At 62.2% G+C, this 55,656-nt stretch carries 46 protein-coding genes, 2 tRNA genes and 1 pseudogene; 23 read left to right on the top strand and 26 right to left on the bottom strand.

Annotated features, from left to right (window positions below):
• From QZY44_RS09215 to QZY44_RS09205, 3 genes are all read left to right on the top strand, one after another.
• On the top strand, positions 1-2,256 hold a 2,256-nt coding region (locus QZY44_RS09215; protein ID WP_295445392.1), incomplete at its 5' end, for a response regulator.
• The gene (locus QZY44_RS09210) at positions 2,253-2,759 is read left to right on the top strand and encodes a hypothetical protein (protein ID WP_295445390.1); all 507 of its coding nucleotides are present in this window, start codon (positions 2,253-2,255) and stop codon (positions 2,757-2,759) included. The genes QZY44_RS09215 and QZY44_RS09210, both read left to right, overlap by 4 nt.
• Complete coding sequence (locus QZY44_RS09205; RefSeq protein WP_295445387.1) at positions 2,756-3,250, top strand: hypothetical protein; 495 nt, start codon at positions 2,756-2,758, stop codon at positions 3,248-3,250. Before QZY44_RS09210 ends, QZY44_RS09205 begins: the two co-directional genes overlap by 4 nt.
• Before the next feature lie 418 nt (positions 3,251-3,668).
• On the opposite strand, the gene QZY44_RS09200 is transcribed toward QZY44_RS09205, so the two are convergent.
• Complete coding sequence (locus tag QZY44_RS09200; RefSeq protein ID WP_295445384.1) at positions 3,669-4,679, bottom strand: sulfate ABC transporter substrate-binding protein; 1,011 nt, start codon at positions 4,677-4,679, stop codon at positions 3,669-3,671.
• A gap of 336 nt (positions 4,680-5,015) precedes the next feature.
• Here QZY44_RS09200 and cysT point away from each other — a divergent pair, with 336 nt between their 5' ends.
• Genes cysT through QZY44_RS09180 form a run of 4 tightly spaced genes read left to right on the top strand, consistent with a single transcriptional unit; the run spans position 5,016 to position 8,795 of the window.
• Positions 5,016-5,876: a sulfate ABC transporter permease subunit CysT gene (gene cysT / locus QZY44_RS09195; RefSeq protein WP_295445380.1), complete on the top strand. Its 861-nt coding sequence runs from the start codon at positions 5,016-5,018 to the stop codon at positions 5,874-5,876.
• A complete protein-coding gene (gene cysW / locus QZY44_RS09190) occupies positions 5,876-6,778 on the top strand; it encodes a sulfate ABC transporter permease subunit CysW (RefSeq protein ID WP_295445378.1) in 903 nt (300 codons plus the stop codon). The genes cysT and cysW overlap by 1 nt, the downstream gene beginning before the upstream one ends.
• Complete coding sequence (locus tag QZY44_RS09185; protein ID WP_295445375.1) at positions 6,779-7,858, top strand: sulfate ABC transporter ATP-binding protein; 1,080 nt, start codon at positions 6,779-6,781, stop codon at positions 7,856-7,858. It abuts the gene before it with no gap.
• Between the two features lies 1 nt (position 7,859).
• The gene (locus QZY44_RS09180; protein ID WP_295445372.1) at positions 7,860-8,795 is read left to right on the top strand and encodes a CysB family HTH-type transcriptional regulator; all 936 of its coding nucleotides are present in this window, start codon (positions 7,860-7,862) and stop codon (positions 8,793-8,795) included.
• Positions 8,796-9,081: 286 nt separating this feature from the next.
• Here QZY44_RS09180 and QZY44_RS09175 read toward each other — a convergent pair whose 3' ends face one another.
• The 3 genes from QZY44_RS09175 to uvrB all read right to left on the bottom strand — a co-directional run bounded on the left by QZY44_RS09175 (position 9,082) and on the right by uvrB (position 12,340).
• Positions 9,082-9,861, bottom strand: coding sequence for an HAD family hydrolase (locus tag QZY44_RS09175; protein ID WP_295445368.1), 780 nt, complete (start codon positions 9,859-9,861; stop codon positions 9,082-9,084).
• A gap of 2 nt (positions 9,862-9,863) precedes the next feature.
• On the bottom strand, positions 9,864-10,043 hold the full coding sequence (locus QZY44_RS09170; protein WP_295445397.1) for a PLDc N-terminal domain-containing protein: 180 nt from the start codon (positions 10,041-10,043) through the stop codon (positions 9,864-9,866).
• Positions 10,044-10,330: 287 nt separating this feature from the next.
• Entirely contained in the window at positions 10,331-12,340 is a 2,010-nt protein-coding gene (gene uvrB, locus QZY44_RS09165; protein WP_295445365.1) for an excinuclease ABC subunit UvrB, read from the bottom strand.
• Positions 12,341-12,607: 267 nt separating this feature from the next.
• On the opposite strand from uvrB, the gene QZY44_RS09160 reads away from it, so the two are divergent.
• The 8 genes from QZY44_RS09160 to QZY44_RS09125 all read left to right on the top strand — a co-directional run bounded on the left by QZY44_RS09160 (position 12,608) and on the right by QZY44_RS09125 (position 19,692).
• Positions 12,608-13,261 (top strand): hypothetical protein, encoded by a 654-nt coding sequence (locus QZY44_RS09160; RefSeq protein WP_295445362.1) that lies wholly within the window; start codon positions 12,608-12,610, stop codon positions 13,259-13,261.
• Positions 13,262-13,382: 121 nt separating this feature from the next.
• Positions 13,383-14,141: a hypothetical protein gene (locus QZY44_RS09155; protein ID WP_295445359.1), complete on the top strand. Its 759-nt coding sequence runs from the start codon at positions 13,383-13,385 to the stop codon at positions 14,139-14,141.
• Between the two features lie 143 nt (positions 14,142-14,284).
• Positions 14,285-14,854, top strand: a complete 570-nt coding sequence (locus QZY44_RS09150; protein WP_295445356.1) for an SRPBCC family protein — start codon at positions 14,285-14,287, stop codon at positions 14,852-14,854.
• A 176-nt stretch (positions 14,855-15,030) separates the two neighbouring features.
• A complete protein-coding gene (cysD, locus tag QZY44_RS09145; protein ID WP_295445394.1) occupies positions 15,031-15,915 on the top strand; it encodes a sulfate adenylyltransferase subunit CysD in 885 nt (294 codons plus the stop codon).
• Positions 15,915-17,798 carry a sulfate adenylyltransferase subunit CysN gene (gene cysN, locus QZY44_RS09140; RefSeq protein WP_295445354.1) on the top strand — a complete coding sequence of 628 codons (1,884 nt, stop codon included), beginning with the start codon at positions 15,915-15,917 and terminating at the stop codon, positions 17,796-17,798. The genes cysD and cysN overlap by 1 nt, the downstream gene beginning before the upstream one ends.
• Before the next feature lie 185 nt (positions 17,799-17,983).
• A complete protein-coding gene (locus tag QZY44_RS09135) occupies positions 17,984-19,168 on the top strand; it encodes a pyridoxal phosphate-dependent aminotransferase (RefSeq protein WP_295445351.1) in 1,185 nt (394 codons plus the stop codon).
• Between the two features lie 118 nt (positions 19,169-19,286).
• Positions 19,287-19,362 (top strand) — tRNA-Asn (locus QZY44_RS09130).
• 254 nt (positions 19,363-19,616) lie between these two features.
• A tRNA-Phe gene (locus tag QZY44_RS09125) sits at positions 19,617-19,692 on the top strand.
• Between the two features lie 83 nt (positions 19,693-19,775).
• Here the strand turns inward: QZY44_RS09125 and QZY44_RS09120 are convergent.
• From QZY44_RS09120 to QZY44_RS09075, 11 genes and pseudogenes are all read right to left on the bottom strand, one after another.
• Positions 19,776-22,928 carry a type I restriction endonuclease gene (locus QZY44_RS09120; RefSeq protein ID WP_295445348.1) on the bottom strand — a complete coding sequence of 1,051 codons (3,153 nt, stop codon included), beginning with the start codon at positions 22,926-22,928 and terminating at the stop codon, positions 19,776-19,778.
• A gap of 114 nt (positions 22,929-23,042) precedes the next feature.
• Positions 23,043-23,576, bottom strand: a complete 534-nt coding sequence (locus QZY44_RS09115) for a transposase (protein WP_295445345.1) — start codon at positions 23,574-23,576, stop codon at positions 23,043-23,045.
• A 171-nt stretch (positions 23,577-23,747) separates the two neighbouring features.
• The gene (locus tag QZY44_RS09110) at positions 23,748-24,845 is read right to left on the bottom strand and encodes a restriction endonuclease subunit S (protein WP_295445343.1); all 1,098 of its coding nucleotides are present in this window, start codon (positions 24,843-24,845) and stop codon (positions 23,748-23,750) included.
• Positions 24,846-24,860: 15 nt separating this feature from the next.
• Entirely contained in the window at positions 24,861-25,193 is a 333-nt protein-coding gene (locus QZY44_RS09105) for a hypothetical protein (protein WP_295445340.1), read from the bottom strand.
• 115 nt (positions 25,194-25,308) lie between these two features.
• A complete protein-coding gene (locus tag QZY44_RS09100) occupies positions 25,309-25,680 on the bottom strand; it encodes a hypothetical protein (RefSeq protein WP_295445337.1) in 372 nt (123 codons plus the stop codon).
• A 241-nt stretch (positions 25,681-25,921) separates the two neighbouring features.
• The gene (locus tag QZY44_RS09095; protein WP_295445335.1) at positions 25,922-26,512 is read right to left on the bottom strand and encodes an AAA family ATPase; all 591 of its coding nucleotides are present in this window, start codon (positions 26,510-26,512) and stop codon (positions 25,922-25,924) included.
• A gap of 41 nt (positions 26,513-26,553) precedes the next feature.
• Positions 26,554-27,027: an ATP-binding protein gene (locus QZY44_RS09090; RefSeq protein ID WP_295445332.1), complete on the bottom strand. Its 474-nt coding sequence runs from the start codon at positions 27,025-27,027 to the stop codon at positions 26,554-26,556.
• Positions 27,024-27,839: a hypothetical protein gene (locus QZY44_RS35720; RefSeq protein ID WP_365303797.1), complete on the bottom strand. Its 816-nt coding sequence runs from the start codon at positions 27,837-27,839 to the stop codon at positions 27,024-27,026. Before QZY44_RS35720 ends, QZY44_RS09090 begins: the two co-directional genes overlap by 4 nt.
• A gap of 3 nt (positions 27,840-27,842) precedes the next feature.
• A pseudogene (locus QZY44_RS35715) lies at positions 27,843-29,132 on the bottom strand (class I SAM-dependent DNA methyltransferase); the annotation flags it as partial.
• 252 nt (positions 29,133-29,384) lie between these two features.
• Positions 29,385-31,271 (bottom strand): 7TM diverse intracellular signaling domain-containing protein, encoded by a 1,887-nt coding sequence (locus tag QZY44_RS09080; protein WP_295445330.1) that lies wholly within the window; start codon positions 31,269-31,271, stop codon positions 29,385-29,387.
• Positions 31,272-31,700: 429 nt separating this feature from the next.
• Positions 31,701-33,932, bottom strand: coding sequence for an ATP-dependent RecD-like DNA helicase (locus tag QZY44_RS09075; RefSeq protein ID WP_295445327.1), 2,232 nt, complete (start codon positions 33,930-33,932; stop codon positions 31,701-31,703).
• 223 nt (positions 33,933-34,155) lie between these two features.
• On the opposite strand from QZY44_RS09075, the gene hdcA reads away from it, so the two are divergent.
• The 4 genes from hdcA (at position 34,156) to QZY44_RS09055 (ending at position 37,934) form a co-directional block, all read left to right on the top strand.
• Positions 34,156-35,289 carry a histidine decarboxylase, pyruvoyl type gene (gene hdcA / locus QZY44_RS09070; protein ID WP_295445324.1) on the top strand — a complete coding sequence of 378 codons (1,134 nt, stop codon included), beginning with the start codon at positions 34,156-34,158 and terminating at the stop codon, positions 35,287-35,289.
• Positions 35,290-35,292: 3 nt separating this feature from the next.
• Complete coding sequence (locus QZY44_RS09065; RefSeq protein ID WP_295445321.1) at positions 35,293-35,958, top strand: L,D-transpeptidase; 666 nt, start codon at positions 35,293-35,295, stop codon at positions 35,956-35,958.
• A gap of 9 nt (positions 35,959-35,967) precedes the next feature.
• Positions 35,968-36,744: an ABC transporter permease gene (locus tag QZY44_RS09060; protein WP_295445318.1), complete on the top strand. Its 777-nt coding sequence runs from the start codon at positions 35,968-35,970 to the stop codon at positions 36,742-36,744.
• A gap of 167 nt (positions 36,745-36,911) precedes the next feature.
• A complete protein-coding gene (locus tag QZY44_RS09055) occupies positions 36,912-37,934 on the top strand; it encodes an ABC transporter substrate-binding protein (protein ID WP_295445315.1) in 1,023 nt (340 codons plus the stop codon).
• Positions 37,935-37,967: 33 nt separating this feature from the next.
• Here the strand turns inward: QZY44_RS09055 and QZY44_RS09050 are convergent, their stop codons facing one another.
• From QZY44_RS09050 to QZY44_RS09010, 9 genes are all read right to left on the bottom strand, one after another.
• The gene (locus tag QZY44_RS09050; protein WP_295445313.1) at positions 37,968-38,570 is read right to left on the bottom strand and encodes a DedA family protein; all 603 of its coding nucleotides are present in this window, start codon (positions 38,568-38,570) and stop codon (positions 37,968-37,970) included.
• Between the two features lie 96 nt (positions 38,571-38,666).
• Positions 38,667-39,221 carry a cytochrome C gene (locus QZY44_RS09045; protein ID WP_295445310.1) on the bottom strand — a complete coding sequence of 185 codons (555 nt, stop codon included), beginning with the start codon at positions 39,219-39,221 and terminating at the stop codon, positions 38,667-38,669.
• 133 nt (positions 39,222-39,354) lie between these two features.
• On the bottom strand, positions 39,355-40,737 hold the full coding sequence (locus tag QZY44_RS09040) for an amino acid permease (RefSeq protein WP_295445306.1): 1,383 nt from the start codon (positions 40,735-40,737) through the stop codon (positions 39,355-39,357).
• A 30-nt stretch (positions 40,738-40,767) separates the two neighbouring features.
• Positions 40,768-41,814, bottom strand: a complete 1,047-nt coding sequence (locus tag QZY44_RS09035; protein WP_295445303.1) for an FAD:protein FMN transferase — start codon at positions 41,812-41,814, stop codon at positions 40,768-40,770.
• Positions 41,815-41,859: 45 nt separating this feature from the next.
• Entirely contained in the window at positions 41,860-42,798 is a 939-nt protein-coding gene (gene secF / locus QZY44_RS09030) for a protein translocase subunit SecF (RefSeq protein ID WP_295445300.1), read from the bottom strand.
• A 23-nt stretch (positions 42,799-42,821) separates the two neighbouring features.
• Complete coding sequence (gene secD / locus QZY44_RS09025) at positions 42,822-44,678, bottom strand: protein translocase subunit SecD (protein WP_295445297.1); 1,857 nt, start codon at positions 44,676-44,678, stop codon at positions 42,822-42,824.
• A gap of 86 nt (positions 44,679-44,764) precedes the next feature.
• The gene (gene yajC, locus QZY44_RS09020; RefSeq protein ID WP_295445295.1) at positions 44,765-45,103 is read right to left on the bottom strand and encodes a preprotein translocase subunit YajC; all 339 of its coding nucleotides are present in this window, start codon (positions 45,101-45,103) and stop codon (positions 44,765-44,767) included.
• A 130-nt stretch (positions 45,104-45,233) separates the two neighbouring features.
• The gene (locus QZY44_RS09015; protein ID WP_295445292.1) at positions 45,234-45,449 is read right to left on the bottom strand and encodes a Trm112 family protein; all 216 of its coding nucleotides are present in this window, start codon (positions 45,447-45,449) and stop codon (positions 45,234-45,236) included.
• A 175-nt stretch (positions 45,450-45,624) separates the two neighbouring features.
• Complete coding sequence (locus QZY44_RS09010) at positions 45,625-46,191, bottom strand: Sua5/YciO/YrdC/YwlC family protein (RefSeq protein WP_295445290.1); 567 nt, start codon at positions 46,189-46,191, stop codon at positions 45,625-45,627.
• An 890-nt stretch (positions 46,192-47,081) separates the two neighbouring features.
• Between QZY44_RS09010 and glyQ the strand changes: the two genes are divergently transcribed.
• Genes glyQ through QZY44_RS08990 form a run of 4 tightly spaced genes read left to right on the top strand, consistent with a single transcriptional unit; the run spans position 47,082 to position 51,408 of the window.
• Entirely contained in the window at positions 47,082-48,014 is a 933-nt protein-coding gene (gene glyQ, locus QZY44_RS09005) for a glycine--tRNA ligase subunit alpha (protein ID WP_295445287.1), read from the top strand.
• A complete protein-coding gene (glyS, locus tag QZY44_RS09000; protein WP_295445284.1) occupies positions 48,007-50,079 on the top strand; it encodes a glycine--tRNA ligase subunit beta in 2,073 nt (690 codons plus the stop codon). Before glyQ ends, glyS begins: the two co-directional genes overlap by 8 nt.
• 40 nt (positions 50,080-50,119) lie before the next feature.
• Positions 50,120-50,680 (top strand): D-glycero-beta-D-manno-heptose 1,7-bisphosphate 7-phosphatase, encoded by a 561-nt coding sequence (gene gmhB / locus QZY44_RS08995; RefSeq protein WP_295445281.1) that lies wholly within the window; start codon positions 50,120-50,122, stop codon positions 50,678-50,680.
• Positions 50,677-51,408, top strand: coding sequence for a lysophospholipid acyltransferase family protein (locus tag QZY44_RS08990; RefSeq protein WP_295445278.1), 732 nt, complete (start codon positions 50,677-50,679; stop codon positions 51,406-51,408). Before gmhB ends, QZY44_RS08990 begins: the two co-directional genes overlap by 4 nt.
• Positions 51,409-52,645: 1,237 nt before the next feature.
• Here the strand turns inward: QZY44_RS08990 and dnaN are convergent.
• Both dnaN and dnaA read right to left on the bottom strand, forming a co-directional pair.
• Positions 52,646-53,746 (bottom strand): DNA polymerase III subunit beta, encoded by a 1,101-nt coding sequence (dnaN, locus tag QZY44_RS08985; RefSeq protein ID WP_295445275.1) that lies wholly within the window; start codon positions 53,744-53,746, stop codon positions 52,646-52,648.
• 194 nt (positions 53,747-53,940) lie between these two features.
• The gene (gene dnaA, locus QZY44_RS08980; protein WP_295445272.1) at positions 53,941-55,266 is read right to left on the bottom strand and encodes a chromosomal replication initiator protein DnaA; all 1,326 of its coding nucleotides are present in this window, start codon (positions 55,264-55,266) and stop codon (positions 53,941-53,943) included.
• Positions 55,267-55,656 lie beyond the last annotated feature (390 nt).

The following is a 55,656-nucleotide window of genomic DNA, read 5'->3' as shown; positions in this document are numbered from 1 at the left end:
GTTCACCGCATTGCGTCCGGTCAGGGTGGTGTGGCCGATATCGAGATTGCCAAGCGTGCCGCCCACACCCTGAAGGGCGCAGCCAACACCGTGGGAATCAAGGGAATCGCGACCCTCACCCATTCACTCGAAGACATCCTGGTCGAGCTCGCGGAGCATTCGGCGCTCCCCAACCCCGGGCTATCCCAGACCCTGACCCATGCAGCGGATTGTCTGGAGGGGATGAGCGAGGCATTGGCGGGTTTGGGGGAGCCGCCCGCGGACGCGGTCAATGTCTTGCAGGATGTGCTGGACTGGGCGAATCGGCTGGATGCAGAGGGTATCGCGGTGGCCGCCGCCGACCCCTCCGACACCCCAGTGCCGGCGCAATCCGATGAGCACCCCGTCGAGGCACCGCATCACCGGCAGGATCATGCCATAGCGCCGATGCTGCGGGTCCCCACGACCTTGGTGGACGAACAGCTGCGTTTGCTGGGTGAGTCGATGACCTCGACCGCTCAGATCCAAAACCGTCTGCAGTCGGCGATGCAGCAGGTCATGGCAGTCAATCTTCAGAATCAGCTGCTGCGGCAGCTGGTGAACGAACTGGAAGACCTCGTGGACCTGCGCGGGATCGCATTGCCGCAGCCGGTCAAGGCGGACACGGGGTTCGATGCGCTCGAGTTCGATCAGTATGGCGAACTGCATACGGTGACACGACGCCTGGTCGAGGTGACGACCGATGCCAGTGAGATGAGCCGCACCACGCAGGAGTATCTCAGTAACCTCGGCGAGCTGGTCGGGTTGCAGACACGCCTGCATCTGGCCAACCAGGACGCGGTGCTGCGCTCCCGCATGGTGCCCGTGGTCTCGGTGGTCGCGCGGCTGCAGCGGGCGGTACGCCAGGCCGGTCGTCTACTCGACAAGGAGGTGCATCTGGTCCTGAAGGGGACCGAAACCCTGATCGATTCAAGCGCCCTGAACGCGCTGGTCGAGGCACTGATGCATGTGCTGCGCAATGCGGTCGACCATGGCATCGAGCCGGTTGAGGTGCGTCTGGCACGGGGTAAGGACCCGATTGGACACATTGAGCTCGCGTTCAAACGCGAGGGTGAGGTCGTGTCGGTGACCTGCCGCGACGACGGCCAGGGGCTCGACCTCAATCACCTTCGCCTCGTCGCGCAACGCCGCAATCTGGTCGGTTCGACCGATGTCCTGTCCGACGATCAGGTTGCCCGTTTCATCCTCATCGCCGGCTTCTCCACGCGCCACGATGCAACTCAGGTGTCGGGCCGCGGAATCGGGCTTGATGCGGTGAATACCATGGTCGAGGACCTGAAGGGGTCCATCCGACTGCGTAACCAACCAAGCCATGGGCTGACGGTCGAAATCCGCCTGCCCACCACGCTGTTGTCAGCCCAGGTGCTCCTGATCCGCTTGCCCGGGGCAGTGCTTGCGCTGACCACCCGCGGCATCGAAGGGATCCATTTCGCCACGGCCGATCAGTTCCAGACGGTCGGCGCCCAGCTCGCTTACCGCCAGGGCGACCAGTTGCACGATGTGGTGCAATTGCTTGATTTACTCAATATCGGCCACGGGGCGAGCAAGGTTCAGGCCGAACAGGCCGTGCTGATGGTGCGGATGAGTTCGGGCGCCAGCACCGCCGTCACCGTCGCGGCGATCGCTGAAAGCCGCAGTGTCGTCGTGAAGAAGCTCGGACCTTACGTGGGGCAAATCGGCGGCGTGATCGGCGCAACGATCTTGGGCGACGGCAGCGTGGCCCCGGTGATCGACTTGCCTGACCTGCTGCGTGCGGCCAGTCGTGCGCCGCGGCCGGCCCATGGCACTGCGCTTCCCCGCGCCGACGCGGTCGATCGCGAGGTGGCCGTTGGCAACGCCCGCACGGCATTGGTCGTGGATGACTCGCTCTCCGCCCGGCGGATGACGGCGCAGCTGTTCAGAGACGCAGGATTTGAGGTCCAGACCGCGATCGACGGACTCGACGCGGTCGCGATCCTCAACCGGAGCGTGCCGGACGTCATCTTGACGGATCTGGAAATGCCGCGCATGAATGGACTGGAGCTAACTGCACACATTCGCGCCAACCCGAGGACACAACAGGTCCCCATCGTCATGATCACCTCGCGCTCCACGGAGAAGCATCGCCAACAGGCGTTCACGAATGGTGTCGATCGCTATCTCACCAAGCCATTCAGTGCGGAGGAACTCCTCAGCCAAGTCGGCACCCTGACCGATCGCGCAGCGCCCCAGCCATGAGCGAGACGATCCGCACCATCGGCGATACCGGCAATGCGCGGGGGCTGTTGTCCTTCGCTGGGGCGCATCTCGTCCTGGCCCCCGGCGATTTGCGCATCATCGCCGCACCTGGGGATGTGGTGCGCACTGATCCGCCGGCGCGCGGGATCGGCTGGATCGCGATGCTCGAGCAATGGCGGCCAGTCTATGCGCTTTCTTTTGATCTGGCGCCGGTGGTCGACGAGGCAGCGGCGGCGCGACCGATGTGTGCCGTCCTGGGCCACGGCTCAGCGCTTTACGCGCTGCTGTGCGATGACATCCAGATCATGCGAGGAGCCGGCCCGGTGTTTCGACCGCTCGCACCGTCCATGCAGGCTCCTGGGTTGCCCATCCGGGACCTGGCATTGGATGCGCGTGGTCTGCTGTGCGGCACCGATGCCAATCGCCTGGGCCGGTGCATCGGGGTCGCGATTCGCGGCGATCAAGCACCAGCGCGCGTTGGGCGCGCAGGAGTCGAGGCATGAGTCGCTGCACCGGGTGGCTACTGCATTTGAGTGGCGGAGCAGCGGCGGTCGTGGGCCAGCGGGAATTGCTCCACCTGATTACCCAGCCGCAGACGCACGAGGTCCCCTGCGCACCCGCGTATTGTCGGCGCGTCCTCGTCTGGGAGCAGGGTGTCTTGCCGGTCTTCGATGTCGGCGTCTGGTCCGATCCAGCCACTGCCGGCATTGAGGCACCAGTCATCGCCATCGTCGGCTTCCAGGCGGACGGCGATACGGCGCCTGGGTTCGGCGGATTGCTCTTGACAACCCCTGCGCAGCGCATTGATGTTGATGACGCCTGGGCCTGCACGCTGCCGCCGGAGCTCAGCGGATGGCGGCCGATCGCCTGTGCCTGTTTCGAGCGTGATGGGCGAGCACTCCCGGTCTTGGATCTCGCACGCCTCTTCGCGCTTCCCAATGTCGGGATAGCTGGAGCATCACCGACCCCAACGGAGTCGAACATACCAGCTTAAGGCGCAACGCCCTGGGAGAGCATGGCGTCATCGGTGCAGCCCTGAAAAGGCGTGACATAACGGCGAGGCTGCGTATGTCACGCCCTTTCAGGGCTGGGCGCCCCTATTTACCTCATACCCAGGGCGTTGCCCTGGGCTGGTATGTTGCGCCCCTGCGGGGCTTAGGCGGCCGGCAAGACGACGGAACGCTTTACCCCAAAAAGAGCAGTTAAGCCGCAAATGAACGCAAAAAACGCAAAACAAAACAGTGGGTTATTGGTTCGCATTGAGCAGGCTCGGCTCACCCGCCCGGTGAACTATATGCTTCAGCGAAAAACCGATAACCTCTTATATTTATTTGCGTTCGTTTGCGTTCATTCGCGGCTGAATGCGCTTTCTAGGTTTACCAGGGCAGGCCCCCTGGCCTGCCCCTGCTACCTTACTTCGGGTTATAGATCTGGTCGAACAGACCGCCGTCGGCGAAGTGCTTTTTCTGCGCCGCGGCCCAGCCGCCCAGGTCGGCGATCTCCACCAGCTTGATCTGGGGGAACTTGTCTTTGTACTTGGCGGCGACTGCCGCATTGGTTGGGCGATAGAAATTCTGCGCCGCGATCTCCTGCCCTTCTGCTGAATACAGGTACTTCAGGTAGGCCTCGGCGACCTCGCGGGTACCCTTGCGGTCGACGTTCTTGTCCACCACGGCCACCGGGGGCTCGGCGAGGATGGAGAGTGAGGGGGCCACGATCTCAAACTTGTCCGCGCCAAACTCCTTGAGCGCCAGGAAGGCCTCGTTTTCCCAGGACAGCAGCACGTCGCCCAGGCCGCGCTGGACGAAGGTGGTGGTGGAGCCGCGGGCGCCGGAGTCGAGCACCGGCACGTTCTTGTAGACGCGGGTGATGTAGTCCTTGGTCTTGCTCTCGTCACCGCCGTATTGCTTCTGCGCCCAGGCCCAGGCGGCCAGATAGTTCCAGCGCGCCCCGCCCGAGGTCTTGGGGTTGGGCGTGATCACGCTGACGCCCTCCTTGGTGAGATCCCCCCAGTCCTTGATCCCTTTGGGGTTACCCTTGCGCACCAGGAACACGATGGTAGAGGTGTAGGGCGAGCTGTTGTGGGGCAGGCGCTGCTGCCAATCCTTGGCCAGCAGGTCCTTCGCGGCGATGGCGTCGATATCGTAGGCCAGGGCCAGGGTGACGACGTCCGCCGCCAGCCCGTCGATGACCGCACGCGCCTGTTTCCCGGAGCCCCCATGGGACTGCTGGAGGGTAACCTTGCCCCCGGACTTGGCCTCCCGCTGTTTGGCGAAGGCGGGGTTGAACGCCTGGTAGAGCTCGCGGGTCGGGTCGTAAGAGACGTTGAGCAGGGTGGTCTCGGCGGCCTGGGTGCCGGTGAGCACGGCGAGCCCCAGCAGGGTTGCGGCAACGAGCGATTTCAGAGGCAAACGATCGGTCATGGGTGTATTCCTCGCAGTGAACTTTATCAGCTGCAATTAGACCGCGGCGGTGCCAGGTTCCGAACAAAAAAAACCTGCGAAGGTTAGCGCCCCCGGACGCTTGCGGCACCCTGGCTAACCGGGCGTAGGGGCGGGTTTCAAACCCGCCCCTACATCAAGCGTCTGCCTGGATATCAGGTACGAACGCTATATATGAATCTGGGATAACGAGATAACTATTTATCGGTTCCCGTTATTTGCCCCCTTTGTTAAGCTCGATTCAGATTTGTCACCCTAAATTTTCGAGCCCGAGACCGGACCTATGACACCTCACAGCCCCCTGACGGCGGGGCCGCCATGAGCGCCGCCGTCAGCTTCTTCAACCCGACCGGTCAGACCCGGGTGCTGCCGGGCTTCGGCCTGTCACTGGGCTACACGCTCGTCTATCTGTCGCTGGTGGTCCTGATCCCGCTCTCGGCGGTCTTCATCCAGACCACATCGCTCACCTGGGCCGAGTTCTGGGCCATCGTCTCCGCCCCCCGCGTGGTGGCCACCTATAAGTTGTCGTTCGGCGCCGCGTTGGCGGCCGCGGCCATCAACGTCGTCTTCGGGCTGATGCTGGCCTGGTCACTCGTGCGCTACAGCTTCCCCGGCAAGAAACTGGTGGATGCCCTGATCGACCTGCCCTTCGCGCTCCCCACGGCCGTGGCGGGTATCTCGCTTAGTGCACTCTGGGCCAGCAACGGCTGGCTCGGCGGACTGCTGGTGCCCTTCGGGATCAAGGTCGCCTTCACCCCGCTGGGGGTGCTGGTGGCCCTGATTTTCATCGGGGTGCCCTTCGTGGTGCGCACGGTGCAGCCGGTGCTGGAGGACCTGGAGACCGAACTGGAGGAGGCGGCGGCGAGCCTGGGGGCGCACCGGCGCCAGACCTTCACCCGGGTGCTCCTGCCGGTGCTCACGCCGGCCCTGCTCACCGGCTTTGCCCTGGCCTTCGCCCGCGGTGTGGGCGAGTACGGGTCCGTTATCTTCATCGCCGGCAACATCCCAATGGTGTCTGAGATCACGCCGCTGATCATCATCATCACCAAGCTGGAACAGTACGACGAGTCGGGGGCCACCGCGGTCGCGGTGGTCATGTTGTTATTCTCCTTTCTCATGCTGCTCACCATCAACCTGTTACAGGCCTGGAGCGCGAAACGGACCGGGAGAAACCGCTGATGGCCATCACCGCGACCCTGCACGGGGGCAGCCCAATCGCGCACGGCGCCCACCGTTACGAGAACAACGCCGCCACCCGGGAGCAACCCTGGGTACGGCGCCTCATCCTGACCCTCGCCCTGGCCTTTTTCGTCCTGTTTCTGCTCATGCCGCTCGTGGTGGTGTTCCACCAGGCACTGGCCAAGGGCTGGGGGGCGGCACTTGCCGCCGTGACCGACCCCGACGCACTGGCGGCGGTGCGGCTCACCCTGTTGGCCGCCGGGATCGCGGTGCCGCTCAATCTGGTCTTCGGGGTGGCCGCGGCCTGGTCGATCGCCCGTTTCGAGTTCCGCGGCAAGCAGATCCTGAGCACCCTGATCGACCTGCCCTTCTCGGTCTCGCCGGTGATCGCCGGCCTGATCTATGTGCTGATGTTCGGCGCCCAGGGCTGGTTCGGCCACTGGTTCATCGAGCACGACATCAAGATCGTCTTTGCGGTGCCGGGCATCGTGCTGGCCACCATGTTCGTCACCTTCCCCTTCGTCGCCCGGGAGTTGATCCCGCTGATGCAGGCGCAGGGCCGCGACGACGAGGAGGCGGCCACGGTGCTCGGCGCGAGCGGCCTGCAGACCTTCTGGCGGGTGACCCTGCCCAACATCAAATGGGGCCTGCTCTATGGGACCATCCTGTGTAACGCCAGGGCCATGGGTGAGTTCGGCGCGGTGAGTGTGGTCTCGGGGCATATCCGCGGCCAGACCAATACCATGCCGCTGCATGTCGAGATCCTGTACAACGAATACAATTTTGCCGCCGCCTTCGCCGTGGCCTCACTGCTCGCCATGCTCGCGCTGGTGACCCTGGCACTGAAGTCGTGGGTGGAATGGCAGGCCAATCGCCCAGTGGCCCAACAAGAGATCATTTAGATGAGCATCCAGGTCGAAGAGATCAGCAAGACCTTTGCCGGCGTCACCGTGCTGGACCGGGTGTCGCTCGACTTCCCCACCGGTCAACTGGTGGCCCTGCTGGGCCCGTCGGGCTGCGGCAAGACCACGCTGTTGCGGGTGATCGCCGGGCTGGAGACGGCCGACGCGGGCCGCGTCATCCTGGAGGGGGAGGACGCCTCCCGCACCCATGTGCGCGAACGCCAGGTCGGCTTTGTCTTCCAGCACTATGCCCTGTTCCGGCATATGACGGTGTTCGAGAATGTCGCTTTCGGGCTGCGCGTGCAGCCGCGTAAGCAGCGGCCCAAGGAGCCGGAGATCCGCCGCCGCGTCACGCGCCTGCTGGAGCTGGTGCAAATGCAGTGGCTGGCCGACCGCTTTCCGCAGCAACTCTCCGGCGGTCAGCGCCAGCGCATCGCGCTCGCCCGCGCCTTGGCGGTCGAGCCGCGGGTGCTCCTGCTCGACGAGCCCTTCGGTGCACTGGATGCCCAGGTGCGCAAGGAGTTGCGGCGCTGGCTGCGCGCCCTGCACGACGACCTGCACGTCACCTCCATCTTCGTCACCCATGACCAGGAGGAGGCCTTAGAGGTCGCCGACCGCGTGGTGTTGATGAATCGCGGACGGGTCGAACAGATCGGGACCCCGGACGAGGTCTACGAGCGCCCGGCCAGCCCCTTTGTCTACAGCTTCCTGGGTGCCGCAAACGTCTTCCGCGGACGGGTCGAGGGCGCCAATGTCCGCGTGGGCGAAGCGACCCTGAACCATGACGGGAGCGACGCGGACCATGGCGCCGACGTAGTCGCCTTCGTGCGCCCCCACGAACTGGACATCGTCACCGATCTCAGTGCCCCCAATGGGGTGGATGCACTGGTGCGGCGGATACTCGCCTTCGGCGGCAGCGCCCGCGTGGAGTTGGACGGCATCGAGGAGGTCAAGGCCGGGGCCGAGCCAACCCATTACGAGGTCGTGCTGCCGCGGGAACGGGCCGGCACGCTCACCCAGGGTCAGCAGGTGCGCCTCGTGCCCACGCCGCTGCGGGTGTTCCGGCAAGAGGCCGCCTGAGATGAATTTCCAGCAGCTACGCATCCTGCGCGCAACGGTCCGCAACAATTTCAACCTCACCGAGGTCGCCAACGCGCTGTTCACCGCCCAGTCCGGGGTGTCGAAGCACATCAAGGACCTGGAAGACGAGTTGGGGGTGGAGATCTTTGTGCGCCGCGGCAAGCGACTGCTCGGGCTGACGGAACCCGGCAAGGAGCTGCTGCCCATCGTGGAGCGCATCCTGCTCGATACCGCCAACATCAAGCGGCTCGGCGAGCAGTTTGCCCAGCGCGACGAGGGGCGCCTGATCATCGCCGCCACCCATACCCAGGCACGCTATGCCCTGCCGCCGGTGGTGACGCGGTTCAAGCAGGAACTCCCCAAGGTGCACCTGGAGTTACGTCAGTGCGGCCCGAAGGAGGTCGCCGCCCTGCTGCGGGCGGGCGAGGTCGACATCGGTCTGTCCACCGAGGCGGTGGGCGAGGAAGAGGACCTGGTCAGCTTCCCCTACTATCAGTGGCATCATGCGGTGATCGTCCCGGACGGGCATCCGCTGGCGGCGCTCGACCGGCTTACCCTGGAGGCCCTGGCCGAGTATCCGATCATCACCTATCACGAGGGCTATACCGGCCGCGCCCGCATCGATGAGGCCTTCGCGGCCGCGGGGTTGGCACCGGACATCGTCATGTCCGCGGTCGACGCCGATGTCATCAAGTCCTATGTGGAGCTCGGTCTCGGGGTGGGCATCCTGGCCGCCATGGCGTTCCATCCGGCGCGCGATGCCGGCCTGCGGCTGATCCCCAGCAACGGCCTGTTCGCGATCAACACCACGCGTATCGCCCTGCGCCGCGGTCATTACCTGCGCAATTTTGCCTTGCGTTTCATTACCTTCTGCGCCCCGACGGTGACCGAGGAGCAGGTGAAAGAGGCGGTGTTCGCCAAGACGCCCGACGCGTAGGAGCGGCCCCCCAGGCCGCGACGGGTTGCCGCAAGGATCGGTCGGCGGCCCTGATCGCAATCCCTGCCAAGCGGCCGTGCTGCCACGCTGGGGCACACGCGGACACTGGGAGCGCCGCACCCCAGTGCGGCGAAATCTCGCGAACGCCCGGGGCGTGGGGTGCGGCGGAGTGGCCGGGCCGCACTGGGGTGCGGCGCCCCCAGCGTCCCGGCGCCCAGCACCTCAGGAACCAATGGCCGGGATTATGATCAAGGCCATCAAGCCCTGGCAAAGCCCAAATAAGCGTTCAGACCAAGGGATAGGCAGTCTCATGCACGCGCCCGAGCACCCCCAGGTCCACATACTCGGCCCCGCCAAGGTCCCCCTGGCGCGCGGTTGCAGGCTCACCCGGTCCGCCGAGACGATCCACCACCAAAGGCACACCCGTGAAATCCTGGTCCGCGGTGTAGGCACTGACGGTCACCACCAGCGCCTGCAAGCCCGCCCCCTGGGCCGACTGGGCGCCGGCCTCCGAGTCCTCGACCACCACACAGTCCGCCGCCGCCAGCCCCAGTTGCGACAGGGCCAGTTCAAAGATATCGGGTGCCGGCTTCTTGCGCGGCACCACGTCCCCGGCCGCAATGACCTCGAACCAGTCCCGCACCCCGGGCTCACCGCACTGATCGAGCAGGACGGTCACATTCTCCGGGGTCGTGGTGGTGGCGATGGCCAGGCGGATACCGGCGGAGCGTGCCTCGCTCAGCAGCCGCAGCACGCCAGGTCGCAGTGGGATGGCGCCGGTGCGCAGCAGGGCCAGGTAATGGCGGGTCTTGGCCTGGTGCAAGGCCGCGATCAGCGCCTCGCAGTCGACACCCGGGTGCAGGGTGATCTTTTCCTTGTCCAGGAAATAAGCAATGCGCTCCTTGCCGCCGGTCACCGCCAGCAAGTCGCCATAGAGCTCGGGGTCCCAGTGCCAGTCCAGCCCGGCCTCGGCGAAGGCGGCGTTGAAGGCGGGCCGATGCCCGTCGCGCTCGGTGTCGGCGAGGGTGCCGTCGACATCGAAGATGATGGCCTTGAAGCGGCACATGCTCAGTCCCCTGGCCCGAAGATAAACCACAGGATCAGCCCGAGCACCGGTAACAGCAGGATCACCACGATCCAGATGACCTTGCTGCCGGTCCCGGCGCGACTCTGCACGATCTTGACGATGGCATAGACCATCAAGACCAAATGGATCAGGCCGAGCGGACCGAGGACTTCGATGTTCATGTTCATGTCTTAGTGCTCCAAGGCGATGTCATCGCCGCGTCAAGGCGTTGCGGGCGGCAGCCAGTCATGGGCGAGGACTTGCGCCTGATCCCGGGGCAGGTCCGCGGTAAATCGGCGAGGCCGGTCTCACGGGTGGCGGCGTCCAGGGCGTCGTCCCAGGCGTCGGCACACCATTCCGGACATTCAGCGAATTGGCCAGGCTTGGCGGGCGATGCAGGCGCCGAGCAAGGGTGCAAGATGACGGGAGACTTGTCCAGCGCGCTAGCGAGTTGCAGACCGTGCTGCCGTCAAGCCGCCAACCCCTTTCCCTGCAATTCCTTGATCTTGTCGCGCACCGCCGCCGCCTTCTCGAACTCGAGGTCCTTGGCGTGGCCGTACATCTCCTTCTCCAGGGCCTTGATCTTTTTGGCCATCTGCACCGGCGTGAGGTTGGCGTACTCGACGACCTCCTCCGCCACCCGGGCATAGGCACGGGCCGAGCGGGGGGCGCCGGGGGTTGAGCCCTCCAGGATGTCGGCGACTGACTTTTGGATGCTTTGCGGGGTGATGCCGTGGACCAGGTTGAAGGCGGTCTGTTTGGTGCGGCGCCGCTCGGTCTCGTCCATCGCCCGCTCCATCGAGCCGGTGATGCGGTCAGCATAGAGGATGGCCTTGCCGTTGACATTACGGGCGGCGCGGCCGATGGTCTGGATGAGCGAGCCCTCGGAGCGCAGGAAGCCCTCCTTGTCCGCATCGAGGATGGCGACCAAGGATACCTCGGGCATATCGAGCCCCTCACGCAGCAGGTTGATACCCACCAGCACGTCGAATTCGCCCAGGCGCAGGTCGCGGATGATCTCCACCCGCTCCACGGTGTCGATATCGGAATGCAGATAGCGGACCTTGACTCCGTGTTCATTCAGATATTCGGTCAGGTCCTCGGCCATGCGCTTGGTCAGCGTCGTCACCAGCACGCGCTCGCCGACGGCGACACGCAGGGTGATTTCGGACAGCAGGTCATCCACCTGGGACAGGGCCGGGCGGACCTCCAGGTCCGGATCGACCAAGCCGGTGGGCCGCACCACCTGCTCCACCACGGCCCCCCCGGAGTGCGTCAGTTCATACTGGCGGGGGGTGGCGGAGACATAGATGGTCTGCGGCTGGCGCGCCTGGAACTCCTCGAAGCGCATGGGCCGATTGTCGAGGGCCGAGGGCAGGCGGAAGCCGTATTCGACCAGGTTTTCCTTGCGCGAGCGGTCGCCGCGATACATGCCGCCGAGCTGCGGGACCGTGACATGACTCTCATCGATCACCACGATGGCGTTGGCCGGCAGGTAATCATAGAGGGTGGGCGGGGGCTCGCCGGGGCCGCGGCCGGAAAGGTAGCGGCTATAGTTCTCGATGCCGGAACAATAGCCTACCTCCATCATCATCTCCATGTCAAAAATCGTCCGCTGCTCCAGGCGCTGCGCCTCCACGAGTTTGTCATTGTCGCGCAGCCAGGTGAGTCGCTCTTTCAGTTCCACCTTGATCTGGTCGATGGCATTGAGCATGGTCGCACGCGGGGTTGCGTAATGGGTCTTGGGGAATACGGTATAGCGCGGCACCTTGCGCAGGACCTCACCGGTAAGCGGATCGAAGACCGACAGGGCCTCGATCTCATCATCGAACAGCTCAATGCGCACCGCCTCCTCGTCGGATTCCGCCGGGTGGATATCGATGACGTCACCCCGCACCCGATAGGTGCCGCGAGCGAGCTCGATCTCATTGCGGCGGTATTGCAGGTCGGCGAGCCGCCGCAGCAGCCCCCGCTGGTCGATCACCTCGCCACGGGACAGATGCAGGACCATCTTCAGATAGGCATCCGGATCGCCCAGGCCGTAGATGCTGGACACGCTCGCCACGATGATGACGTCGGGGCGCTCCAGCAGCGCCTTGGTCGCCGAGAGCCGCATCTGCTCGATGTGTTCGTTGATCGAGGAGTCCTTCTCGATATAGGTATCACTAGCCGGAATATAGGCCTCCGGCTGATAATAATCATAATAGGAGACGAAGTACTCCACCGCGTTGTGCGGAAAGAAGTCGCGCATCTCACCATAGAGTTGGGCGGCGAGCGTCTTGTTCGGCGCGAGGATCAGCGCCGGGCGCTGCACCTGAGCAATGACGTTGGCGATGGTGAAGGTCTTGCCGGAGCCCGTGACCCCGAGCAGGGTCTGGGCCGCCTCGCCGTCGTTGAGGCCCGCGACCAGGCGGCGGATCGCCTCCGGCTGGTCACCGGCCGGGGCGAACAGGGCGACCAGTTCGAACTGTTTCGACATGACTGAAGCTCCGGCTATACTGATCGATGCGGGCGCGACTGCTGCACCGGCATGGCGAGCGGGACGACTCCCGGTTACCGCCGGACGGCCCGGTTGCTGACCAGTCGCGCCCAGTCGCATTGGGCGGTCGTCCGGTCGAGCCATTCGCGTAGGGCAGGGCGAGGACCCACCGGCCGGCCGCGCCGCGGCCCGGAGCGACCGGCGCGGGGCACGGTGGCGTCCTTGGGCATTATCACTTGGTTGCTTGATTTAGGCGAGTAAAACCACATGTCTCTTATTGAAAAACAACAGCGGCATTCGCTCGAACAAATCGCCGAGGTCAAACGGATCTTGTGCGCGACCGAACACGCCATGGAAAACAGGATGCCGGCGACTCTGTTGGTCACCAGCGCCGCACCGGCAGAAGGCAAGAGTTTGTTTGCGGCGGTGCTCGCGGCAACCGCAGCGCAGAGTGGGAAATATCGCGTCGCCGCCCTTGACCTGAATTGGCATCGTCCGGCGCTGCACGCGTTTTTTGATCTTGATCTAAGTCACTCCTTACAGGACATTGTTGGCACCGCGTTGAGCGATCTGGTGGGTCCTTCGGGGCAGGATGCGTTGGATATTCTCACCGCGCCCGCCGATTATTCCGACGATTGCGACCTGAATGCTTTGGTAGCGCCGCTGACCAGTCGCCTGATTACGCAAGCCAAGGCCGCCTATGACCTGGTAATCGTCGATAGTGCGGCAATTTTCCCGACCAATCGGATGATGATGGACCCCGTGATGCTGTCGGGCATCACCGATGGCGTGGTGATGATGGTGTTAACCGCCGCGACACCCAGACAGCAGGTCAGGAAGGCGCAAAAAATCATGGAGGGCGCCGGAGCGAATATCCTGGGTGTCATCGCCAATCAGCGCCGGATGTCGGCACGCAGCTAGTTGCACTCGAGCGGATAACCGGGCAAGGCGTTGGCACCAGCTGATCGTGCTTGGTTCCCACGCTGACCAAATCGATAGGGTTGCGCCCCGCCGGTGGTCGCACGAATTTTGAGGAAACAACATGGGCTTTTATCTCTCACGGTATACTAGGGCACTGCGGGTTAACAAGAGATGGGCACTGCTGGCGTTACTGCCGCCCGCCCTGTACCTGATGCTTGCGGTGTTCAATGATTTGACATTCAAGGTGTCGCGCGATTTCTCCCCTTATTCCGGCGACACCCCGGTGGCCGGGTCCAATAGCCCGGTCAACACGCTAAAGCTAGAAGAGCTGGTGGCGAAACCCGACCTCCTGTTTCTTGATGAATTCACGGTAGCGCGGCTACAGAAAAGGTTCGGCCGGGGGGACAATTCCGGCCCGCTGGGGGATGACGCTGCGCTACGGAATCTGGCACATTCCACACTGTCGCTGGTTGATCTGGGCGACGCTCGGCTGCGCTTGAGCTATCGCGGTAAAGACCCGCTGCTCGGTGGCTCGCTGGTGGGTTTCTATACCGATCGACTCCTGATGAGAATCAAAGATGGGATGCTGCGCACTGCGCCCCGGACCGCTCCGGGGCCGCTCGCCCTGCGGTCCGTGAGCAACATCGCGGTGGGCGAAATCGTGGTGGTCGGAGAGCGGTCCATGTGGGACGCCGAGCGGCTGCGGCCAGCGCTGATTATACTGGCAGCGTCCGGCCTCGGCGTATTGGTGCTGATCGCAGTGTTCGAACTGACTGACCCATCATTCAAGTCAGAACGGCAAATGGCTCAGTATTTGGGGGTCCCGGTCTTGGGTGCGCTGCCGAATGCGGAACCACTGGTGCGAGCCCTGCCGGATTAGCGGGGCACCAGCACCTGTAGGCCTTGCGCTGCGGGCTGCGGTGTTGGTTGCCCCCGGTATTGCTGAAGGCCGCGATCGTGACGAAAACTCGCGATCGTCAGGTTACCCGGGCAGCGCGCATTGCCATGCTGTAGGAAAGCGCTATGCGTTGGCTGATACTGGTCCTTGAACTTTGCGCCGCCATGGTGGTCCTGGCGGATGCCGATCGGGAAACCCGCTTGGAAAACGGTGAGGTCACGGTCACGATGCGCACGATCGCCGGTAGCAACCTGCCGGAGGTCACCGCCCGCGGACTCATTGAGGCGCCGCCGGAGCGGGTCTGGGCGATCATCCAGGACTGCGGCAATTTCAAGAAGACGATGCCGCATATCACGCGTTCGAGGGAATTGTCACGGCAAGGTCAGAGCGTCGTCTGCGAAGTGGAGATCGGCCTGCCGGCTGCGTTTTCGAACTTGGTCGGCGTCACCGCGGCGGTCTTGGTCGTGGGTCCGCCCGAGTGGTCCCGCACCTGGCACCTGCTGCGCGGCGACTACGAGGTCAATGAAGGCCGCTGGACACTGACGCGCTACGGCGACGATCGTGAGCGCACGTTGGCGGTATATCGGGTCCATGCCGTGCCGAAGACGGCCCTGCCGGATGCCTTACTTCGCTATGAACAGCGCACTGCGCTCCCCCAACTCTTCAATCATTTGCGCCAAATTACAAAGGATTAGACGCCGGCGCCGCCTACGCGGCCGAGACACGGCAGGTCGCGTGCTCGGCACTAAGCGCCGCCCCGTCCCCGCCAGATGCGTGCTTGTCGCCCGCCCCCCGCCCAGCTACTATCGACGATAGAGCCGATCGCGGGCTGTCTTTATCACTTTTTTCGATTTCAAAATCTGGCAGGCCGATGATAACCCTTGAAGCAGAGTCTATAGAAAACATCCGTGAGGCCGTCGCGACGGCCCGCAACCCGGTCATGATGTACTCGATCGGGAAGGACTCGTCGGTGATGCTGCATCTGGCGCGCAAGGCCTTCTATCCGGCACCACCGCCATTCCCGCTGCTGCATGTCGATACCGGATGGAAGTTCCAGGAGATGTACCTTCACCGCACGCGCATGGTCGCGGAGAGCGGTATGAAGCTCATCACGCATACCAACCCTGAAGGGATTGCGGGGGGGGTGGGTCCGTTTACTCACGGCAGTAACTATCACACCGATGTCATGAAGACCCAGGGGCTGAAGCAGGCACTGGATGAACTGGGCAGCGATGTGGTGTTCGGCGGCGCCCGCCGCGATGAGGAAAAGAGTCGGGCCAAGGAGCGGGTGTTCTCGTTTCGCGCGGCCGGCCATCGCTGGGACCCGAAGGCCCAGCGCCCGGAATTGTGGAATCTTTACAACACTCACGTTAAACCCGGCGAGACGATCCGGGTATTCCCCATCAGCAATTGGACCGAACTCGACATCTGGCAATACATTTACGCCGAACGCATCCCGATCGTGCCACTCTACCTGGCAGCGGAGCGGCCGGTGATCAATCGCAATGGGCAGTGGATCATGGTCGACGACGAGCGCTTTCCGTTCGCCCCGGGAGAGCAGGCGCAACTTAAGCGCGTGCGCTTTCGCACGCTGGGCTGCTGGCCGCTGACGGCAGCCATCGAGAGTGATGCGGATACGCTCGAGGCGGTCATCGCTGAGACCTTCAATGCCCGCGGCTCCGAGCGGGAAGGTCGGCTGATCGATTCCGATACGCCGGGTTCGATGGAAAAGAAAAAGCAGGAAGGGTATTTCTGATGAGCATCCTACACGCCCAAGATATTGCGTCCTTTCTCGACGGTCAGCGTAACAAGGAGACGCTGCGCTTCATCACCTGCGGTAGCGTTGATGACGGGAAGAGCACCTTGATCGGCCGCCTGCTGTTCGAGAGCAAGAGCATCTTCGACGACCAATTGCAGGCACTCGAGACCGATTCGCGCCAGTATGGCACCCAGGGTGAAAAGATGGACCTGGCGCTGCTGGTCGACGGGCTCCAGGCCGAGCGCGAGCAGGGCATCACGATCGACGTGGCCTACCGCTTTTTTGCCACCGAGCGGCGCCGCTATATCGTTGCCGATACCCCGGGCCACGAACAGTACACGCGCAATATGGCCACCGGTGCTTCCACCGCGGATCTCGCGGTGATCCTGATCGGCGCGCGCAAAGGGGTACTGACGCAAACCCGCCGCCACAGCCGGATCGTGGCGATGATGGGTATTCGTCACGTGGTATTGGCAGTCAATAAGATGGATCTCGTGGGGTGCGATCAGGCGATCTACGACGGAATCGTCGCGGATTACCAGACCTTTGCCGCGGGGTTTGCCTTCTCGAGTATCCAGGCGATCCCGCTGTCCGGCCTGGACGGGGACAATGTGCTGAATCACAGCACGCGGATGCCCTGGTACAGCGGTCCCACCCTGATGGAATACCTCGATACGGTGGGGGTACACGCACCCAATGAGCGCGACGCCTTCCGCCTGCCCGTCCAGTGGGTGAATCGGCCCAATCTGGACTTCCGGGGCTTTTGCGGACGCATCGCCGAGGGCGCCGTGCGCCCGGGCGACACCGTGCGCGTATTGCCATCAGGCGTGACGGTCCAGGTGAAGGCGATCCTGGCGGGTTTTGATGAGGTGGATATGGCGACCGCGGGCGACGCGGTGACCTTGACGCTGACCGAAGAGGTCGACGCCAGCCGGGGCGATGTGCTGGTGGCGGCGGCCGCGCCGGCGGAGGTCGCCGATCAGTTCGAAGCCAAGTTGCTGTGGATGGTTGAACATCCGATGTCGCCGGGGCGGCAATATCTGTTGAAACTGGCCTGCAAGGAGGTCACGGCCACGATCACCGACATCAAGTATCGCGAGGATGTGAACACCGGTACGCACCTGGCAGCCAAGACCCTGGGGCTCAATGAGATCGCGACGGTCAATCTGTCCACCAGCGCGCCCCTGGTGTTTGAACCGTATGGTGCGAATCGGGTGCTCGGCGGCTTTATCCTCATCGATAAGTTGACGTTTGAGACGGTCGGCGCCGGCATGATCGATTTCGCGCTGCGGCGGGCCAACAACATCCATTGGCAGGCGCTCGAGCTGAGCAAGACCGTGCGGGCCGCGCAGAAGCACCAAGCGCCGCGCTGCATCTGGTTTACCGGGCTGTCGGGCTCCGGCAAATCGACCATTGCCAACGTGCTGGAAAAGCGCCTGCATGCGGAGGGTAAGCATACCTACCTGCTCGATGGCGATAACGTTCGCCATGGTCTGAACCGCGACCTGGGCTTCACCGAGGCCGACCGGGTCGAGAACATCCGCCGGGTGGCCGAGGTGGCGCGGTTGATGGTCGATGCGGGCCTGATCGTGCTCGTGAGCTTCATCTCACCATTCATCAGCGAGCGCCGGATGGCTCGCGAGCTGTTTGCCCCGGGCGAGTTCCTCGAGGTGTTCGTCGATACCCCCATTGAGGAATGCGAGCGACGCGACGTGAAGGGTCTTTATGCGAAGGCGCGTGCGGGTACCCTGAAGAACTTTACCGGCATCGACAGCCCTTACGAAGCGCCGCAAGCGCCGGAGTTACACCTGCACGCCGGGCAACTGAGCACGCAGGCGTGTGTCGACGCCTTGGTCGGCGCGCTGGAGACTGTCACTTAGGCTAGGTGCGTCGCGGCCGGGGGCCGCTCCTACAGCGTAGGAGCGCCCCCGGCCGCGACGAGGAGTGCGCAATCCCCCGCGCTCGGGCATGTGCGCGGGACGGGTGTCCGCGCCCGCGCGATCCGATATCATTAGGGATCGCAGACTTCCGTCCAACCGCACCAGTTCACTCGAGACCCTTGCCGATGACCATCAAGCTCGCCGCCCGCGTCCAGGCCGTCAAGCCCTCCGCCACCCTCGCAGTCGACGCCCGCGCCAAGGCCCTCAAGGCAGCCGGCAAGGACGTGATCGGCCTGGGCACCGGTGAGCCCGACTTCGACACCCCGGACCACATCAAGGCCGCCGCCATCGAGGCCATCAACCAGGGCTTCACCAAGTACACCGCGGTCGACGGCACACCTGGCCTCAAGGCCGCCGTGGTTGCCAAGTTCAAGCGCGAGAACGCACTGGACTACACCCCAGACCAAATCCTGGTCTCCTGCGGTGGCAAGCAGAGCTTCTTCAACCTGGCACTCGCGGTCATCGACCCGGGCGACGAGGTAGTAATCCCGGCGCCCTACTGGGTTTCCTACCCGGACATCGTGCTCCTGGCCGGCGGCGCCCCGGTGCTGGTGCATGCCGCTGCCGATCAACAGTTCAAGATCTCCCCGGCGCAGCTCAAGGCGGCCATGAACGACAAGACCCGGCTGGTGGTCATCAACAGCCCGTCCAACCCCACCGGGATGTCTTACAGCGCTGACGAGTTGAAGGCCCTGGGCGAGGTCCTGCGGGACTTCCCGCGGGCGCTGATCGCCACCGACGACATGTACGAACACATCCGCTGGGACGCGGCCCCGTTCGTCAACATCGTCAACGTCTGCCCGGATCTCGCCCCCCGCACCCTAGTGCTCAACGGCGTCTCCAAGGCCTATGCCATGACCGGATGGCGCATCGGCTATGCCGGCGGCCCGGTTGAGGTGATCAAGGCCATGGCCAAGATCCAGTCGCAGAGCACATCCAACCCGACCTCGATCTCCCAGGTCGCCGCCCAGGCCGCGCTGGAAGGCCCCCAGGACTGCATCGGTACCATGGTCAAGGCATTCAAGGAGCGGCACGACCATGTGGTGGCCGGCCTGAACGCCATCCCCGGCATCGAGTGCCTGCCCACCGACGGGACCTTCTACGTCTTCCCCCGGGTCCAGCATGCCATCGAGCGCCTGCCCGGGGTCAACAACGATCTGGAGTTCGCCGAGTACCTGCTGGAGAAGGTCGGCGTGGCCCTGGTGCCGGGCGCCGCCTTCGGGCTCACCGGGCATGTGCGCATCTCCATCGCCACCAGCCGCAGCAACCTCGACCAGGCCCTGGAGCGGATCGCCACCGCGGTTGCCTAGGAGCGGCCCCCAGGCCGCGACGGGATGCGGCGAGTGCCGACCGGCGAGCGGCAAATTCGCCGCACCTGGCTGTTGACTGATGACGCCCGCATAGTTTAATATTTCGGGCTCGCGACATTCCCCGGTAGCTCAGTCGGTAGAGCGGATGACTGTTAATCATTAGGTCGGCGGTTCGAGCCCGTCCCGGGGAGCCAAATGCTGGAAGGGGGCAGTTTTACTGGCCCCCTTCATGTTTGAAGAGGCCGTGAGCCGCCGCTATTGGCCGCAGTTGGGGCTTCGGGTTTGTGCATGTCGGCACGGGCTAACGGCCTGTCACCGGCAAACAGAAGCCCTGATTTCAGGCTTGACGCAGGACCGCTGTCCGGCTTTAATAGGTGGCTTGTCAGTAACGTAGGTGCGGATACGGATCGATCCGCTTGATACCAGCGGTTGTTGCTGACTCTTTCTCGCCCAGGTAGCTCAGTTGGTAGAGCAGAGGATTGAAAATCCTCGTGTCGGTGGTTCGATTCCGCCCCTGGGCACCATATCAAACAAGTGATAACGCCAGCCCAAAAAGCTGGCGTTTTTCGTTTATAGGGCGCTGGGGCGGAACAATCTGTTCACAGGCTTAATGGCGCACGGGCCGATCCGACGGCTCGTCCTTAAGGTTTGCAAAGATCGCCTCGGCCAGTCCCTCAAAGACCACTTGCTGGAATGCCTCGTCTTCCAGGTAGCGCGTCACGAACGCATCGTTCTCCTCCACCTGTTGCACCAGCAGGCCTTCGACGGCCTTGCGTACCCCGACCTTGAACTTGTCCAGCGGGTTCGCTCGGGCCGTGCCGGCGATCTGTTCATCTTTGAGCGCCCGTTCCTCGATCTGGGCCAGGAACAGCCGATCTTCCTCGCTGAAGGCAGTGCTGAAGCGCTCGTTCAGTGCCTTGATTATCTCCGAGAGCGGCGCGGGCGGGTCTTCGGCCCGGCCAGTGCCGATATCTTTCGTCGGCTTGAGCGGTACCGGGTCCCCGTCGCGCAGGTCAATGAGGCCGGAGAAGGCGCGGTCAGCCCGGTAGTATTCCAGCGCGACCTCATCCGCCAGCCGCACCGGCGTTTCGGCGTCCCCAACGTGCAGATGGGGCAGCAGAAAGCGGCCGAAGCTGTAGAGCATTTCAAGCTCTTGGTCAGCGTAGGGAATGATCTGGCTGAGAAAGGCATAGGCGCGGACGAAGCCCCTGAGGCGGTCCAGAAACGCCTGCCGTGCCTCATCGTCGGGAAGCTCGCGGAAGCGATCGACGGCAGGCTGAAGCTGCTTCTCCATCGCTGCGTGATCGGCCGGGGCCTGGCGCTCCGGCGCCCGGTAGAAGACCCGGGCGAACGCCTCGACCTCCCGCCAGTGGTAGACCTGTGTCTGGTCCAGCTCATGCTTCAGCCGGTTCAGCAACGCGGGGTCTGACGTCTCCTCAAGGTGGGCGACGTCGAAATAGGGCTTGAACGCCTTAAAGATGTCCTCGGCCTTGTTCACGAAGTCCAGCACGAACTGGGCATCCTTGCCGGGCAAGTTGCGATTGAGGCGGGAGAGCGTCTGCACCGCCTGCACGCCGTCCAGGCGCTTGTCCACGTACATGGCGAGCAACTTGGGCTGATCGAAGCCGGTCTGATACTTGTCGGCGACCAGCAAGAGGTTGTAGTCGCTGGAATCGAAACGTTCGGGCAGGGCCGCCTCGCCGATCGGCTTGCCGGTCACGCAGTCAGGATTCATCCGGGGCTCGGTGTGCTCCAGATGGCTCTTCGGGTCACGTACGGTGCCGCTGAAGGCGACCAGCGGGCGCACATCCGGATAACCGTGCGCGCTGATGTAGCGCTGGAAGGCCAGCATGTAGCGCACGGCATGAAGGCGCGAGCCGGTCACCACCATGGCCTTGGCCTGGCCCTGCACACGCGGCATGACCTTCCCGCGGAAATGCTCCACCATGATCGCCGTCTTCTGCTCAATGTTGTACTCGTGCAGACTCATGTGGCGCGCCAGGGCCTTCGTCGCCTTGCGTTCCGGCAGGAGCGGATCGTCGGCGACCTTCTTGAGCAGGCGGTAATACACCTCATAGGTCGTGTAGTTCGTCAGCACATCCAGGATGAATCCCTCCTCGATGGCCTGACGCATGCTGTAAACGTGGATCGCCTGCGGAATTTCCGAATCGATCCGCCGCCCGAACAACTCCAGGGTCCGAGGCTTGGGCGTCGCCGTGAAGGCGAAGAAGCTCAGGTTCGGCTGGGGTCCGCGGGTCTCCAGGACCGCGGCAAGCCCATCCTGCCAGTCGTTGGCCGGCGGTTCGTCCGGGTTCGCCTCGTCGACCGCGGTGGGTTCCGCGTGCTCGGGGTCCGAAAAGCCAGACCCGGCGCCCAGAATCGCCTTCATCTCGCGGGCCGTCTCGCCGGTCTGGCTGGAATGGGCCTCATCCACGATGATTGCGTATCGGCGGGTGGCAATCTGCGCCTTCCAGGCAGCCGCCCGTTCGCGAGCAGCCGCGGACGGCGCATCGACGCTCTCGGCCCCGGCCGCACGGAGCAGGCCGCGCAGCACGAACGGGAACTTCTGCAAGGTCGTGATGACGATCTTGGTCCCATCGACCAGGGCCAGGGCGAGTTGAGCCGAGTCTTCGTCAATGGCCTTGACCACGCCCTGTGCGTGTTCGATCTGGTAAATCGCGTCCTGCAATTGGCGGTCTAGCACCCGGCGATCCGTGATGACGACGACGCAATCGAAGACCTTCAGATCGCCGTCGGTATGCAGGCTCGCCAACCGATGGGCCAGCCAAGAAATGGTATTGGTCTTGCCGCTGCCGGCCGAGTGCTGGGTGAGCGAATTGTGCCCGGCCCCCTCTACACCGGCCAACCGCACCAAGAGACGCACCGCATCGAGTTGGTGATAGCGGGGAAAGATCAGCGTCTCTTTGGTGACGCGGCGGACCTTGCCCTTGGCGTCCTCCTGCTTCTCCTCCTTGCGCTCGATGAACATGAAGCTGCCCAGCACCTCCAGCAGCCCCTCCCGGGCCAGCACATCCTCCCAGAAATAGCCGGTGCGATAGCCGGACCGGTGCGCCGGATTCCCGGCCCCGCAGCCGATGGTCCCGGGGTCGCTACCCCGGTTGAAGGGCAGGAAGCGCGTGCGCTCCCCCAGCAGGCGCGTCGTCATATGCACCTCATCCGGGTCGACGGCGAAGTGCACTAGGGCACGGGCCTTGAACTGGAACAAGGGGGCAGCGGGGTCCCGGCGGCTGCGGTACTGCTGCACTGCATGCCGCCAGTTCTCGCCGGTACCCGGATTCTTCAGTTCGCAGGTCCCGATGGGCAGTCCATTGAGTGCCAGCAGCATATCCAAGGTCTTACCGCCCTTGGCGTGGCACGGCACCTGTCGCGTCACCGTGAGGCGATTCTTGGCGAATAGTTCGACCACGGCCGCGTTCAGCCCATGGGCCGGCTTGAAGTAGGCCATGCGCAAGGTCTTGCCTTGGAACTTAAAGCCGCGGCGCAGGACATGCAGCATCCCCTTGAGGTCCAGTTCCTTGGCCAGGACCGCGACCACCCTGGTCCTCAGAGCGTCGCCGTGCAGGTCGTGCAGCTTCTGCCACAAGACCGGTTGTGAATCCGCCAGAAAGGCGCAGACTCGGGCGGGAAAGAGCGCCAGGCCCCGATCCCATTCGGCCAGGTCGCCCCGCTCCCATCCGCCCTGGGTCAGCAGCATCTGCTCGCAATAGGACTCGAAGGCGTGCTCGTTCGTCTGGCTCATCGCGATCCTGCCGTCTTCATTATGTTTATCGTTCGCCATTCGCCGTTCGTAGGATGGGTAGAGCGAAGCGAAACCCATCACCCCCGCCCAAGTGGAACGCCGCCCGGCCGCCCGTCAGTCCTCTTCCAAATCCAACTGGGCCAGATCCGGATCGCCGCCCCAATCCTCCGGATAAACCCCCAGCCGAACATAACGATGGAAGGAAGAAAACGGCCAATCCTTCACCCGTTTGACATACCCGTGTTTCACGGGATTGTAATGAATGTAATCGAAGCGGGTCGCGTATCCCCGGTCGTCACGAATGGTGTGCTCCCAGAATCGCCGTTGCCAGATACCCCGTTCGCCCTTGCGCCGTCGGCTTGCCGACAGCCGCTCCTCCTTGGGGATGGTACGCGAAAAGGCCGACTTGATCTGACGCCAGCGCATACTGTAATCGCTGTCGCCGTCGGGCAGCGACCAAATGCAATGCAGATGCGCGGGCAAAACCACGATCGCCTCGATTGTGAACGGGTGCTGCGTGCGGACCTCCCGAAAGGCGTTGCGGAGGTCATCGATACGGTCGACGAGCAGCGACGCAGCCCGCTCCTGTAGCGTCAGGGTAAAGAAATAGGTCCCACCCGGGACGCGGCAGCGACGGTAATCGGTCATAACCTTGGCTCCGCGCCCGGCAACGATGGGTTTCGCTGCGCTCTACCCATCCTAGGATACCGCGCTATCCGGCGGTTGGGGGATGACGGGTTTCGCTGCGCTCTACCCATCCTACGACGCCGCGCTATCCGGTGGTTGGGGGATGATGGGTTTCGCTGCGCTCTGACCATGCTACGATCTCGTGCCGTGCGGTTGGCCGGGGTAGGATGGGTAGAGCGCAGCGAAACCCATCGCGACGACCTCGGGAGAGGCGCGGTTGCTCGCTTCCCGCCAACCGCGCACGTCGATCTTGCCGGTGACGGCAGCGGTGATGAGGGACGACCGGTATTCCGACAGTTGCGCGACAATCACCATGACCTTGGAAAGAAGCAAATCCGTTCGTTCACGCTCCAATTCCAGGTAATTGACGATAGCTTCTTGCTCGCGGATTGGTGGAATAGCCAGCATGAAGCGCGCAAGAACCGCCTGCTCGATCTTACGTGTTCCATGCGCCGATTCATCGGTGAGGGAAATGAAAACCTTCGAAAAACCAGACAAGGCGAACTGAAGGAATGCGGGCAGGATGCGCGGGCCTGCAAGCAGCGCCTTCATGTCCTGATTGATCGTGACATTCGCCGTTGTCCGGGCGACCGGGAACGTATGAATCAGAATCATGCCGCGCACCACGATAAGCACCGAATCATGGGGCAAGACCGTCAGGCTGGTTTCGCGCAGGGCTTCTTCTGAAACGTGATCGATCGAATCACCGATCTCCCAGACTTTCATATCTTTCGCGGATACCCAAGGAGTTTCGCCGTCCCAGAATTCCGGATTGTCTTTGCTCGGGGTCGAACCCCCGCGAAACTTAACCAGGTAGCATAGGGGCGCCAAGCCCCAGTGATCAGGGATATCCCCAAGCCACTGAATGCCTGAAGGCTTGCGCGGAGGATCGCGATCGAAGCCGGCCGCCGCGGCAGCGTCGGGAGGTAAGCCGCGGGTCACTGCGTGGGCGATCAGGGCCGCACGCTTCTCTTTAAGTTGGCCGATCAATTCTCGTTTTTTTGCGATCAGGACATCAATTTTCGCGGTCTTTGCGTCGAGAAAGTCAGCAATCTCCTCCTGTTCGGATATCGAAGGTAACGTCAATATCGCGCTGGCGAGGTCCTCGGCATTGAGATGCGGTTGTGCTGCCCGAGACCTCGCAATCTCGAATTGGCTCTCCACCACATACTTAGATAGGAATACCCAGGCGACAAAGCGCGGAACAACGGATTGCAGGGTAACAACCATGTCGTATCCCGCGATTCATCCGTCACACTCCTCGGTGACTAATGCCGAATCGCCCGTGTAAGCGCCACTCCTGACAACAAGAATCTCTCCCGTCCGAAGTTGCGGTCCACGACCCCAAGGAACTTCGCTGGGATTAACCCGCAGCGCAGTTTCGAGCACGATATGGCCTTTCTTCATATCCGTCGCGCGAATAAATGGGATGCCGTCTTCGGCTAGCTCCGGCGGTTCGCCCAAGCCGTACCGGATACGGCCGATACGCTTGACGGGCTTAACTTCCCAATCTCTTGGCACTTCTCTCAACCATTCGACCTCGCTCTCCTTGTACTCGGGATAAGCCGGCCACTTCATCGCGCGAACCTCCCGCGATTCAAGACCCAACCTCGGCCCGATAGGGCCAGCCTCGCGCCTCGACCAAGACCCGCTATTGCCACCAGCAGGCATTTCTCCGCAGAGTGAATCTGTCTCATTGCATCCTTGTCCGGTATTCGGTGCAGGCGCGCTCAAGCGAGGCTGGTGCGGGCTCGCGAAGCCTCTGGGCGTCGCACATCGCTTTGAGTTTTTCGACCATCGGGCGGCAATCGCGTTCTGGTGAATCCTTATAAAGTTTCTTTCCGCGCTCGTCGACCTCTTCGCCCTTCAGATATTCGAGCCAGGTTTCGATGTTGCGGGCCGGAACGATATGCAGCACGGCCTGGTCGGGCGTTCTTGCCGGCAAACCCGCTTCCTCCAGTGCTAGCGCCAGCTGCTCTTCGCGACTCTTGATTCGTTTCTCGTGGGCTTTCTTGAACGGCTGGACCGCTTCTCCCGCTGGTTGGGCAGGCGGCAGATTTTTCATGTCATTATCGATTATAACCACGAGTGCCCGAGCGACATGCGGTGCGCGGCGTAGCTTAGCCACTTCAACGGCATAGCGCTTTCTGACCCATTGTTCCCCGCTACCACGGCCCTCGCGGCCGTAAGGATTCGGAATAACATCGATCTGTCGCTTGTTCCAGCCGTTGGCGTAGGCGAAGCGGCGCGCAAAGGCCGCGTGCTGGCGACTTCACACAGGATGACGAGTTGGACGCGGCGCCGGGTCATCGCTCCCAGCCTCGGGTGAGAACCTCGGACAGCTTCATCGTATCGGGGATGCCGACATCCCGCAGTGGCCGGGTCTTCGTCACCCCAGTATCCTCACGCTCCAGCAGGATGCCGCGATCTCCCCCAAGGTAGTCAATCACCTCGGCATGGTGAGAGGCGATCACCACCCGCGGCAGACCTTCCTCAATCGCATCCTCAGCCGAAAGTAGCCATGGCTGAATCTCCGAAGCCGCCAAAAAATTGTCAGGTTCGTCCAAGAAAAGAAGATGTCCGGACTTGTCCAGGAAGTGGAGCAGGCCGTAAAGGATGAGGAGTACGCGTTGACCGTCGGACAGTTCCTCAAGTCCCAACTCGTACTCTGCCTTGCCCGTGCCGAAGACCGCCACGAGTGTCCGCGCATCGGCGCCGACCTTTTCCAGGCGAAGCTTCTGGAAGTCGTTGATGGTGCTCTGGAGAACCGAACGGTACTCAAAGCTGTCCCCGTGTTCCTGAACCAGGTGTCGATACCAGGAAGAGAAGTTGTTTCCTTCGCGCTGCAGGACTTGCTCTTCGTGAGGGCTGTCGCCACCAAATGTCGATGGATTCAACCGACAGACATGGACCCTGTTCATCAGGTCTAGAAAGCCGGTCAGTCGCCGATTGTCGGGCCGGGGGGGGACGCGAGCCAGCGCAGACTCGCTCCAATCCTCCGAGAACTTGGGTCCCTCGCTGAGGTTGTCGCGGTAAAGTTGTACTTCCCCGTTCTCGAACACGAACAATGGTCCATCCGGCGACAGAAGCCGCTCTTCGACGATTCGTGCCTTGCGCCCCCCGCTTCATGCTGCACCTTCAGGCGATACCGCATTTCCTCGTCGCCGACTTGAGCGTTCAGTTCGACAACCTGCGTGTCGCGCTCGCTCCAACGGGTGCGACTGGCGTTCGGCAGCACATGCTTGTGGTTGATATTGGCTTGACCAGAGAGCAAAAGCTGAAGCGCGTACATCACATCGAGTACGGAGGACTTACCCGAGCCATTGAGACCCGCCAACAGGGTGAAATCCTGAAACTTCAGCTCAAAGTTGACCAGGCAGCGGAAGTTGTCGACATAGAGACGCGTGATCATGCGGTTACCTCCGATAAGAGGGTCAGTATCTCCTGCTCCAGCCGCTTGATATCGCCCTCGATCTCTGGCAGCGGGCGCGGCGGCTCGTAGCGGTAGAAGTGGCGGTTGAGCGGGATCTCATAGCCGATCCGGGTCTTCTCGTGATCGATCCAGGCATCCGGCACATGGGGCAGGACCTCGCGCTCGAAGTAGGTCTGGATTGCTTCCGTCAGGGGTACGATCTCGGTATCACGCAACTCCGGGTCGGGCTCCGGGTTGCCTTGGGCATCGGTGCAGATGGCGGCCTGTTCGTCGCGCTCGCCCAAGGCGGCCAGGATCAGCTTGCGCTCGGGCAGCGAGAGCTTCAAGCCGGTCGCGCGCACCGTCCCGCTGATCGCCGCCTGAAACTCCGGGCGGTCCGTGAATAGCCGCTCCTGCGTCTGCTCGCCCAGGGTGCGGCAGAAATCCCGCAGTGCGTCCTGACGGTTTAGACCTTCCTCGATCTCGACCCGCCGGGCGTCCTCGGCCATTTTTCGGGGCGTCGCCAGGGCGCGAAAGCCGCTTTGTAGGTCGAGCCGTGCGATACGTGCCTCGCTCGCCTGGAAGTTGAGTCGAAGCGGGCGCTCCACCGTGATCTTGTGGTACCCAAGATCAGCGTTGTCCAGGACCTTGGAGACCGTCAGACGCTTGTCCCGCCCGTCGATGTTGGATACGCGGCCGTCGTCATGCCGGCAGTCGCCATGGATGCGCGTGATCTCGCCGAGATGGTCCGGCTCGCCCGGCTCGCCGGGGTCCCCGATCTTATTGCGCTTGTTCCCCAGGCTCTTCTTCATCTTGACGTAGAAACGGCGGGCGTCGATGAGTTGGACACGGCCGCGCCGGTGCTGCTCCTTGCGGTTGGTCAGGACCCGGATATAGGTGGCGATGCCCGTGTTGTAAAAGAGCTGGTCCGGCAGGGCGACGACGGCTTCGAGTCAATCGTTCTCGATGATCCAGCGCCGGATGTTGCTCTCGCCGCCTTCGGCATCCCCGGTGAAGAGTGGCGAGCCGTTGAAGACGATGGCAATGCGGGTGCCGCCGTCCTCGGGGGCACGGCTCTTGGCCAGCATGTGCTGAAGGAACAGCAGTGCTCCGTCATTGACCCGGGGCGTACCGGCGCCGAAGCGGCCGTCGAATCCCAGGCGGTCGCGCTCCTTGACGATGAAGTCCTCCTGCTGCTTCCAGGTGACGCCGAAGGGCGGATTGGCCAGCATGTAATCGAAGGTCCAGCGCCGGCCGCGGGCGTCGCGGTCGAAATAGTCCTCCATGAAGCTGTCGCCGCGCTTGATGTTCTCGGCATCCTCGCGCTTGATCAGCATGTCCGACTTGCAGACCGCCCACGCCTCGTCGTTCCAGTCCTGGCCGTAGAGGTGGGGCTGGGCATCGGCGTTCAATTGGCGGATGTACTTCTCGGCCTCGGAGAGCATGCCCCCGGTACCGCAGGCCGGGTCGTAGATGGTCTTGACCACGTTGGCCCGCGCCAAGTCGCGTTCCGGCGAGAGCAGCAGGTTGACCATCAGCTTGATAACCTCCCGCGGGGTGAAGTGCTCCCCGGCCTCCTCGTTGGCCTGCTCGGCGCCGATCCGGATCAGCTCTTCGAAGACATAGCCCATCTGCATGTGGTCGACGCGCTGCGTTGACAGGTCCACCCGCGGGTCGCAGAACGCCTTGACGACCTTGAACAGGATGTTCTTCTCGGCCATCTTGGCGATCTGCTGCTCGAAGCCGAAGCGCTCCATGATGGTTCGCACGTTGGGTGAGAAGGCGTCGATGTAGGCCGTCAGGTTGGGCGCAAGCTGGTTGGGATCGTCGAGTAGTCGGGGAAAGTCCAGCCGGCTCGTGTTGTAGAAGCTCAAACCCGCGGCCTGCTGCAACAGACGCTGGCGCACGGTCTCCGGCTTGGCCAGGTTGGCCCGGTAGACGGCCAGTACCGCCTGCTTGGTCGGGGCCAGGATGCAGTCGAAGCGCCGCAGCACCGTCAGCGGCAGGATGACCTTGCGGTACTCGTTACGCCGGTAGGGACCGCGCAGCAGGTTGCAGATGTCCCAGATAAAGGCGGCGAGTTGGGCGTGGGTCTCCGTGTTCATGCGCTCTCGTGGGTTCCAGTGATCAGGCAGCGCGGCGCGCCGTCTGCGGTGACTGGGCATGATACCCGACGCAGCCGTGCATCGGCGCTTAGTGGACGTTGGCCGGGCAGGCGGTGCGTTCCGGCGCCCGAGCTGGCGGATGGTCGGCAAGACGGGCACCAACCCCAGACCTAGTCGGCGGTGGATGTCTGCCGCTTCGGTGCCACGGCGTAAACCTTGCTGACCCGTTCGACCGGGACTTCCCTGCGAACCTCAGTCGTCAGGGATATCGGCCGACCTAGACTCTTGAGGATGGACCACCACCACCCGGTTTCGGCCCTCTTGCTTGGCCCGGTAAAGGGCCAGATCGGCATCGCGATACAGCGATTCCGGCGAATAAAGGTCTGGGGCGTGAGCAAGAACGAGACCGAACGAACTGGACACAACGCCGGCGCCATTGCGGACATGGGGAATCGCTAGATCGAGGATGCGGGTGCGAATCTGCTCGATCAGACCGATGGCACGCTGCGGAAAGGCCGCACTGACCAGCAGCAGCCCAAACTCCTCGCCACCCAGCCGGAAGGCATAATCGGCAGGGCGGCGTAAGCTGTCGGACAAGACACCGGCCATCCGTCTCAGGGCCTCATCGCCGGCCATATGGCCATAATGGTCGTTGTAGCGCTTGAAATGATCGACATCCATCATACAAAAGCCGATCCAGGCGTTTTCGCGCCGGCTGCGGCTGAATTCCCGCCGATAAATTTCATTGAAGGCCCGCCGGTTGAGCAGCTGGGTCAGATCGTCGCGGCGGGCAAGCTCATCGATCCTCAGCAGGGCCTCGCGCAATTGGCTGGTACGTTCCTGGACCCGCAGTTCCAGGGTGTTCGCATGGGCAGTCTGCAATTCGACGGCATGTCGCTCCGCCGCCAGCTTCTCGTCTTTTAGCTGATTGAATCGACTGCCCAACGCCAGGGCCAGAAAGAGAAACTCCAGCGCGCTGCCGATGTTCACGCTGTTCTTGATGAACATATTGGTCGGCAGCAGGCCGGGAAACGAAGTCAAGGCATAGATCAGCACCCCGACGGTGAGGAACGACCAAGCGAATACGAACCAGTAGGCAGAACGGAATCCCTGGCGCACGGCGAGCACACCGGCGCTGAGAAACAGCAGGGCCAGCACACTGCTCATGACCATGGCGCCATTGACCACCCACGCGCTGGGCGCGATCCATCCCAGCGAGTCGGCCAACGCCAGGCAGACAGGAATGCCCATCCCGGCGGTCACGCCCAAAATCAGCCAATGGAAGACTGGCATCCGTTTGCGGGTCTCCAGATACTGGGTCACAAAGAGCGCGGCACCGATATGAGGCAGCCATGAGAGGCCCAGATCCACCTGGTTATTCCACCACGAGTGATCCGGCCATAGATATTGATAGCCATATCCCAAAAAGCCCAGATTCCACAGGACGAGCAGGCTCAGATAGAGCGAATAGTTCAGGAAGTTGCGTTCCCGGGTGGAGAAGAACAGCAACAGGTTATAGAGCAGCAAGGCCAGCAATGCGCCGTAATAGGCCCCGGTCAGCAAATTGTCCCACTGGCGGGCGTCGGTATAAGCCGTCGGCGCCCACAGGTGCAGCGGCACGGGATCATAGATGCCATCGCTCAACGCCAGGCGCATCACCACCTGGCGGGATTGCCCGGCCGGCACCTCGAGGGGGAAGGCAAAGTCCCGGGAATTCAGCGGCCGGCTGGCAAAGGGGCGCTGATCCCCCGTGCGCCAAGCGTCTATCACCCGCCCCGTGCGGATCAGATAGACATCCAACCAATCCAGCAGCGGCCAGTCGACCTCGAGCACCACACGACGGTCCTGCCCGGAATCGTTGGATAGGTCGAATCGCACCCACCAGACAGCGCTACTGGCCCCGAAGTTGAGGTTGTCATAGCGGTTTTGCTGCCAGTCCACGGAGACCAGGGCCGCCGCCAGATCGAGCCTCTGGGTGGGGTCCTCCAAGATCTCGACATGCCGGGCCAATTCTTTGATCGTCGGGGTGAGGGCGATATCGATTGGCCCCGGGTCCGGCTGCGTCGGGTGCGCCAAACACCCTCCCGCCACGCTCAACAGGAGCAGCAAGCCGGCCAAGAGGATGAGCGATCGGATCATTTTATGGAGGAAGCGCGGTAATTTTTTGGGTCGGGTCAGCGAAGCGCATGCCGACTTTGTTGGCCAGGCCGTTCCGGATCAGCCGACCTCCCGTCTGAAGACGCGGCCGCCAATATACCACCCATGCCCGCCTCATCGGGGCCACTCGGTCGGGCGCCAAATGACCACCACGGCGGTGGTCATCGGCGTTACGAATAAACTGAGTCACCGGGTGTCGATCGGTTTCAAGGGCTTTATCGGTTCGTCAGGCATGGTGCGGTCCTTGCCGGTACCGCAAATGCTCGGGCGCCGAGCGGTTGGGTTGCTGGTGCAGCGACGCAGGTCGCTAGGGCAAATGTGGCCTCGTGAGCACACGACGTCTCGCGCCGCAGAGCGGCTGACACGGGGGTGACACCGCGCAGCGGTGTCACCAGAGGGAGCGGAGCGGTGTCATGAAAGGGAACTCTCGGTCAATTCGGCCGCGTCCGCCATCGCCTCGAGCAAGCGCTGCCGCAGCCGGGTCAAGCGCTGATTGGAGCCGACGCGCTTAACGGCCATCGCCAGCGCGCGCGGTTCGGCGATCAGCACCACCAGCCGCCGGCCGCGGGTGACGGCGGTATAGAGCAGATTGCGCTCGAGCAGCATATAGTGCTGTACCGCGAGTGGGATCACGACTGCCGGATATTCCGACCCCTGGGCCTTGTGGATGGTGGTGGCGTAGGCGAGTGACAGCTCGTCGAGCTCGCCCAGGTCATATTCCACCTGCCGTCCGTCAATCTCCACCTGCACCAGACCATCCTCCTGGTCGATGGCGGTGATGCGCCCGATATCGCCGTTGAAGACCTCCTTGTCATAGTTGTTCACCAATTGAATGACCTTGTCCCCCGGGGCATAGGTCCAGCCGAAGCGGGTGATTCGCGGGGTGGCGGTCGGATTGAGGCGCTGTTGCAGTGCCACGTTGAGTGAACGGGCGCCCAGCCCTCCCCGGTTCATGGGGGTGAGCACCTGCACGTCCGCCACCGGGTCCAGATCAAACCGCTGGGGGATGCGCTCGAGCACGACCCGCATCAACCGGTCCTGGATCTCCTCCGGTGAGGTGCAGGGGATGAGATAGAAATCGCTGTCCACCGGACCCTCCTCGGCGCGCTCCGGCATCCGCCCGGCATTGATGCGGTGGGCATTGACGATGATCCGGGAGGCCGCCGCCTGGCGAAACACCTCGGTCAGCCGGCAGGTGGGAAGCACCCCGGAGCCGATCAGGTCAGCGAGCACCGCCCCCGGCCCCACGGATGGCAACTGGTCCACGTCGCCCACCAGCAGCACGGCTGCCGCGGTCGGCACCGCCCGCAGGAGCTGGTTCATCAGTACCACGTCGACCATGGAGCACTCGTCCACCACCACCAGATGGGTCTCGAGTGGCGAGTATTGGTCGCGCTTAAAACCCATCGCTTTGGGGTCGAACTCCAGGAGGCGATGGATGGTGCGCGCCTCCCGCCCGGTCGACTCCGCCAGGCGTTTGGCGGCGCGCCCGGTCGGGGCGCACAGCAGCATCTCCACCCCCTTGGCGGCCAGGATGTCCAGGATGGAGCGCACCACCGTGGTCTTGCCCACCCCGGGGCCCCCGGTGATGACCGTGATTTTGCCCTTGATGGCCGCGGCCACCGCGGTGCGCTGCGAGGGCGACAGGTTGAGGCCGGTGCGCCCCTCCACCCAGGGGATGGCGCGCTCCGGGTCGATGTGACCCCAGGGCGGCAGGCGCAGTTGCAGCCGCCGCATGCCGAGCGCTATGCCCTGCTCCGCGCGCTGCAAGGGCGTGAGAAACAGTGCCGGGCGCGCGTCGATGGACTCCTCGACCAGGTTTTCCTCCCGCACCTCGGCGCGGATTGCCTGCTCAATGACTGGCGGAGGGATCTCCAGCAGCTTCACCGCCTGCTCGGCCAGCACCTCCCGAAAGGCGGCGCAGTGTCCGTTGCCCGCGACCTCCTGGAGACAGTGGCGCACCCCCGCTTGGGCGCGCATCAGCGAGTCGGGGGCGATGCCGAGGCGCTGGGCGATGGCATCTGCCGTCTTGAAGCCGATGCCGTGGATGTCGAGCGCAAGGCGATAGGGGTTCTCGGTCACCCGGGCGATGGCCTCATCGCCGTAGGTCTTGTAGATGCGAACCGCGCGCGCGGTGCCGACCCCGTGTGACTGGAGGAAGACCATGATCTCACGGATCACCTTCTGCTCGGCCCAGGCGCTGGTAACCCGCGCCTGGCGCTTGGGGCCGATGCCGGGGAGTGTCAGCAGTGCCTCCGGGTTGTCCTCGATCACGTCGAAGACGCGCTCGCCGAAGGCGTGGACCAGCTTGCGGGCAAAGTGTGGGCCGATGCCTTTGACCATGCCGGAGCCCAGATAGCGCTCGATCCCCTCGAGCGTGGAGGGCGGAACCGAGCGCAGCTGCGCGGCCTTGAACTGCAGTCCGTGCTGCCGGTCATTGATCCACTCGCCCTGGCACTCCAGATACTCACCCGGGGTGACACAGGCCGCCGACCCGATCACCGTCACCAGGTCGCGTTGCCCGCGGACCTTGACGCGCAGGACACAGAACCCGCTCTCTTGGCTGTGGAAGGTCACGCGCTCAATGGAGCCAGAGAGGTGCTCAGGTGCCGGGGCCTGGTAGGGGGGGCTGCGTTCAGTCATGCCGGGGTGGGGACAGTGTTCGTAAGTCGAGGCAAGTTAACGCACATGAATGATTGACGCCAGGCGGGAGAGGTTCTTGCGGGCGGCGCGGTTGAGCTTCGGCGCGGCCGTGGGCCTGCCGGGCGCACCGCCCTGGGGGGCACCCGACTTCCCTTGGTCTGGGTTAGTCACCTAGAATGACCATCACCCTAGCGATCCAGAAGCGCCCACAGAATCCAACCCTATGAGCCAGTACAACATCGCCGCGGCCAAGGCCCAACTCTCGGAACTCACCCGCCGCGCACTGGCCGGGGAAAATGTCATCAGTCGACTCGCGGTTCGACGATTACGGGATCACGCGGGTGTCGTAGCCGCGGTTCGCCCCAATCACCAACACACTCGAGGACTTAGCCTGATGCACAACGCGCCTGCTGCGGTTCTTGGCAAGGCATTCGCCGCGACGTTGCTGTTAGCGATGATTGCAGCAGCTGACCCGGCCGGCGGTCCTGGGCCACTGGTTCTCGACAAGACGGCCATTAGTCCGTTCGACCGCTATTGCGACGGCTATGGAATGCCGGGCGCGGAGGGGCTCGGCTATGTCTCGGTTCTCAAGGTCTCCACCGGCGAGACCAAGAGGACCGATGACAGGCTCATCGACGGTATCGTGGCCTATGATCGAGCCGAGGCGACCGATGCCTATATCGGGCAGATCAATATGCTGACCGCGTCCTCGTTCAATGGCCCGGCGGGGAGCATTTGGGGCTATGACCTGGCGGTAGCCGAGGAGATTCAGACGAAGACGGAAAAACCCCTATTGACGCTCACCCAGTACGATGGCTCAGCGCTTCCAGTATTCGATGCCGCGCCCCTGCTGCGGGCCGGCGTGGCCCTGTTTGGCACCGAGAACCAGCGCCGCTTCCCCCCGGCCCCGGGCGCTCATGTGGTCTGTGCCAATAAGAGTGCGATGGCCTTACGCCCGGTGAACGGCACGCCTGATACAGCGCAAGGCGAGGGCTATGGTGTCTGGAGTTATGTCGCGATCTCCATTGCCAAGGACCGGACCCAGGCAGCCAGCCTGTTTATCGAGGACGCGGGCGTCTGGACCAAGAATGATCGGGAGGCCGAGCTGGTACGTTTTCTTGATGAGCATCGTAAGGTCGTGGTCGGGTCCGTGGTCGATTGCGGCAAGGACCAGAGTGTGATCTATGACCGTACCTATATCGCCTATGCCCACCGGATCATGCAACCGGGCCATGTCGGTATGGCACTGACCGCGGCGCCCTATGTGTCGCTGGCTAGAGGCGCGATCCCGGCCGGCGGCTTCAAGGCGCTGGCCGGCATGAACCTCGGCGAATGGCAAAAAGCGGTTGGATTTTAGGCGATGGCGGTCAAGCGAGTGAATGGGTTACTGATCGGATTGGCTGCCGTCGCGTTGGGCGCCGCCATGCCGTTGGCACAGGGTTGGGCGCAAGACCCCTCCCCGGCCGTTGGGGCCGGGTCGGCCGTGCCCGTCCCAGTCCCAGCGCCACCCGCGGCGCCACCGACGGCACCGGCGGCGCCACGACAGGGCGCTCTGGGTGCCGGTAGCGCGCCGCCGGCGCCGGCGCCGGGCGGGGAAGCGGCGGGGGCCGGCGGACCGACGACCGAGGCGGCTCCGGCCAACGTGCAGAAGACGCCGGCCGTGCCCGCGGGCCCGTCGCGCCGACTGACGATTCATCTGGGCTCTCAGCGCTTCACCTATTCGGAGGGTGGGCAAGTGGTGCGCAGCGGGCCAGTGTCGTCCGGGAAACGGGGCTACGGCACCCCGGGTGGCTCCTACCGGGTCTTGAGTAAGCAGCGCCATAAGTTCTCCAGCCGCTACGCTGGCTCCAACGGGCGGCCGGCGTCCATGCCCTACGCGATCCAGTTCCGCAGCAATTATTTCATCCACCAGGGCCGCCTGCCAGGCTATCCTGCCTCCCATGGTTGCGTGCGCCTGCACGGCGGGGATGCCCAATACCTGTTCTCGCGCCTGCGTCCGGGCGACCCGATCGTCATTACCCGCTGAAGCTCCAGGATGAAGCCGCCACCCGCCCGCATCTGGTTGCCGACCCTGGTCTTCTGCACGGCGCTCGGCAGCTGGGAGGCGACGGTGCGCCTGGCCGGCATCCCACACTACATACTGCCGGCTCCGAGCCTGATCCTGACCACCCTGTGGGCCAACCTGGACTCGCTCGCCCTGTCCTGGCTCTTCACCATCAAGATCACTGTCGGCGCACTGGTGCTCGCAATCTTCAGCGGTATCCTGCTCGGGGCACTGTTCGCCCTATCGCGTACCCTGGAACTGGCGCTCTTCCCCTTTGCCGTGGTCCTGCAGGTGACCCCGATCGTCGCCATCGCCCCGCTGATCCTGATCTATGTGGACAGCACCACCGCGGCACTGCTGATCTGTGCCTGGATCGTCGCTTTCTTCCCCATCCTGTCCAACACTCTGATCGGGCTACGCGCCGCGGACCCGGGGCTCAAGGACCTGTTCCGGCTTTACCGCGCCTCGCCCTGGCAGCGGCTGCGCTGGCTGTTGGTACCCACGGCGCTCCCCTATTTCATCGCCGGGCTCAAGATTTCCGGCGGTCTGGCACTGATCGGGGCGGTGGTGGCGGAGTTCGCGGCGGGTGCGGCCGGGCGCGAGACCGGGCTCGCCTCGCGCATCCTGGAGGCCAGCTTTCGGACCGAGATCCCCAAGATGTACGCGGCCCTGCTCTTGATCGCGCTCACCGGCGTCGCGATCTTCCTGCTGTTGGACCTGCTGGCGCGCCTCCTGTTGAGGCGACGCTACGCGGCTAGCGGGCACTGATGGCCCCATCATTGTTGATCAAACCACTTGCGGAGGCGACGATGGCAGACTTAGAGATTCTCGCTAGGTTTTGCGACGGCGTTGCTGCTCCGAGGTTGCCCGCCTTGGCTTGGGTCCCGGCGTCCTGGCCAGGACGAACGCGCAAAGCCGCCTGCCGCGCACGCCTGATGATCGGCCTGCTCGCCCTGGCGGCGACTGCCGTCCTGGCCGATCCGGCGCCCCCCGCACCCGAGCCTGTGGTCTTCGCCAATAACTGGAAGGCCCAGGCCGCCCAGGGCGGCTTCTATCAGGCGCTGGCGGACGGCACCTACCTCGCCCATGGGCTCGCGGTCGAGATCCGCCAGGGCGGCCCCCAGGTCAACAACCGCCCGCTGTTGCCCGCCGGCAGGATCGACTTTCTGCTGACCGGCAACCTCTTGCAATCATTCGACAATGTGAAGAACGGTGTGCCCACACGGGCGGTAGCGGCCCTGTTCCAGAAGGACCCACAGGCGCTCATCGCCCACCCGGGACAAGGCTACGAGTCATTCGATTCGCTCAAGGGCGCGCCGGTAGTGCTGATCGCCAAGGACGCACAATTCACCTGGTGGCAGTGGCTCAAGGCCGCCCACGGCTTCCGGGACGAGCAGCTGCGGCCCTATAACTATGCGCTGGGGCAATTCCTGACCAACCCGCGGGCGCTCCAGCAGGGCTACTCGGTGGCCGAACCCATCTATGTGGAGCGCGAGGCAGGCTTCGTCCCCGTGGTACACCTGCTCGCCGATCACGGGTTCTCCACCTATTCGACCCTGATCGAGGCGCGGGAGGAGACGGTGCGCACTCGTCCGGACCTGGTCCAGCGCTTTGTCGACGCCTCCATCATCGGCTGGACCAACTATCTGTATGGCGACCACCGAGCCGCCAATACTTTGATACTCAAGGAGAACCCGGAGATGACCGAGATCGAGCTCGAGGCCTCCCTGGCGCTTCTCAAGTCGCAGGGTATCGTCGATTCAGGCGCAGCCCTGACCCAGGGCATCGGCGCCATGACGATGGAGCGTATCCGGGCGTTCTATGACGCGATGGTCGCGGCCGGGCTCTATCGCCCCAATGATGTTGACCTGAGCCAGGTCGCCGACACCCGCTTTATCGGCAAGGGGATGGGGCTGGATGTAAAGGCGCGGCTCACCGGAGCGGCGGGTACACCGTGACCGGGCGCGGCCGCCCGCGCAGGTCGCCACAGTTCAGCGCGAGCGTTGCCGTTGCCACAGAGTATAGCCGACCAGGATCAGACCCACGAACAGCAGGACCGCGCCGGTGACCAACGGCAGGTTCTCTTTCAATAGGTTCTCGTTGCCGCCGATGAACCAACCCATGGCGATCAACACGATGGTCCACAGGCCGGCACCGAGACTGGTATAGAGACTGAAGGTGAGCATGTTCATCCGGGCCAATCCGGCAGGCAGCGAGATCAGGTGACGAATACCGGGGACCAGGCGGCCGGTAAAGGTCGAGATGGCACCGTGCCGGGCGAAAAAAGCGTCGGTCTTATGCAGGAGCGCGGGGCGCACGAAGAAATAGTGCCCGTAACGCTCGAGGAAGGGCCGGCCCACCAGAAGGGCAAAGGTATAGTTGATGAAGGCCCCGGCCAGGCTCCCTAGGGTGGACGCGAGGAAGATCAGGTAGATGCTCATCTCACCTTGATACGCCAAATAGCCGGCCGGGATCACCACCAGTTCACTTGGGACGGGCAGGACAGTCGATTCCAGGGCCATCAGGATGAAGATACCCGCGTAGCCCCAGTCGTGGACGGTGAGCAGGAGCCAATTGATCAATTCGTGCAACATGGTCTGGGGGCACCTCGTCTGCCTCATTATGCTTTAAGAAAATGGCGTCGGGGCGGGTTTGAAACCCGCCCCTGCGCCGCAGGCCTCCACGGGCGCTCAGTCGTGTGGCTTGCTCTTCCCGGGAATAGCGACCTCGTGGTCACTGAAGTTGCCTTTATCGGCGTTGGGATGGCATGCCGCGCAATTCGCGAAGCTTCCGACCTTGCGATTGGCTTTGACCTCCTGCAAGGATACCCGGCGGGAATGCCTGGTGGTGAAAAAGAAGGTTTCGGTAATGCGCGGCGGCCCATCATTGGCGCTTCCGCTGCTCACAGCGAACGGGGTATGATCCTGGATATTCCACTGCGCGGCATTCGCAACCAGATAGTCCAGGAGTTCCTTGGTCACGGCCGGGGCCAGGGTGCCATCATCGCCGAAGTGGTTCTTGAGCTTGCCGATCATGTCCCGCCAGGCAGCGGCGGTCAGCAGCCGCGGGGGGAAGGCCAGGTGACAGCCGCCGCACTCGGCGCGATAACGTTCGTTGGTCACCGGCGGAAAGTCGCTTCCCCCGATCATCTCCTGAAAGGTGTCATAAGCACCAGCGAGTGCGCCACCGGCGTTACCGATGGCGATTAATCCGGCACACAGCGCGCCCGCGATCGTCTTGTTCATGTCTCCTCCTCTCTGTCGATTGGTCTTATCATTATGATGCCGTCACTTGCGGCACTCGCTTGCTGAAATCAGCGACAACGGGTCAGTTCCGGCTGTTCGCGGCCCCCTGGCGAGCAGAAAAAGCGTCACGGGATCAGTCACTCCCCGCCAGGGCGCTGTGGCGACGAGACCAGGCGAAATAGATGACCAGTCCGAGCGCCAGCCAGAGACCAAAACGCATCCATGTCACCAGCGGCAGGCTCGCCATCAGGTACAGGCAGGACACGGCCCCCAGTAGCGGCACCAGCGGCGAGAACGGGGTGCGGAATGGGCGCGGCAGGTCCGGTTGTGTATAGCGCAGGACCACCACACCGATACTGACCAGGAAGAAGGCGCCCAGGGTCCCGATGTTCACCAGCTCAGCCACGTCACCGATGGGGGTAAACCCGGCGATCGCCGCCATCAGCAAGCCACTCACCAGGATCACCCGGACCGGGGTCTGGGTGCGCGGATTGATCCGGGCAAACAGTGGCGGCAACAGCCCGTCTCGGGCGATGGCGAGGAAGACCCGGGTCAGGCCGTAGTACATGGCCAGCATGACCGTCGTCAGGCCCGCGATGGCCCCGGCCGCCACCAGACCGGCACCCCAGGGATAGCCCAGCCGGAGCACCACGTCCGCCACCGGGGAGCCGACGTTGAGCGTGGCGTAAGGGACGACGCCGGTCAGGAGCCCGGCGACCAGGATATAGATCACAGTGCAGACGGCGAGCGAGACGAGGATGCCGATCGGCAGGTCACGTTGGGGGTCGCGCGCCTCCTCCGCCGCGGTGGAGACGGCATCGAAGCCGAGATAGGCGAAGATCACCAGGGCCGCGCCCCCCATCACGCCGCTCCAGCCGAAGGGCATGAAGGGGCTCCAATTGGCCGGCTGCACATGGGAGAGCGCGATGGCGATGAAGACGGTGATCGCCAACAGTTTGATCAGGACCATGACCGCGTTGATGCGCACGCTCTGGCGCACCCCCAGAGACAGCAATACGCCGAGAATCAGTACGATTGCGGCCGCTGGGAGATTGATCAGCCCCCCCTCGAGCGGGCCTTTGAGAAGCGTCGCGGGGAGTGCGAGACCGGCTGCCTGAAGTGCATTATTCGCGTAGGCCGACCAGCCGATGGCGACCGCCGAGACCGCCACCGCGTACTCCAGGATCAGGTCCCAGCCGATGATCCAGGCAATGAGCTCGCCTAGGCCGGCGTAGCTGTAACCGTAGGCACTGCCGCAACCGCCGATGGCCGCTGCCAGTTCCGCATAGGCCATGGCGGCAAAGGCGCAGGCGAACCCGGCGACCACAAAGGAGAGCACGATGGCCGGCCATGCCTTGGTCGCCGCGGCGACCCCGGTGAGGACGAAGATGCCGGCGCCGATGATGGCGCCGATACCGAGCAGGGTGAGATCCACTGGCCCGAGGACACGCCGCAACCCGGTGTCCGCAAGATGGTGGTCGGCGTTGATCGCCTTGGTACGCAGCAGTCCGGTCATGTGACGTCTCCGCCCTAGAAAAACAATTACTTATTCCACCGCGATCCGCTTGAAGGCCGTGGTGGTCAGTTCGCGAAAGCCCCCCTCTTCGCGCAGGATGAAATAGGCCCCGAGCCCTTGGGCCTCCGCCAGGGCGAGGCCCCGCGCCTCGCCCATGACCATCAGGGTGGTAGCCAGCCCGTCCGCGCGCCGGGCGCTGTCCGTGCCGGCCGGCAGCACCACGGTCACCGAGGCCAGGGACTGCTCGACCGGGGTACCGGTATGCGGATCAATATGGTGTGAGTAGCGCTTGCCACCGGCCTTGAAGAAATTACGGTAGTCGCCTGAAGTTGAAACGGCGCGATCGGTGACCGGCAGAATGCGTTGCACCGACCGTTGCTCCGGGTCCGGTACTTCGATGGCGATGCCCCAGGGACGACCCAAGGCGTTCTTGCCGCGAACCCTCAGGGTCCCGGCCACCGCGGCCATATAGTCGGTCGCGCCGATAGACTCGAGCCAGGCTGCCATCTGATCCGCGCCTTCGCCCTCCCCCATCGCCGAGAGGTCGATATAGAGGTCCCCGCGCTGCCGGCGGATGGCCGCCGGCTCGGTACGCAGTTCGAGTTTTCCATACCCAACCCGCTCCCGGGCCGCCTGAATCAGTTCCGGGGCGGGCACCGCGTCTGAGTGGGCACCGGGGCCAAAGCCCCATAGGTTGACGAGCGGTCCGACCGTGATGTCGAAGGCGCCTTCTGACACTGCGCTGAGTCGTTGGCCCTGCGCGAGGACCGGATAGAGAGCGGCCGAGACCGGCACCCAGTCGGTGCTTGGGTTGCGATTCAGGCGGGAGAGTTCGGACGCTGGGTCATAGGTGGAGAGCGTGGCGATCACGCCGCTCAACAGGCGCTCCACCCCGGCGCGCAGGGTGTCGGCGGTGAGCCCCGCGGGGGGGCGGGCGACCTTGACCGCGTAGTAGGTCCCCATGGTGGGGCCCGTGACCTCGAGCTGAGGGTCCGGCGCCGCACCGCAGGCGATGAGCCCGGCGCATGCGACGAGCGCCAGCCAGGCGGCGCGTACTCGGCGAGGCAATAGTCTCATTGCCGGCTTCTTCATTGATTACACTCGCCCCGACGGCGCCGGAAACTAGGGCCGTGCATCCACTCCCGGGCCTTCCTTGGGCACCGGCAACAGGTCCGCCCGGCTGATCCCCAACAACACGACGGAGCTGCTCGCCACATAGATAGACGAATAGGTGCCAGTGAAGATGCCGACGATAAACGCGAGGGCGAATCCATGAATCACCTGACCACCCAGGAAGAACAGGGCAAGCACCGCCAACATGGTGACGCCGTGGGTGATGATGGTCCGGGAGAGGGTTTCGTTGATAGACAGGTCGACCACGTCGAGTACTGTGCCCTTGCGCACCTTGCGGAAGTTCTCCCGAATCCGGTCATAGATCACGACCGTGTCGTTGAGCGAGTAACCAATGATCGCCAGCACTGCGGCCAAGGCCGTGAGGTCAAACTCAATTTGAAACAGCGAGAAAACGGCCAGGACCACGATCACGTCATGTACCGTGGCGATGACCGCACCCACCGCGAAGCGCCATTCGAACCGGATAGCCACATAGATCAGGATGCCGATCAGGGTATAGAGGATGGCCAGACCGCCTTGCTCGACCAACTCCCCGCCGACCTGCGAGCCGACGAACTCGACGCGGCGCAGTTGGATTTTGCCCACCTCCGGCGTAGCGCTCAGGGCGGCGATGACCCGGTCACCCAGGGTGGAACCGGTACCAGCGGCCACGGGGGGCAACCGGATCAGGACCTCCCGCGTGCTGCCGAAATGCTGCACGCCGGCCTCTTTGAACCCGCCTTCGGTCAGTGCCGAGCGGACCTGGACCAAGTTTGCGGGCTGTTCGTAACCGACCTCGACCACGGTGCCGCCGGTGAAGTCGAGCCCGAAGTTGAACCCAAGGAAAATGAAGGAGCCAATACCGATCAGGTTCACCAGCGAGGACAGCCAGATAGCCGGCCAGCGGATGGACATGAAATCGATATTGGTGCGTTTGAAGAGTTCCATGGCGCGGCTCCGAATCAGGCAGGTCAGATGGGCAGGCTGGTCAGGCGCTGGTGGCCGTACAGGCGATTGACGATGGCACGGCTGCCGATCACGGCGGTGAACATAGAGGTCAGGATGCCGAAAAACAGCGTGATGGCAAAGCCCTTGACCGGCCCGGTACCGAAGCTAAACAGCACGATGGCGGCGATCATGGTGGTGACGTTGGAGTCGATGATGGTCGCCATGGCCTTGTCATAGCCGGTATAGATCGCCGCCTGCACCGAATTGCCGTTGCGCAACTCCTCGCGGATACGTTCGTAGATCAGTACGTTGGCGTCTACCGCCATACCCACCGTGAGCAGGATACCGGCGATACCCGGCAGGGTCAGGGTGGCCTGGATGGCCGACAGGATGGCGACCAGCAGGACGACGTTGACGAGCAGGACCAGGTCGGCAATCAGGCCGAAAACGCGGTAATAGATGCCCATGAAGAGGCACACCAGCAGGAACCCGACCAGCACCGAGCGCACGCCCTTGTCGATGTTGTCCTGCCCCAGGCTCGGGCCCACGGTGCGCTCCTCCACGATCTGGATCGGCGCGGCGAGTGCCCCGGAACGCAGCAACAGGGCCAGATTATGGGCCTCGTCGGCACTGTCGAGCCCGGTCGTCTGAAAGCGCCGGCCGAACGGTTCGCGAATGGTCGCGACGCTGATCACCTCTTCCACCTTCTCGGTGCGCTTCACCGGTTTGCCGTCCACCATCTTGGTGGTCGTACGGTTCTCGATGAAGACAACGGCCATCGGCTTGCCCACGTTTTCGGTGGTCATGTCGCGCATCCGCCGCCCGCCCTGGGCGTCGAGACTCACGCTGACCATCGGGGTGCCGCTCTGTGAATCGAAGCCCGAGGAGGCGTCCGTGATCTGGTCGCCGGTCGCAATGACCCGGCGTTTGAGCAGCACCGGCTTGCCGTCGCGGGTCTTGTAGAGCCGGCTGCCCGCCGCGGGACGCCCGGCCTCCGCGTCGGTCGCGCTATGCTCGGTATCCACCAGCCGGTACTCCAGCGTCGCGGTCGCCCCGAGGATCTCCTTGAGCCGGCCCGGGTCCTGGGCGCCCGGTAGCTGCACGACGATGCGCCGATCGCCCTGACGGGCGATGCTGGGCTCGGCGACCCCCAGCGCGTTGACGCGGTTTCGCAGCGTCGTCACGTTTTGCTGGAGTGCGAAGCCCTGGATCTGCTTCTGTTGGGTCGGGGTCTGGGCCACCGTCACCAGGAACTCACCACCCTCCTCCACCGCCTGCAGCTTGAGGTCGCGGAACTCCTTGCCGATGACCTTCGAGCCCGCATCTCGGGACGCCGCATCGGCAAACTTCACGACCACGCGCCCCTTCTCGCGCGCGACCGTGATATAGCGCACCTTGGCGTCGCGCAGTTGGGTGCGGATATCCTCTACATAACGCTCCAGCGCCTGGTCCAGGGCCGCGTCGATGTCGACATCGATCAACACGTAGATGCCGCCGCGCAGATCAAGGCCCAGGTTCATGGGCTTGAGGCCCATCGCACGCACCCAGCGGGGCAGGTCAGCCGACAGCGTGAGTGCGCTGCGGTAGCGGTCAGAGAGGGTGTTCTCGATCACCTCCTCGGCATGCAGTTGATCGCCCGAGGTGTGGAACCGCACGAGGAGCTTGCCCCCGGACAGGGCGTCGAAGCGTTTGAATGGGATCTGCGCATTCTCCATGGCGGCACGCAGCTCCCCAGCGCTGGCCTCGGTCACGTGGCCGCCGCGGGCGGCCGTGATCTCGATGGAGGGGTCCTGGGAGAAGAGGTTCGGCAAGGCCAGCACCAGGCCGACCAGAACGATGGCCAGGATCGAGAGGTTCTTCCACAGCGGGTAATGGTTCATCGCACTTCCAATCGCTCACGCGGCGGGGAGGGTCGCGGGGTACCGGGTCAACAGCACCCCAGCCTCGGCTAGGCGGCCCTACCGGGTCACAGATCCTTCAGGGAGCCCTTGGGCAGGACGGCCTCGACGGCCGGGCGGCGAACCTTGACCTGGACGCCTTCGGCGATCTCGAGCAGGACGAAGTTGTCACCCAGATCCGCAACGCGCCCGGCGATGCCACCCAGGGTGACCACCTCGTCGCCCTTGGTCAGTGCATTGATCAGCTTTTGGTGCTCCTTGCGCTGCTTCGCCTGGGGGCGGATCAGCAGGAAATAGAAGACCACCAGCATAAACACCGGCAGTAGAAAGGACATCAGCGAGTCCGTCATGGGGCTGGCGCCAGCGGCGGGGGCCGCGGCGAGTGCGTCAGAGATCAAGAAGCTCATGGGGGTTCCTGTTGGTTACCGATGGTCGGATCAGGTCGGGGTGCGGCGGCGGCGGCGCAAACCCGCGCAAAAACAGCCCCGCATTATGTCACAGCACCGCTGAAGTTACCCTCCTATCGCGGCGCGGTCCTCAGGCATGCTGCGAGGTGCCGCGCTTGCGGTAGGTCTCCGCCTCCTCGGCAGACAGGGTGCGCGCCTCCTCCTCAAGCATGACCGGGATGTCGTCACGGATCGGGTAGGCCAAGCGAGCGGAGACCGAGACGAGTTCGGCGTGCGCCTTGTCATAAATCAGCGGCCCCTTGGTGACCGGGCACACGAGGATTTCCAGTAAGTTATTGTCAAGCATCCTGATTCTCCGGATTGTTGGGGATTACTATCACGTTTGGGTCGGACCGGCCCGCCAGGGCGATACTCCGCGGCCGACGATGATGGCCTCAGAGCAAGGCCGCGGTAAAGGGCCGTGCGGTCTGGGGGGGCGCGGCGGTCGCTCGCAGATCCGCCAGCGTCGCCGGGATTGCTGGTCAGGTGCGCAGTACCTGGCGGGTGCGCCCGTCGCGAATGATAGAGGGCCGGTCCGCCCCGCCGCAGGCCCCCGCGAGGATCAGGTCGAGTCCACCGGAGAGGCGGCGGCGAACCTCAATGGCGGACCGGGCCGGCGGGCGATCCGCGACGTTGGCACTCGTAGAGACGATGGCGCCACCGTATGCCCGGCACAAACCCGCCGCCAGGGGGTGCTGGGTGACGCGCACCGCGAGGGTGTCGAAACGGCCCCGGAGCCAGTCCGGCACACCCCTGCGGGCGGGCATCAGCCAGGTGTTGGGCCCAGGCCAGGAGGCGAGTATCTCCGACATCCGCTCGGGCCACAGGGGTAAGACGAACGGCGCGAGTTGCTCGACCTGGGAGGCGATCACGATCAGCCCCTTCGCCGGATCGCGGCGCTTGAGCGCAAGCAGTCGCATGACCGCGGTTGCGTTCCATGGATCGCAACCCAACCCATAGACCGCCTCCGTCGGATAAGCGAGCAGGCCGCCATGAGCAATAACGCGGGCGGCCAGCCGCAAGCGGTGATGACGCAAGGGAGCAGTCATCTGAAATGCAGGGCTAGCCCACGCCACGATGCCACAAAAACACCCTGCTGGGCGGCGAGTTCATGCCGGGTAACAATGCCATCACTACCGGCCTGGCAAGTCTACGGTCGCTTTCGTGGACCGCGTCCGCAATGCTGTTACCCAATTTACTATAGCCTCACTCAATTGTTCCGCCGAGGCCTGCCATTGATGGCAGGCCAGCAGTATTCGGCTTGTCGTCGCCACTCGGATATCATACCCTCTTCACCCCCTCCTTGCTCTGGCCAAAAAAATTACGCACCCAAGCAGATAGACGAGGCCAAGGGCAAGGCTAGACAGGACTTCCAGGAGTACGGGTAGACCAGCCGGGCCTTGTGGTGCCGCACGGCCGCATCGCCAGCATCGCGTGTACGAGCGCTACCAAGTGACTGCGGACACACAGCGGTGATGGCGCATCGTCTCACAAGTCCGCCCAGGCGAAGGCCGCTTCACTCCTCATGCCTGCGGATGCGAAGGAGCCCCCTCTCGCCTGGTCGTTCAAGCACTGCCATGGCCCGACGAGGCAGGTGACAAGCACCATGCCAATCCGACTCCCGCCCAAGCGCCGCCCCGAGCAGCAAGAAAACTGTCCAAACATACCAACATGTTAAGCAATGCCCTCCAGGCCCGAACTGTCCCAGCCCGGCCAGAAATCGCTCACGGCGCGTCCGCCATACCCTTTCGTATACACGGAAAGCTCACAGGCTCGGTGCCCTGTTGCTGGCGCGTTAGCCGAACTGCTCTCACTCTAGCCCCGCTGCTGGGCAGGGATAAGTCAGACCGGCCCTACCTTGGCGGGAAGAAGCTTCAACCGAGGCTGCACAACAGCTATACTGGGCACTTATCTAGTCAACGTGCAGCGGGGGTATAGCTTGAATCTTGAGCCGGTGGATGTCGCCACATTCCAGGGCATCATTTTTGCGCTGCAGCGCTATTGGGCGGCCTTGGGGTGCGTCATTGTCCAACCTCATGATATGGAGGTCGGCGCCGGCACCTTTCATCCTTCCACATTTCTGCGCTCGATCGGCCCGGAACCTTGGCGTTGCGCTTACGTTCAGCCTTCGCGGCGACCAACTGATGGCCGCTATGGGGAAAACCCAAACAGGCTGCAACATTATTATCAGTTTCAGGTTCTGTTGAAGCCTGCGCCGCTCGATATTCAAGAACTCTACTTGGAGTCCCTGCGATACCTCGGGATCGATCCGCTCGTCCATGATATCCGTTTTGTGGAAGATAACTGGGAATCACCCACACTTGGTGCCTGGGGACTCGGCTGGGAGGTCTGGCTAAATGGTATGGAGGTCACCCAGTTCACCTATTTTCAACAGATCGGAGGACTCGATTGTCGCCCGGTTAGCGGGGAAATTACTTACGGTCTGGAACGCATCGCCATGTACTTACAGTCAGTTGAAAGCGTTTATGATCTTGTCTGGAGCCGATCTTCTGAGGGGTTGATCACCTACGGGGACGTTTTCCATCAGAACGAGGTTGAACAGTCGACCTATAATTTTGAGAAGGCCGACGTCGCAGCCTTGTTGGCGACATTCGACGCGAGCGAACGGATGAGTCGGCAACTGGTTACCGACGGACTGCCGCTGCCGGCGTATGAACAGGTACTAAAGGCGTCGCATGCGTTCAATTTGTTGGATGCACGTGGTGCCATCTCGGTGACCGAGCGACAGCGGTTTATCCTGCGGGTTCGTGCGCTCGCACGAGACGTCGCGCAGACGTACCTCGAAAGGCGTGAAACGCTGGGGTTCCCGATGCTGAAACGACCATTTCCACTTGAGTGCGCGCATGACTAAGGATCTGCTGATAGAAATTGGTACTGAGGAACTCCCACCAGCCTCATTGCGGGACTTGGCGGTCGCTTTCGCTCGCGGGGTCGAGGAGCGATTGACCGCACAGGGGATTGGGCACTCCAGCTACTCCGTTTTCTGCACCCCTCGTCGCCTTGCGATCCTCGTTGCCGAGGTGCAGGTACGACAGGCTGAGCGGGTAATTTCGCGGCGAGGCCCTTCGGTGGCTGCGGCCTTCGATCCAGAGGGTCGGCCGACGAAGGCAGTGACCGGCTTTGCCCGCTCCTGTGGGGTGGCGGTAGAGAACCTTGGGCGCGAGGAGTCAGAAAAAGGGGTATGGCTTGTCTTTCGTACGGTTGAATCAGGTGACCTCACAATACGGCTGATCCCGCAAATAGTCGAGTTGGCTCTCGCCGATCTACCTATTGCAAGACGCATGCGATGGGGCACCGGGGATGCGGAATTCGTGCGGCCGGTGCATTGGATTTGCCTGGTCTTTGGTGACGAAACGATACCAGGGCGGGTACTAGGCGTAAACGCTGGTCGCGACACCTTCGGTCATCGATTTCACGCACCCGGGCCGCGCGCCATCACGCATGCATCGCTCTACCCTCAATTGTTACGAGAGGGTGGGTTTGTGGAACCGTCGTTTGAACAACGTAGAGCAGTAATCGCGAGGCAGATCGCGCAGACCGCCAATAATCACGGCGTTGCAGTTGATCTGCCGCCGGATTTGCTTGATGAGGTAACGGCGCTCGTCGAATGGCCGATCGCGTTTTATGGGTTCTTTGATGAAGCATTCTTGTCAGTGCCCTCAGAGGTCCTGATCGAGACGATGCAGAAAAACCAGAAATATTTTCCGGTACGCAGCGGTGATGGCCAACTTTCGGCAAGCTTCGTTGCAATATGCAACATCGAAAGCAAGAACCCTGAGGAAGTAAGAAAGGGCAACGAACGCGTGCTTCGCCCCCGTTTCGCCGATGCCAAATTTTTTTGGGAACAAGACCGACGTTGCCCACTCGCCGCCTATTTTAGCAAGCTCGAGTCTGTTGTGTTTCAGGATAAACTCGGTTCTGTCGCAGACCGGAGCAGGCGTGTTGCGAAACTCGCGACGATGATCGCCACGTTGATCGGGGTAGACCCGCTGTTGGCAAAGCGCGCCGCGCTGCTTGCTAAGTGTGATTTAGTGACCTCGTTGGTGATTGAGTTCCCAAGCCTTCAGGGCGTGATGGGCGGCTACTACGCGAAACATTCAGGAGAGCCGCTCGCCGTTTGCTCGGCGATCGCCGAACAGTATTATCCCCGCTACGCCGGTGATACATTGCCCGGAACAGAAATTGGCTTAGTACTTGCCCTTGCGGACAGGTTAGATCTGTTGGTTGGAGTCTTTGGCATTGGCCAGCGTCCGACTGGGGCTAAAGACCCGTACGGCTTGCGTCGGGCATCCATCGCAATCGTCCGCATGCTCGTGGAGACACCGCTGGATCTTGATCTCAAAGTATTACTCGCGGGCGCTGTGGGGCACTTTCCATCCGCGAGTCTGAGTCCTGATACGGCTGACGCGGTCGTAATTTACATGCTCGCCCGACTTAAGGGATATTACCAAGAACAAGGCGTCTCGCTGGACTGCATTGAAGCGGTTATCGCTGCTGGGGGGGCGATAATCAGTCAATTGGACCGGCGAATTAGAGCGGTGCAGGCATTTCGGAACCTGCCAGCAAGCGAGTCCTTGGCCGCAGCCAATAAGCGTATCAGCAATATTCTTGCTCGATCCGACATTTCCTGCAAGTCAGCGAGGCAACCAGACCCGACGCTGTTCTCTGAAAGTGCTGAACATAAACTGTGGCAAAGCGTATGCAAACTCGAGCAGGTTATTGAACCACTGATCAGCCAGCAAGACTTCTCGGGCGTATTAGTTCGACTTGCAGAACTAGGAGAAGATGTAGACGCATTCTTCGAAGATGTGATGGTGATGTGCGAAGACGCGGCTATTAGAGAAAACAGGCTGATACTTTTGAAGCGTATGCAGGCGCTGTTTTTGAACGTCGCTGACGTCTCGTTGTTACGTTAGGTGGCCTTGCACACTGCGCAGTTACCGCTGGTGTTTCAGTATGCAGCTTGAGCGCTTTCTTATCCTTGATCGAGACGGGGTCATCAACGAAGACTCTGATGACTACATCAAGTCAGAAGCCGAATGGGTGCCAATCCCAGGGAGTCTCGAGGCAATTGCGGAATTGACGCATGCGGGGTTTCGTATCGTGGTTGTATCGAATCAGTCGGGGCTCGCCCGGGGACTTTTTGATCTCGGTTCGCTCAACAGAATGCACCGCAAGCTAAGGGAATCGGCATATCTCTTGGGCGGGCAGATAGAGATGGTTATGTTTTGCCCACATGCGCCGCATGAGGGATGCCTGTGCCGCAAACCACGTTTGGGTCTGTTCAGGGAAATCGGCGATCGAACTGGCCTAATTCTGCGAGGATTGCCGTTTGTCGGGGATTCGCTCACCGATATACAAGCGGCAAGGCTCGTAGGGATGGAACCAATCCTCGTGAAGACCGGGAAGGGAGCCAGGACCCTGGCGCAGGGAGGTGCCGCTCTCGATGGCGTTGCCATTTTTGACGACTTAAAGTCGGTTTCCGAAGAATTAATTTGTCGTTGGGGTAGCTCTTGACTCTACTACGCTCGCTGGCCTACCAAGTATTTCTCATTGCATCGGTAGCACTTTTTGGCATTACGATAGCAATTGCTGGTCGCTTCGTTCCGTACCGTACCGTTGGTCGATTGGGCCGTGCGTGGGGATTGTCGAATTTGTTCGCACTTAAACACTTATGCGGACTCAATTATCGGATCACCGGTCTCGAGCACCTACCGGCAACGACGGCGATTGTTCTGTGCAAACACCAGTCAGCATGGGAAACCATCGCGCTGCGAGGGCTGTTTCCAAGTGACCAAACATGGGTATTAAAAAGGGAGTTACTCCGCATACCGATTTTGGGCTCGGCGCTCCGACAGTTTGTGCCAATCGCGATTGATCGTTCTGCCGGCCGAAAGGCCGTTAAGCAGCTATTGAAGGATGGTGCAATCTCACTCAAAGACGGACGCTGGGTCATGATCTTTCCGGAAGGTACTCGCGTCGCGGCGGGCACTCGGATACCCTACAGCATCGGTGGTGCGCTACTTGCGGAGCGGACGGGATATCCAGTCGTACCGGTCGCGCATAACGCTGGGGTATTCTGGGGCAGGCGAAGCCTCATCAAGCGCCCAGGAACAATTGAACTCGTCATAGGCGAGGTCATCGCCAGCAAGGGAAGGACCGCCCAAGAGATCAACCAGAAGGTAGAGCAGTGGATTGAGACGACAGTCTCGTCCCTTGCGCAGTCAGCACAAGCCCCCCTTTAGACAAGAAGTTGGAGGAGTGGTAATCTCGGCGATGCAGCGCGCCACGCTGGCGTTGGTCTGGGGCAGACGTGCCGGAAGCACACGACACGCTTTTCCGACCCAGAGAACCTATCCACGCCACCAAAGAACGGAATCATTCACCGCCTAAAACGGCCAAGAAAAACCTCCCAGCTGTCGCACTCCCGCTATCCGCCCAACGAATCTACCCCGGTTCTATTACAAGTAACGATCCGCCGACGGAGCCGGAGGTTTCCTCATGATAATAATTGGGACCCACCCCCGGGCTCGGAACCATCTGCGCTAAACGAAATGATCCCTCTCGACCGCCGCCAGCTCTGTGCCTACAATGGCTATTGTAGTTGCTCCGTGAGCGCGAGCGTAGCGATCGGGGTTCGGCGCCGCTGCTACCGCTACCTGGGCCTGTTCAGGCGGCAGTTTCCCAAGGAAGCATTTACGGATAGGCTCTGCGGTGGGCGTTGCTGGTGTTGGCGCGCGCCGACACGCGCAGCGCCCGGTACTTGAATGTGGCTTTCGATCGTTGCCCATCGCCAAGAGTTGGCTGCGTGCTACGGCCACCACGGGATAACCGCCAGGACGACGCCCTGGCCATTGGCGGCGCTCACCCCAGCGTGTGCAGCGCGGGACACCCAAGCCGCGGTGCTGAAAAGGCGCACCGCCAGGGTATTAGATCCCCTACGCATAGCGAATGGTTTTTAGTATCAAAATCTTGCGTTATTTTTGTCGCGCATGATAGGCGACTGGCTGGTCATCTGCCAGGATCGACTGAAGTTCTTGCGCCGTATGCCCGCGTTTGCTGCCAACGATCGGCAGGCTTGGCCAGGCAGGGATAAGCAACGACAGCAAGGCCTCGCGCACGCAGTCCCAATCTCGACGTTATGCAGTGGTAAGCGCTGCTCCGCAAGCCCTGGTCGAAGCGGGGCGCGACCACCTGCGGCATCACCGCATCAAGCCGTATCCTGACCGGCCGTCCAAGCGCCTCTGAGGCGCCGGTCGAGAGTCTCTCCCGTCCACCGATTCACTCCCGCACTTGAGCCTCCTATCGTGGTCCGGTTTCTTGGGAAACCAGACCAGGACAGCGGCTTGTTGCGCGGTAACCAACCCACCTCCGCAGTCATCCAATGCGCACTGGGTGGGTCCGTTTTTCTTAGCGGAAGTAGGCGCATTTCGATTAGCGGCGAGGTTCAATGTGATGACCATATCCCGCAACCCACAGACACTAAAGCCGCATCGGCATAACGACGTACGTTTCCCCAGCAGCCGCGACTCCTCGCCAAAGAGAACTACTATTCCCATCATCAAAATGCACTTCAACCTCATTGCTATCCACCGCGCCAAGCAGATCCGACAAGTAAGCAACGTTAAATCCCACAATCGTTGGCTCACCAGTATAATCCAACTCCATTTCCTCTACGGCCTCTTCCTGCTCAGGATTATGTGCAACCAGCCTAAGAACGCCAGGCTCAAAGGTCACCCGCAAACCACGATACTTCTCATTTGAGAGAATCGCCGTCCGCGCTAGAGCTTTCCGCAACGAATCACGGTTAGCAATAGCAATCTTCGTCAGGCCCGCCGGAATAACTCGCCCATACTCAGGATAACGACCATCTACAAGCTTTGACGACGAAACAGTCTCTCCAACAATAAATCGTATTAGTCGCTCTGCAATCTCGATCTGCACAGGCATCGTTCCTGAAGTCAACTGCCTCCGCACTTCGTTAACCGTCTTGAAGGGAATAATAACCGATCGTGCCCCTGTTACCCCTAGTGAACAGGGATGCACATAACACGCCAAGCGATGCCCGTCAGTTGCCACGGCCTTCACACCACTCCCGTCCACCTCCAAGAGCAGTCCGTTCAAGTAATATCGCACATCCTGCTGGGCCATCGCAAAAGCCGTCTTCTCGAATATCCTCTTTAGCACACCCCCCTCTAGTGTGAAAGCAAGATCCGGCGATATCGATTCCATCGCGGGGAAATCCTGTGCGGGCAGGGTCCCAAGAACATATCGTCCTCGACCAGCCGTCAAAACACAACGCTCCCCTCCCACCTTAAGTCTCATTTCGCAGCCTTCTGCAAGAGAGCGACAAATGTCCCCTAGCTTCCTGGCAGGAACTGTCGCTTCCCCCGTTTCTATCACCTGAGCCGGACAAATTGCGCGAATCTCAATCTCCATATCCGTACCAATAACGGTTAACGAATCATTATCTGCACGTAATAGTATATTTCCTAAAATTGGTAGTGTTTGCCTCCTCTCAACCACAGACACCACACGATTTAAGACTGGAAGCATTTCTTCACGGTTGACCTTGACATCCATACTGCTCACCTCTCTTAAACAAACAATATTTAGTAAGTTCTTAGTAATAAGGGCTGTGGAAATGTGCGCTACTTGCTTTTTTCTTTTTCTAACAAAGTGTTATGTCATATTTTCTACGGCCAAACAGCCCCTGAAACCTGTGTATAACTTCTTGCGAAAACCCCCAGCAAATCTTTCACCCAGGTTATCCACAGCTAAGACGACAGACTACGCAACAGATTCCTAAAGTCCTCTTCAAGAGCAGGATCACTATCCCGCAGATCGCGAATCTTCCGTGTCGCATGAAGCACTGTCGTATGATCTCGTCCGCCGAAAGCGCTACCAATTTCCGGTAAACTATGTTTCGTCAGTTCTTTTGCTAAGGTCATAGCAATCTGTCGTGGTCGCGCAATAGACCTACTGCGCTTTGCTGACAAAAGGTCGGCGGTTCGCACTTTGAAGTACTCAGCGACGGTTTTTTGAATACTATCAATAGTCACCCGTTTATCTTGCGCGGCCAACATATCCCGCAGCGTCTCCTTGGCAAACTCAACGGTAATGGCTCGGCCGGTAAATTGCGCGTTGGCAACTAATCGACGCAGAGCTCCCTCGAGCTCGCGAATATTGGAGCGGATGCGCCGGCCGACGAAAAACCCAACATCCTCTGGTAGGACAACGCCGAGTTGTGTCGCCTTACTTTGTAAGATCGCTACGCTGGTTTCCAGATCAGGCAGATCAATTGAGACCGTCAGGCCCCACCCAAATCGCGACTTTAGCCTTTCCTCCAGTCCTACGACCTCTCTTGGAAAACGATCGCTGGATAGGACGATCTGCTGGCGCGATTCGAACAGAGCATTAAATGTGTGAAAAAACTCTTCTTGCGAGCGCTCTTTTCCCGCGAAAAACTGAACGTCATCAATCAGTAAGGCATTCAGGGATCGATACGTTTTCTTAAACTCATCAATACGGTTGTGCTGAAGTGCCCGAATCATTTCCGCAACAAACCGTTCTGAGTGAAGATAAATGACGCGCGCAGTAGGGTTTGTTTCCAATATCATATTACCCACTGCGTGCATCAAGTGGGTCTTACCCAGACCGACTCCGCCATATATAAACAGAGGGTTGTAGGCAACTCCTGGGTTCTGACTGATCTGGATGGATGCAGCCCGTGCCAGTTGGTTTGATTTTCCCTCAACGAAGCTGTTAAAACAAAACTCCGGGTTAAGATTGGCTTCTGCTCGTCGTTCGCTCAGTCCCAGGGACTGAACTTCTGCAACGATAGTGCTACGCGTCTCGACACGATCCAATCCACCAACATCAAATCTTAACTGGGTGATGGCTCCGTCGCTGCTGTGACGACATAATTCGAGCAAGCGCTGTTCATAGTGCTGTCGCGCCCAGTCTTGTACAAACTTATTAGGGGCCAGCAGACGCAGTACCTCGCCCTCTCTGCGAGCTTGCAAGGGCAAAATCCAGGTGTTAAATTCAGCCGCTGTCAATTCCGCTTTGAGTCTTTGAATGCAGTCCTGCCAGGGATTCATATTTTTCCTCAGTTACCAGTCGAACATCTCGAATCTCAACCCTACACTCCCCACCGGTCCCGGGTCGTGGGGTACCGCTTGATCCAGCGGCGCCATGTTTTCTGTCGCCGGTGGACTCCAGTCTAGCGCTGGAGCGTTAAGTTATCCACAGCGCGAGATGCGTCCGGGCCAAGTAAAAACTTCAACAGTTAGGGTAGAAATAGCAAGACTAAGAACCACTATTTTACACGTTAGGTTATACCAGAGTAAATCTAGTGCGTTTTCTTTGGTTGATCGGGCCGACCTCGGTGACGTATCTCGACTAACAAGATGGTACCTTTGACGTTAAGTCGTTGAGACCGTTCTGTAAGAGCTGCCGGAGGTAGCTCTTGACCATAGATGTGGCCACCG

This window comes from uncultured Thiodictyon sp., from assembly GCA_903837595.1.
GTDB lineage: Bacteria > Pseudomonadota > Gammaproteobacteria > Chromatiales > Chromatiaceae > Thiodictyon.
This window is presented reverse-complemented; position numbering and strand designations above follow the sequence as displayed.

Coding starts and splice junctions, on each gene's coding strand:
- QZY44_RS09210 (WP_295445390.1), top strand. CDS start 2,253: ATGAGCGAGACGATCCGCACCATCGGCGATACCGGCAATGCGCGGGGG.
- QZY44_RS09205 (WP_295445387.1), top strand. CDS start 2,756: ATGAGTCGCTGCACCGGGTGGCTACTGCATTTGAGTGGCGGAGCAGCG.
- QZY44_RS09200 (WP_295445384.1), bottom strand. CDS start 4,679: ATGACCGATCGTTTGCCTCTGAAATCGCTCGTTGCCGCAACCCTGCTG.
- cysT (WP_295445380.1), top strand. CDS start 5,016: ATGAGCGCCGCCGTCAGCTTCTTCAACCCGACCGGTCAGACCCGGGTG.
- cysW (WP_295445378.1), top strand. CDS start 5,876: ATGGCCATCACCGCGACCCTGCACGGGGGCAGCCCAATCGCGCACGGC.
- QZY44_RS09185 (WP_295445375.1), top strand. CDS start 6,779: ATGAGCATCCAGGTCGAAGAGATCAGCAAGACCTTTGCCGGCGTCACC.
- QZY44_RS09180 (WP_295445372.1), top strand. CDS start 7,860: ATGAATTTCCAGCAGCTACGCATCCTGCGCGCAACGGTCCGCAACAAT.
- QZY44_RS09175 (WP_295445368.1), bottom strand. CDS start 9,861: ATGTGCCGCTTCAAGGCCATCATCTTCGATGTCGACGGCACCCTCGCC.
- QZY44_RS09170 (WP_295445397.1), bottom strand. CDS start 10,043: ATGAACATCGAAGTCCTCGGTCCGCTCGGCCTGATCCATTTGGTCTTG.
- uvrB (WP_295445365.1), bottom strand. CDS start 12,340: ATGTCGAAACAGTTCGAACTGGTCGCCCTGTTCGCCCCGGCCGGTGAC.
- QZY44_RS09160 (WP_295445362.1), top strand. CDS start 12,608: ATGTCTCTTATTGAAAAACAACAGCGGCATTCGCTCGAACAAATCGCC.
- QZY44_RS09155 (WP_295445359.1), top strand. CDS start 13,383: ATGGGCTTTTATCTCTCACGGTATACTAGGGCACTGCGGGTTAACAAG.
- QZY44_RS09150 (WP_295445356.1), top strand. CDS start 14,285: ATGCGTTGGCTGATACTGGTCCTTGAACTTTGCGCCGCCATGGTGGTC.
- cysD (WP_295445394.1), top strand. CDS start 15,031: ATGATAACCCTTGAAGCAGAGTCTATAGAAAACATCCGTGAGGCCGTC.
- cysN (WP_295445354.1), top strand. CDS start 15,915: ATGAGCATCCTACACGCCCAAGATATTGCGTCCTTTCTCGACGGTCAG.
- QZY44_RS09135 (WP_295445351.1), top strand. CDS start 17,984: ATGACCATCAAGCTCGCCGCCCGCGTCCAGGCCGTCAAGCCCTCCGCC.
- QZY44_RS09120 (WP_295445348.1), bottom strand. CDS start 22,928: ATGAGCCAGACGAACGAGCACGCCTTCGAGTCCTATTGCGAGCAGATG.
- QZY44_RS09115 (WP_295445345.1), bottom strand. CDS start 23,576: ATGACCGATTACCGTCGCTGCCGCGTCCCGGGTGGGACCTATTTCTTT.
- QZY44_RS09110 (WP_295445343.1), bottom strand. CDS start 24,845: ATGGTTGTTACCCTGCAATCCGTTGTTCCGCGCTTTGTCGCCTGGGTA.
- QZY44_RS09105 (WP_295445340.1), bottom strand. CDS start 25,193: ATGAAGTGGCCGGCTTATCCCGAGTACAAGGAGAGCGAGGTCGAATGG.
- QZY44_RS09100 (WP_295445337.1), bottom strand. CDS start 25,680: ATGAAAAATCTGCCGCCTGCCCAACCAGCGGGAGAAGCGGTCCAGCCG.
- QZY44_RS09090 (WP_295445332.1), bottom strand. CDS start 27,027: ATGATCACGCGTCTCTATGTCGACAACTTCCGCTGCCTGGTCAACTTT.
- QZY44_RS35720 (WP_365303797.1), bottom strand. CDS start 27,839: ATGAAGAAGAGCCTGGGGAACAAGCGCAATAAGATCGGGGACCCCGGC.
- QZY44_RS09080 (WP_295445330.1), bottom strand. CDS start 31,271: ATGATCCGATCGCTCATCCTCTTGGCCGGCTTGCTGCTCCTGTTGAGC.
- QZY44_RS09075 (WP_295445327.1), bottom strand. CDS start 33,932: ATGACTGAACGCAGCCCCCCCTACCAGGCCCCGGCACCTGAGCACCTC.
- hdcA (WP_295445324.1), top strand. CDS start 34,156: ATGAGCCAGTACAACATCGCCGCGGCCAAGGCCCAACTCTCGGAACTC.
- QZY44_RS09065 (WP_295445321.1), top strand. CDS start 35,293: ATGGCGGTCAAGCGAGTGAATGGGTTACTGATCGGATTGGCTGCCGTC.
- QZY44_RS09060 (WP_295445318.1), top strand. CDS start 35,968: ATGAAGCCGCCACCCGCCCGCATCTGGTTGCCGACCCTGGTCTTCTGC.
- QZY44_RS09055 (WP_295445315.1), top strand. CDS start 36,912: ATGATCGGCCTGCTCGCCCTGGCGGCGACTGCCGTCCTGGCCGATCCG.
- QZY44_RS09050 (WP_295445313.1), bottom strand. CDS start 38,570: ATGTTGCACGAATTGATCAATTGGCTCCTGCTCACCGTCCACGACTGG.
- QZY44_RS09045 (WP_295445310.1), bottom strand. CDS start 39,221: ATGAACAAGACGATCGCGGGCGCGCTGTGTGCCGGATTAATCGCCATC.
- QZY44_RS09040 (WP_295445306.1), bottom strand. CDS start 40,737: ATGACCGGACTGCTGCGTACCAAGGCGATCAACGCCGACCACCATCTT.
- QZY44_RS09035 (WP_295445303.1), bottom strand. CDS start 41,814: ATGAGACTATTGCCTCGCCGAGTACGCGCCGCCTGGCTGGCGCTCGTC.
- secF (WP_295445300.1), bottom strand. CDS start 42,798: ATGGAACTCTTCAAACGCACCAATATCGATTTCATGTCCATCCGCTGG.
- secD (WP_295445297.1), bottom strand. CDS start 44,678: ATGAACCATTACCCGCTGTGGAAGAACCTCTCGATCCTGGCCATCGTT.
- yajC (WP_295445295.1), bottom strand. CDS start 45,103: ATGAGCTTCTTGATCTCTGACGCACTCGCCGCGGCCCCCGCCGCTGGC.
- QZY44_RS09015 (WP_295445292.1), bottom strand. CDS start 45,449: ATGCTTGACAATAACTTACTGGAAATCCTCGTGTGCCCGGTCACCAAG.
- QZY44_RS09010 (WP_295445290.1), bottom strand. CDS start 46,191: ATGACTGCTCCCTTGCGTCATCACCGCTTGCGGCTGGCCGCCCGCGTT.
- glyS (WP_295445284.1), top strand. CDS start 48,007: ATGACTAAGGATCTGCTGATAGAAATTGGTACTGAGGAACTCCCACCA.
- gmhB (WP_295445281.1), top strand. CDS start 50,120: ATGCAGCTTGAGCGCTTTCTTATCCTTGATCGAGACGGGGTCATCAAC.
- dnaN (WP_295445275.1), bottom strand. CDS start 53,746: ATGGATGTCAAGGTCAACCGTGAAGAAATGCTTCCAGTCTTAAATCGT.
- dnaA (WP_295445272.1), bottom strand. CDS start 55,266: ATGAATCCCTGGCAGGACTGCATTCAAAGACTCAAAGCGGAATTGACA.